Consider the following 55,213-nt stretch of genomic DNA (forward strand, 5'->3'; position numbering starts at 1 on the left):
AAGGTTACTGCGTTGTCGGCTTGTTGTGCTCGGTGGTTGGCAGCGAACTGGGCAGGCGGGATTCGACCGCAGCTGCTGTGTGGTCGCACCTGGTTGTAGTCGCGTCGCCAGTCGGCGATGACCTGGCGGGCTTGGGCGAGCTCATTCATCTCTCGCCGGCCACTTTGGATGTGTTTGCCCGCTACGTGCAAGACGGCGATCAAGCTCCCGAGTCAGGCGGGCTACTTCTTGGGACAGTTCATGGCGAGCATCTGATCATTGAACAGGCCACAGCCCCAACTATCTGGGACCTCAGGCTGCGCACCTTTTTTCACCGCTCCCCATTCGGTCATGCCAAGCTTGCCCTTGATCGCTGGCGCGCCTCACGTGGCACGGTACGATATCTGGGCGAATGGCACACCCACCCGGAGGACTACCCGACCCCGTCCGGATTGGACCGCTCGGAATGGCGCCGACTGGCTACGGGGAGAAAAGACAAGCGACCGCAGCTTTCGATCATTGTCGGGAGGCAAGGTCTCCACGTCGAGCTGGTTCATGGAGACGGTAATGGCGACCTCTTTCAGCCCCACCGATAAAAAAATGCGTTGACCCATGAAGCCGCAAGCTTTGAAGCTCAAAGAGGCGACAAGCGGCGAGGGGGACTGGCCACTAGTCAGAAGCCTTGCAGCGACTGTTCTGGGTGTTGCGGACCACGAGTTGGCCTGTTGCGCTTAGGAGCCTGAGTCGCGCAACACAAGGCTCGATGCAAAAGGCGCAACAGATTAATGTGCTATATCGGCAAAAACGCTTTTAAATTTAGTCCGTTACTGATGCAACACTAAACATACCTACCAAGATTGCGAAATGATGTATCGGACTGTGGTGGCGTTCGTGTCCTCGGCGTGTTCTCAAGTGCCCTGTGCTGTTCGGATCCCTGTGCTGCTCGGATGCCTTGCTTTGCTGCGCCTGGAGTTCCTTCGCCTCCTGGCGGGCTCGATCAACATCGCTGAGCGCTCGATTCTCGACAGATCTGACGTACTCGGTCCAGTCCTCCCGCTCAGATTTCGCCGTCTCTAGAGCATCGTGAAGCCGGGCATCGAGTTGCTGTCTCGCTGTCTCGGTTCGGTCGGCTCTTCGACGCTCGAGATCTCGCTGCTCTGCGAGTTCAGAGATCTGTAGCTGAAGCTGGTCGACCAAGTGCTGTAGCTCTGAAGCTTGGGTCGTTGCAGTTCTCTCCCCAGTAAGTGCAGCGTCGCGCTCGGAACGCATTTGCGTCAGCTCGTCATCTACAAGTCGGGATTTAGCCTCCAGTGCATCACGCTGGGCGGCCAACACCTGCTCAGCCTCTGCAAGCTCTCGGTGGGCGGCCTCCTGAGCATGCTTCAGCGCCAGCTCCCACCATTGCCCGGCGAGCTCTGCCAACACTACTGGCGCTCCTTCCAAGTCCGGACGCGCTCGCTGCAGGCGCGTCCCAAGTCGGTTCCACCACGTCTCCAGCCAGCGGGTCACGGTATTCGGTGAGCCTGTCCCCAAGTGAGCCCGGATCCGCTCGACGGTTGGGCGCTCGCCCTTGGCGACCAGCTCGTCGGCGGCGGTATGAACGTCTTTATGGCCCGATTCTTCGGGAGGAGCAGGCGGCTCTGAGAATCGACCTTAGACTATGGCTTCGGCTTCCTCCATAGTCTTATCAGTACCTTGTACATTACCCAGGCGATCCAGCCGCAGACCACGCCGACCCCGGCGACAATAACTTCCTCCTCCCCAAAGAGGGACCCATTTAATCCTTGATATACGACGAAAGCTATCGCTCTTAATGACAGCAGGGCGAATAAGGCTATGGGCACCCAAAGTATAATCTTCATCATCCTCTCATTTGCAATCGCACGGATCATTGTTTGATGACTGGCTATCTATCATCTCAGGCCAGGCCCGGCTAACAAGCCAGCGCAGCCGGAGCCTGCAGCAGGCTCGGCGGCAACTAGAAGCTCGCACCGGCAGGTATGGTTCGTGCAAGTTCCCCCGCCCTTTAGTGCCCTTGCCCAATGGGCTACCCACATCTCTCTTGACGCTAAGTGGTCAAGGCCCAAATACCTACGAGAGCTCTTCGATCAGGAGCTGAACTCCGTTCTCGGCAAAGTAATTGAACTCTTTGGACACGCTGGGACTTCGCCAAACATCTCTTTGAATTTGAGCAGGAGCGCCCGTTCGAGCTGGTGCCAAGTCTTTACTCTTCTTCGAGGGCGACAAGTGATAACCCGGGCATGAAAGGATCGGACACCTCTGATGCCAAGAATATCCTCCGCCCTAGCCGCTACGCTCTGGGCGATACGAGAGGTGCCCTTCTTCGTCGTTCCGATATAGACAATACGCGTCTTTCCGAGCTCGTATCTGAGCTTCTTATCAGCAACAAGTACATATACCAATTTTGATTTGCCTATAGAAACACGAGTGGCTTCCATGGCGTGATCTCGATGCATCGAGAGTTTGAGTCGACGCAGTGCCATCTGAGGCGGCCCCCTTTGGTTAAACCGAGCCTCTGGGCACGGCCATATGGCTTATCCGTAGCTCACCGTACAGTGCATGGTAATTTCGTGCCAACGTCCGCTTTCGGTCAGAAGCGGACATCCGCCCTACCCACGATAAACATCCCTTATCGCGACTGGACTGACTTGGCAGGCAAAACGGGTTTTTGCGCAATCTCCAGCCTACTCACGTTGTCCACTGACACAAGAACTGCAGCTTTCTGTACCGGGTCCCAAAGCACATAGCTGTCACCCAAACGCCCCACCAAGCCCAGGCTGCCTTGCACCTTCTCATCAATGGTCACATTGACCGTGTACTTGCTGCTGCCAGATGTAATCGCCTTGGCGCGTTCGAAGCCAAGCCAGTTTGACGAGATCGGGACATAGACAATCATCACGAGCGCATAGACCAGCCACGGCGAGTTCTTCACGGCGGCCGGCAACACTGGGGACAGGCGTACTGCCATTGCACATATACCCGTCAGCGCCACACCTATCAAGACTGGCCAGGCATTGGACCACCAAAGCAAGGCGCCCATTCCAACAAGACAAAGAGCCAAGGTCAGCCACATCAGCAGATTGGCTGGGGACGGCGTCGCTGTCACCTTCCCCTCGACCCACCCTCCAAGCAGCAGCGCAATCAGTATGAAGAACAACACCATGCCGATCCCCGCAAGCCCTGCCAGCGCAAGCTCGCTTACGGCGACAAACTGAAAGGGATCCACGCCGAAGTGCCCCCAATACGCCTTCAGATAAAAGGCCCCTTGAATCAACCCGAACGTGACGAGCGCCGAACCCCATCCAGCAACATCAGCCATCGTTAGCGTCTTCTGCGTACGTTCCATGTATCCCCTTCCATCAATGCAGCCCCGCCACATAGTGGCATGCAGCGCTCCACCTCGCAGAACCCACCCTATTAACGTGACGCGTCACGCCCGATCACCCCGCCCATTGGCGCCCCTCCCCTCCCCCACTATAGTTCCACCCCTCACAAGGACGAGGCGGCACACATGCCCTATATCGGAATCGGACTCCACGTACTGGCGGCCATCTGCTTCGCGGTACACGCCATCCGCTCGGGCCAGAGCCTCTATTGGCTCATCCTGCTCTTCTCCTTCCCACTGCTAGGCAGCATCGTCTACTTCCTGGCGATCTACTTCCCGGAAGCCCGCAACTCGCGCGGCGCGCGGCAGGCAATCCGCTCCGCCAAGCAGCTCATGGACCCGGGCCAGGACCTGCGCAACGCGCGTGCCGAACTGGCGCGTACGCCCACCGTGCAGAATCGGGTTCGCCTCGGCATGGCACTGCTGGCTGCTGGCCAGGCCGAGGAAGCCAGAACCCTGCTTGAGCAGGCAGCCAGCTCGCCGCTGGGCGACGATCCCTACATTCTGACCGGCCTGGCGCGTGCCCGCCTCGATTCCGGGCAGCCCGCGCTTGCGGCGGAGACGCTGGAGGGCCTGTTCGCCCGCCATCCGGATGTGCGTCGCAAGCCGGAACAGACCCTGCTTTACGCGCAGGCAGTGGCGACCGCCCAAGCACCCGGAGCCCGCGCCGCATTCGAGCGGGCCGTGGAATGCGGAAACGATGCCGCCGCCCGCTGCCTGTACGCCGAGTGGCTGATGGCACAGCCGCAGCCCGACGATTGCGAGCAGGCCCGCAGCCTGTTCGCCAGCATCATCGACGATGCCCAGCATTGGTCGCGCCACGCACGGAGCCACAATGCCACATGGCTGGAGCGGGCCAAGGTTGCGTTGAAGGGTTACTGACGCCTGGCGGTCCTTGGCAATCCTGTCGCATTCGCCTCGCTCACGGCCTCGCCGGGCGGATGCCGACACTCGCTAGGCTTGCACCACCGGCATCGCCGATAGCGTTGTAGCGCAAGGCTCCAGTTTGGTTGCGTCGTATGCAACGATTCTGAAAATGTTGAAAGTAGTGACGTCATCAGCCCTACTGCATTGGCATCACGCATAGGTCCGCGTATTCCTTGCCCTGCCACCGTGCATCGGTGGTCGGGATTCGAAACCCCGGTTGTGTGGATGTTGCTCGCACTTGCCAGCCGGCACTGCTTCGCGCGGTGCCGGCTGGCAATCCGTCAGTCGGCTATGGCGGGCGGTGCGTGGAGGCCTTGCGCCTGCCCGGTCATCCACACACGGGGTTTCGAACCACGCATCGTCCGCCACCTTTATCGGTGGCGGCTTCTGCATGCACGCAAGGAGCCCCGCCATGACCCAGCCCCACTCCCCTGCCCCGCACCCTATCCACGACGTGCCCGCGAACGGCCCTGCGCTGGATCCAAACACGCTCATCGCCCTGCTGCACAGCATCGGCGCCGGCGTCGCCTCCGATGGCCAGCCGTGGCCAGAACGCCATCAGATGCCAGGCCGACGCATCGCCCTGGCGGACACCGACTGCTCGCTGGCGGGTCTTCGGGTGGTGCTGGAGATCCTGCTGGCCGCACAGCGTGCCCGCGAGAACGGCGAGCTGGAGCAATACGTCGGCCCGCGCGTGATGGAGGGGCTGATCATGGCCGGAATCGGCCTTACCGCACACGCCAGTACCCGACTGCATCCGGAGGGCTGAGTGGCCTGGTGGCGCTGGGCGGCCACCGCGCTCTGTCTTGCGGTGGTGGTTGCGGCACAGACGCAGTGGCTGGCGCCGCCCGTGCCCTCGCCTGTCGCGTTCCAAAGCATCAACGATGATCGATTCTCACAACTGCGCCGCCAGGCGATGCAGTTCGTGGACTCTCGGCCACAACAGGGCTTCCAGTTCGTTGAACGGCATCAAAGCGCCGGATTCCAGATTCACTGTGGAGGCGTTCCAGTGCTGTGGCTGGAGAGGCGCTCCCACCATCTGCTGTTGCAGGCCTCACTGGACGCGAAGCAGCGGGCGCCCGCCGTTGCGCGGTTGCGGGCGCTCCTCCAATGGCAGTTGGAGCCGTTGGATTACCTGGAGCAGGTACTGGCTGGCGTGCCGGAACCTGTTCTGTTGGATCGGGTGCTGCAGAGTCTTGCTAGTGATGTGCCTGATGGGGCGCGATGTGGCGTGCCGTAGTCGAGCATGACCCGACTCTACAGGGTTGCGGGCAGCGAGGGTTCGGGCTGCAGCTCTGCCGCTCGTCGCCTGCGCGACAGGCATTGGCTCAGTGATCATGCGGGTCACCTCCCGGCATCGATCCAGCCCGCATCGCGCGAACGCGCAAGATCGTCTGGCGTATCGATATCCAGGCCCAGTTCCGGTGCCTGTAGGACATGCACCGTATCGACGGGAAGTTGCCGCAGGCGCGCTCCGAAGCCGCGGTCACCGGTTGCACCGACAGAGGTGAACCATGCACGCGGCACTACTGCAGGAATGCCAAGCGCGTCTCCATGACGCGTGCCAGCGCACCCTGACGCCGAGGCGCGGGCACCCGAAAGCAGCGCCTGCAGATGGGAGCGCTCGATTGCGGGCTGGTCGCATGCCACGACCATCACCGCGGTCACCGTGGGCAGCAGGTGTGCGCCGGCAACCTGCAGACTGCTCGCTAGGCCGCGTTCCCAGTGGGGGTTGGTTACCGGAGTGGCCTCCAGCCCGGCAATGCTGGATGTCACGGCCTGTGCCTTCGCGCCCACTACGACTAGGACCTGCGCTGGCGCGAGCTCCCGCGCCAACCGCGCCACGCGATGTACCAGGGTTTCGCCCTGCCGGGTCAGAAGCTGCTTGGGCTGGCCAAGTCGGGTGCTCCCGCCGGCAGCCAGCACGACGACCGCATGCGCGTCAGTCACCTGCCGTGCGCGCTTCGCCATTGCTGCAGCTGCGCGGCGATGCTGAGCGAAATTGCCTCGGGCCCTCGGCCGCCGATGTTCAGGCCGACCGGTGATTGAAGTCTCGGGGAAAGGCAGTGGCGCTGATCCGGTGTCAGCAGCTTGAACAGATCCTCGCGCCTTCGACGCGGACCCAGCAGTCCAATGAACGCGACTTTGGTATCAGCCAGGGCCACCAGCGCCTCCCGGTCCAGTTCGAAGTCGTGATGCATCACCAGTGCCGCGTCGCACGGGTCGTCATGAAGGGCCTCGGCCGGGCTGGCCTGAAGATGCGCATCCGCGCACTGCCCGGCAGAGGCCCAGCGCGCTCGCCGTTCGGCCACGCTGACCCGCCACCCCAGGCCCCGCAGCAACGGAACCAGGAAGGGCGTTTCGGGACCGCCCCCCAACACCAGGACCCGCGGAAGCCGGAGCAACGGCAAATGCCATGCGCCCTCGCCAAAGGACTGCGCCCCGTCCATCGGATGCAGCTGCCATGCCTGCTCGCGATGGCCGGCGCGGAAAACGACCTGCCCCGACGTGCGAAGGTCGCGCTGGAGTGACACACCCTCGCGCAACCAGGCCTCGATGACGTCGTCGATGCCGGACATGGCACGCAACGGCAGAAGCGCAATTCGCAGCCGGCCGCGGCAGCCGAGCGCGGACCCGCTCAACAGGTCGTCGTCACTGCGGGTGTCGATCTCGATCCAGTCGACCCGCCCTGCCGCGCTCACCTGCTCCGCGCGTCGCGCGAGCTCGGGCTCCAGGCATCCGCCGCTCAGCCAGCCGACCTGGCTGCCGTTGCAGAACAGCACCATGTCGCCGGCACCGGCGTAGGTGGAGCCATCGGTTTCCAGCACCAGCGCGAGCACGGCGTGCTCCCCCGCGCGCAAGCGCGTCAAGGCCGTCTCGAGTACGCCGCGCGGGCTGCCTTCGGCGAGGAAGCCCGGCGCTGCGGACAGGTCCTCGGCAAGATCGCCGGGCTCCCCTCCGCCTGCGGCGGAGACCTCCAGAGTGGGCGAGGCTACGGGTCGGTCCATGCGCAACGTCAACCTATGTCGGGCAAGCCGGGCAACAGCTTGTCCAAGGTGATGGGATAGCTGCGCACGCGCACGCCGGTTGCGTTGTAGATCGCATTGGCGATCGCGGCGCCAACCCCGCAGATGCCCAGTTCACCTACGCCCTTGGCCTTCATCGGCGAGATCACCGGATCCAGCGTGTCGAGGAAGACCACTTCCTGGTACGGGATGTCGGCGTGCACGGGAACCTCGTAGCCGGCCAGGTCGTGGTTGATGAACAAGCCAAGCCGTTTGTCGACCACCAGCTCCTCCATCAGGGTCGCGCCCGCACCCATCACCATCCCGCCGATGACCTGGCTGCGTGCAGACAGCGGATTGAGGATCCGGCCGCCATCGCATACGGCAAGCATGCGGCGAATGCGCGTCTCTCCCGTATAGGCATGCACGGCAACCTCGCAGAAATGCCCTGCATAGGTGCCGACGTCGTAGCCTTGCTTGAAGTCGCCGAAGGCAATGCCGTCCTCCGCCGACAGTGTGCCCGCCTCCGCCAGCTTGATCGTCCGCCCACCCGCCTGGATGCGGCCATTGGCGAAGTTTGCGGTGTCGCCGTCGAAGCCGAGTTTCTCGCCCACCTTGCGGCGCAGGCTGACGCACGCCGCGTACACGCCTGCGGTGGAGCTTGCCGCGCCCCACTGGCCGCCGGAACCAGCGGAGGCGGGATGACGGGAGTCGCCGAGGGTCACCTGGACCCGCTCCAGCGGCACGCCCATGGTCTCGGCTGCCGTCTGCGCGATGATCGTGTAGGAGCCGGTGCCGATGTCGGTCATGTCGGTCTCGACAATCACCCCGCCCTGGCCGTCAAGCCGGACCCGCGCCGCCGACTTCATCGTCGGTGCGCCGCGATAGCCCGCAGACACGCCCATACCGACCAGCCAGTCCCCTTCCCTGACCTGCGCCGGCCTGGGGTTGCGCTTGTTCCAATTGAAGCGCTCCGCGCCTTCGCGCAGGCAGCGCACCAGGTTGCGGTCGGAGAACTTCTTGGACGGATCGCCGGGTACTACCTCGGGCTCGTTGAGGATGCGGAACGCGATCGGGTCGAGGCCCAGCTTCTCGGCCATTTCGTCCATCGCAACTTCCAGCGCCATGTGGCCCGGTGCTTCGCCCGGTGCGCGCATCGCATTGCCTTCGGGCATGTCGAGCGTGGCGATGTAGTTGGCCACCAAGCGATTGGCGCCTGCATAGAGCTTGGGCGTCTGCAGGGTGCCGTTCTCGCCGTCCTCGCCGTTGATGTTGCCCGACCAGTTCTCATGGGCGATGGCGGAGATCCGGCCATCCTTTCCGCAGCCGATCCGCACGCGCTGGAGGGTGGCGTGCCGGTGCGTGGTGTTGTTGGGCATCAACGGGCGTTGCAGCGCGATCTTCACCGGCCGCCCGACCTGCTTGGCCGCCAGCGCGGCCAGTACCGCGTCGGCACGGATGAACAGCTTGCCGCCGAAGCCGCCGCCGATATAGGGGGAGTCCACGCGCACCTTGGCAGGATCGATGCCAAGGATCGCCGCGATGCCCTGCCTGGCCCAGTCGATCATCTGGTTCGCCGTCCACAGCGTGAGCGTGTCACCCTCCCAGGCGGCGATGGTGGCGTGCGGCTCCATCATCGAATGACTTTCGTCGGAGGTGTGGTAAGTCTCGTCGAGCTTGACCGCGGCGCTCGCGTAGGCGGTGTCGAAATCGCCCAACGCCTGCCGGTCGGGCTTGCCGTCACGCCCCTTTGCCAGCGGCGCGGTTGGTGCCAGAGCGGGGAAATCGAAGCGGCCCTTGCTGCGCTCGTAGCGGGTGCGGATCAGCGCCGCAGCGGCGCGGGCCTGCTCGAAGGTCTCTGCCACCACGCAGGCGATGGCCTGATGGTAGTGCGCCACCTCGGCTCCGCCGAACAACGGTGCATTGTTCCAGTTCGATGTGCCGACCGGCTTGGTTTCCGGTGCGGTGATGACCGCCAGTACGCCGGGCGCGGCACGTGCGCGGGAGGCATCCATCGAAATGATGCGCCCCTTGCCGATGCCCGCACCGACGATGTAGCCGTAGGCCTGGTTCGGCGCCACGTCATGGCGCTCGTAGGCATAGGGGGCGGTACCGGTGGTCTTGCGTGGACCGTCGATGCGCGGCGTCGACTTGCCGACGACCTTGGCCTTGTCGAACAGGTTGTCGCCGGCGGGGGCGTTGAATTCAAGGGGCATCAGCGCTCTCCTTCCACCAGCACGGCTGCGAGAGTGCGCTCGGCGAGCGCGATCTTGAACGCGTTCTCCGGCGTCGGACGGGCACCGGCGAACACCTGCCGGGTCGCGGCCTTTACACCATCGCGCAGCAGCGGTTCGGCTGCCTCGACGCGCCACGGTTTCGGCGCGACCCCACCGAAGGCGAACCGCGCCGAGCCGTCTCGCTGCACGACCGCGGCGACCGACACCAGTGCGAACGCATAGGACGCGCGGTCACGTACCTTGTGGTACACGTGCCGACCGCCCAGGGGTTGTGGCAGCGTGACGTGGGTGATCAGCTCACCGCGCTGCAGCACGTTGTCCTGCTGCGGCTTGTCGCCGGGGGAGCGATGGAAATCGGCAATCGGGATGCTGCGCGTACTGCCGTCACCCCTGACGGTCTGGATCGAGGCGTCCAGCACCCGCAGGGCCACCGCCATGTCGCCCGGATAGGTCGCGATACAGCTGTCCGAGGTGCCGATCACGCCCATCTGCCGGGAGAACCCCTCGAGTGCGCCACAGCCGGATCCGGGCAGGCGCTTGTTGCAGGGCAGATTGGGGTCGTAGAAATACGGGCAGCGCGTGCGCTGCAGCAGGTTGCCGCCGGTGGTGGCTTTGTTGCGCAACTGCCCGGAAGCGCCTGCCACGATCGCGCGGGTCAGCACCGCGTAGTCGCGGCGCACGCGCTCATGCGAGGCCAGCGCGGTATTGGTGACCAGCGTGCCGATGCGCAGGCCGCCTTCGTCGGTGGGTTCGATCCTGTCCAGGCCGATGTCCTGCACATCGACCAGGTGCGCTGGCGTCTCGACCTCAAGCTTCATCAGGTCGAGCAGATTGGTCCCTCCGGCCAGGAACTTCGCGCCCTCGATACCGGCGACGGCCTTGGCGGCCTCGGCCGGGGATTTGGCGCGTTCGTAACTGAAGGCCCTCATGAGCGCCTCCCTGCAGAGGTCACCCTAGCAACCTCTTCCATCGCCTCGGCAATGTTGGAATAGGCTCCGCAGCGGCAGAGGTTGCCGCTCATGCGTTCGCGCATCTCCATGTTGGTGGCCCGGGGCCGTGCACTGACGTCTGCCTGTACATGGCTGGGGACACCCCGCTTGATCTCGTCCAGTACCGCCACCGCCGAGCAGATCTGCCCCGGCGTGCAGTACCCGCACTGGTAGCCGTCATGCTTGATGAAGGCGGCCTGCATCGGATGCAGGTCATCGGGGGTGCCGAGGCCTTCGATGGTGGTGATGGCATCGCCCTGGTGCTGCACCGCCAGGCTGAGGCAGGCATTGATGCGCTCACCGTTGACCAGCACGGTACAGGCACCGCATTGACCGTGATCGCAGCCCTTCTTGGTCCCGGTCAGCTTCAGATGTTCGCGCAGGGCATCGAGCAGCGTGGTCCGGGTGTCGAGTTCAAGCTCCCGCCGCTTGCCGTTGATGGTGAAGGCCACCGTGTTGATGACCGGCGGCCTGGGCGGCGGTGGCGTCGCCAGTTCGGCGGCGAGCGATGACGCCCCCGGTGCGGCGGACATTGCCACGGTCGTGACGCCGCCGGCGATCACCTGGCGACGCGTCAACTTCATTCCTTCATCACAACTTGGCACAGTGACCTCCTGGCGTTCGGGAAAATCCCGTGGCTGGATGGACGCGCTCACACTACCCAAGGGCCACTATGCCCATCTGCGGGGTACAGGTCTGTGAAGTCGGTCGGAGGCGCGCCGGCATCATCGGCCGAGCCTACTGGCCTTCGTCGGCTACCAGCTCTACTACCCGACCCGGTAAACATCCCGAATCTCAAAACTCGAAGACAGCCGAAGGAGCACTTTCCGGACCATCATTCTTTTCGAACCTCAAGCTGACGTTGAATCGCGACGCGAACACGATCGGCAGCCTCGAGGCTGACGCGCTCCTCAAGTACATCGGCCAGATCGTATAGCTGCTCCGGCCGCAGGCCGATGTTCATGCTGATTCCAATGTGGGACTGCAATTGGGGCTCCACCCCGTACATGGCGGCCAGCATGCTGACCGTAGCCAATTCGCGGCTTTGCCAATCAAGATTGTCGCGCTCGAAGATGTCGCCGAAGAGGTGCGTACGGAGGTATTGATTTGCTTGCGGGGCAAAATCGAACAAAGGCCCTGAGACAGGAGCGCCGGCGAGCCTGGTCTGGTTTGCCGTGCCTGCAGCGAGCAAGGCATCGCCTGTGGGAATCGGCTTGCGGGGCTCGCGGCCGGCGTCATCCTGGATGCCCTGCTGTCTACGCGCATCCGCCACCTTCATCAGTTCGCTCAACGCGTTCAGGCTCCGAGGAAACCCCGCATAAGCGTAGAGCTGCATCAGGAGCTCTCGCGTTTCGGCCAAACTCAATCCCGCGTCCAGGCCCTGGTTCAACGCCTGACGAAGGCCATCCAAGTCGCCGGCCGCTGCGAAGGCGCCGATCGGAATGATGGCTTTCCGGCGCGGATCCAGTTCAGTTGTGGGGGCTTGATTTGATTTGGTGTGCATCGCTATTCCTTCGTGTGCGAAAGCCATATAACCAGGAACGGCAGCAAGCGTCGCCGCGCCCAGCAGATTGGCAAGAAGGCTGGGCCCCAAGATGGGCAGCCAGCCTCTAGAACGACTCAATGCGGACCTCTACGGCCCCGGTCTTGCGAAGGAGCTGCAGCCCTCCTTCGATGCGACCCAGCCTTACGAGACCCTTTGAATAGCCAAAAGGCCTGTGAAAAATCGCCAGGTTTCCCCAAGGCGCATAGAAGGCCATATCACCTGCCACGGGCGTGATTCCCTCCGGCTCGCCCTCCACGTTTAGACTGCGCGGCAGCTGCGCAATCTTCTCAGTCGCGGCGTAGTCTTCAAGTTGTAGGGTCAGCGGCAACTGGGCAATGAACTCGCGTGCAGGAAGGCTGTCCTCCAGGGTGGCTGACAGAACTTGATCATTGATGATCAGTCGAATTTTCATGGGATGAATCTCCTGATTGGCCTCAGTTCTGGCGGCAGCGACGGCTGGATGATCGGGTGCGGCTGAGCAAGCGGCTACCGCCCCAAAAGCAACAAGGAGCACGAGCAGCTTCGCCGCTATGGAAGTGAGGCGCGTCATCGCTTCGGGGCCTGTGTGGCAATCCCCGCGGCTGACGTGTGCACATCATCAGCCGCAGTGGCGTAGGCAAGCAGCGCGGCAAGCAACAGGATGCCCGCACTGGCCAGGAACGTACTGGCAAAGCCAAGGCTGTCGAACAGCAGTCCGCCGAGAGTGGCGCCCAGCGCGATGGAGCACTGCACCACCGCAACCATCAGCCCGCCGCCGGCCTCGGCATTGTCGGTGAAGGTGCGCGCCAGCCAGCTCCACCAGCCGACCGGTGCGGACGTGGCCAGCAGACCCCACGCCGAGAGCAGTGCGGCGGTCGGCCAAAGATGGGGCCCGAGTGGAACCAGAGTGACGGCAATCAGCGCCATGAGCGCGGGAACAATCACCAGCGTGCGGTAGAGTCCGCGCCTGATGAATGCCCCGATGGCAAGTGTGCCCACGAAACCACTCACTCCGATCGCCAGCAGAACCCACGGAACAGCAGGTACCCCAGCATGCGTGACCCGCTCCAGGAACGGCCGCACGTAGGTGAACAGGGCAAACTGCCCCATGAAGAACGCAGCGCAGGCCATCATGCCTAGTGCCACCACGCGTCGCCGCAGCAACACGACGACTCCGCTGTGTGATCGGCCTTCCTCCGCTTCCATGGACGGCAGACAAACCCACTGCCAGGCCAGGACGACAGCTGCCACCGGCAGAAGACAGAGGAATGCGCCGCGCCATCCGATCATGCTGCCGAGATAGCTGCCCAGTGGCGCCGCAATGGCCGTTGCAAGGGCGTTGCCACTGTTGAATATCGCCAAGGCTCGCGGGACCTCGGCCTCCGGTACCAGCCGCATCGCGGTTGCGGCGGACAATGACCAGAAGCCGCCGATCACTACGCCGATCAGCGCACGGCCTGTCATGTAGACCGGATAGTTCTGGGCCAGCGCCACCACCAGTCCCGACACCGCCATCAACGCCGTGAGGGTCAACAGCAACGTTCGGCGGTTCACGCTACCTGCCAATCGCGAGATCGACAGGCTGGTCAACACCGCAAATACACCCGAAATGGCAACACCGTAGCCGGCAAGGCCTTCGCTAACGCCCAGGTCTGCTGCCAAGGGAGTGAGCAGGCTCACCGGCATGAATTCCGAGGCGATCAACGCGAAGATGCACAGCGTCATTGCGAGCACGCCGCCCCAGTTGGCGCGATGTACGAGGGCGTCGGTGCGGCTCATTTCCCGGCCAGGCCGCGCTGGAAGAACGTGGCCAGCTTGTCAAAGGGAATCAGCTGGACGCGGTCGTACAGATCCACGTGGCCAGCACCCTTCACCCAGTAGATCTCCTTCGGCTGCCCTGCCCTTCGGTAGGCGTCTTCACTGAATTCGCGGGAATGCGCGACGTCGCCGGAGACGAAGAGCATTGGCCGGGGAGAGATCGTCTCAATGTCGTTGAAGGGATGGAAGTTCATGAATTTGACCAGGCTGCTGAAGAGCGGCTGGGTTGTCAGTTCGGCCTTGTCACCCTTTGGCGTATAGGCGCCGCGCGGGGTGCGGTAGAAGTCGAAGAACTCACGCTGGATGGCGGGCGTGTCAGCATCGAGGCGGTTCACGGTGCCAGGCACGAACACCGGCGGCCCGCCCTTGAATTCGGCCAGACGCTGGTCTGTTGCGGACTGGATCACCGCCTTGCGCTGCTCCTGCGACTGGCCACTGTTCAGCCCCTGCCGTGCTGCCGCGCCCATGTCGTACATGCTGACCGTGGCGATGGCCTTGATGCGTGGATCGATCTTGGCGGCGCTGATCACAAAGCTGCCGCTGCCACAGATGCCCAGGCCGCCGATGCGGTCCGGATCGACAAAGGACTGCGTGCTCAGGAAATCCACGGCCGCACTGATGTCGTCCGAATAGATTTCCGGCGCCACCAGGTGTCGCGGCGCGCCGCCACTCTCGCCCCAGAAGGAAAGGTCGATCGCCAGCGTAACGAAGCCCTGCTCGGCCAGCTTCTGCGCGTAGAGCTGGGAACTCTGCTCCTTCACTGCGCCCATCGGGTGGCCAACCACCACTGCGGGCGCGCGGTTGCCGTCGGGCAGGCCTTGAGGGCGGTAAAGCGTACCCACCACCTCCGTCTGGTACTGGTTGTGGAAGCTCACGCGCTCCCCCTTGACCGTGGGGCTGCGGTAGAAGTTGTCGGCTCCCATGGACCGGGCTGGCGCCGGTGTGTCAGCGCCCATGGCTGAAGCCGGAACGTAGAGGCTGGCGAGCAGCGCCAGCATCAGCGTGGTGCGTTTCATGGGCTTATGGCCTCGTTTGGGGGACTCAGGTCGCCACGATAGGCCCCGCCCCCTACATCGATAAGCCGGTTGAAAGTTGATGCATTGCTGAGTTTTGCTCACAATTGATCCATGAGCACCGTGAAGACCCATGATCTGCAAGCGTTCCTGGTAGTGGCGCAGGAGCAGAGCTTCACCAAGGCCGCCGTTCGCCTCGGGGTTACGCCCTCTGCGCTGAGCCATTCGATGCGCCTACTGGAAGAGCGCCTGGGAATTCGCCTGCTCGCCCGGACCACGCGCAATGTCTCTCCCACTGAAGCGGGCGAGCGCCTGATGCGCTCCATCGCACCCCACTTCGAGGCCATCGGTGCCAGCGTGGAGGCGCTGGGTGACCTGCGCGACCGCCCAGCTGGAACGCTACGAATCTCCTGCACGGATGATTCCATGGAGACCATCATCCGTCCGCAGCTTGCCGGATTCCTGGACGAGTACTCGGACATTACGCTTGAGTTCTACGTGGATTACGGCTTCACCAATGTGGTGGAGCAGCGCTTCGATGCGGGCATCCGGCTCGGAGAGGCACTGAGCAAGGACATGATTGCTGTCAGGGTTGGCCCTGATTGGCGTCTGGTCGTGGTGGGCTCACCCGACTACTTCGAGAAGTATCCGAAACCGAAGAAGCCCGCCGACATTACGCACCACCGCTGCATCCACATCCGACATCGCCCGAACGGTGCCATCTATGCGTGGGAGTTCGAAGAGAAGGGCAAGGAATTCACCGTGCGCGGCGACGGGCCGTTGGTCTTCAACAGCATGACCCACGTCATCAATGCCGCACTGGATGGCTTGGGCTTGGCATACGCACCGGAACCGCTGGTGGCCGAGCACATCGCGCAAGGCAGGTTGGTGGCGGTGCTGGACAGGTGGTGCGTCCCCTTCCCCGGCTATCACCTTTACTACCCGAACCGTCGGCAGCCGTCGCCGGCATTTGCGGCGCTGGTTGCGTGGTGGAAGCTGGATAGGTGATGTGGAGGCCGATCCCGGGTGCGGTCATAATTCCCCCTTTGTGCCCTGTATCGGCTGGAGATGGACACCAGCCCTACCCCGATAGATCTTCCTAATCCCCTGCCTCAGTGCTGCCCGCTTCCGACCAGAAGCGGGCGGGCGCCTGAACGTCACTCCATTTCCCGCAGAAGCAGCTGCATCTCGATACTGCATGCCGCCAAGTCATCGTCCAGCGCTGAATGTCTTTGCTGCATTCTTAGCGTGGGCAACCATGGCGGGAATAAAAAGAAGGGCGAGATACAGCAACAGGAATGTCAAGCCTATGATCCAGCGCTGACCGGCAAGTGTAAGAACAATCGGAAGGGCAAAGACGAGGCTTACGATGCTGCTGTAGAAGAGCAGTGCGACGTACTTCGCTGTGCCGAGATCAGACGAAATATCTGTCCCGCAATGAAAGCACCGGGATTTCGCGGTTTGACGCAAACATTGCCAGAGGGAGAATCTTATTCCTGGATTTCCGCAGCAAGGGCAAGTGAAAGATAGCGGGTTTATCATTTGCACACTTCCTCGCCTACGATCGCAGCGGCGGCAACAGCTTGCGGATTATGGTGGACACCCTTGAAAGCGGATCCGTACGCGGCCAGGATCGAAACTGAGGCGCCCACTGGAAGGGAGAATCCGTAGCCAACCGCGCTTCCCGACAATCCACGACTTATCAATTGTGCAGGATACTTTGTGGCAACCGCACCAACTGCAATTGCCGTTTGCCCTGGATGCGACAGGGCTTGATCTCGAACGACGCCTAGTTGGGCATTTGTATCAAATGCTTCCCGCAGAGGGGTTTGACCCAGCAGACCAGCTTGGGCCGCTAGCGCCGTCCCGCCCCAAGCCACGCCGTCAATGTAGCTTGCAACACCATCCGAAACTTGGCTAGCGACGCTCTTGCTTGGCAGCTGACTTCTGATCTCACTGAATGATGCAGAAAGGCATTCGCAGTCCTTCAATCCCAGCTGGTCAACCCTCATGATCGGATTCCCGCCAGCATAAGCATATGTATTGCCTCCCGCTGCCTGCCCCAGGGGATCACTCTGCACGTAGCGCCCAATGGTCGCATCGTAGTCCCGGAATCCGTTGTACCACAGCCCACTCTCGGCATCGTAGTACTGCCCCGGGAAGCCGATGTTCAACCCTCCGATGTTGTCCAGCAGCACGCTTCTGCCGTACGCGTAGTTGTACGCCTTCCATACCATCTGCTGGCTGTTGTTGGTCGCGTGCTCTGGTCGCCCCAGATGGTCGGTATGCACATGGCTTATCTGCCCACTGCGCGCAATGCCCACCAGCTCACCGTCAAACCACAGGTAGTTCGTCCACGCAGCCTGGGTCTGCTCGGCGAGCAGCTGGTTCTGCCCCTGGTAGAAATACAGGCTGGCACTCTGGCTGTTGCGCTTGCCTACCCGCTGTCCAAATGCATTGAGCAGGTACTGGGTCGACAGCCCTCCAATGTTGCTCTGCTCCATGCGATTGAATGGCCCATAGGTCCAACTCGATGTGCTGGCGCCGTCAGTCTCGCTGATGCGGTTTCCGAGGCCATCGTACTGGTAGCTGCGGCTTACGCCGGGGGCGGTGTACCCTTGGATTCGGTTGCTCAGCGGATCGATGTTGTAGGTGGTGAGCTGATTGCCCGTCAGGTAGCTATTGTAATTCCCGCCAGCATCGTACCCCAGCGTGTGGCTTGCGCCAGCGCGCTGAAGCTGGGTTAGCCGGCTAAGCGCGTCGTAGCCGAATATCTGGGTGCGACTGGCATCGACATCGTCGCCGATGCGGGTGATCTCGTTGTCTGCGTTGTAGCTGTAGTTCGTGCGACTCACCGGACTAGTGTCCGGTCGCCTTACTGCCATGGCCTCCAGCCGCCCGCTGGAATCCAGCGCGTAGGTGCGAGTAAGCCCATTGCCATGTGCAAGGCTCTTTCGGGTACCGATAGCAGTGTAGGTAGTGTCTGCGATGACGGTGTACGCTGTCACCCCAATCGTAAGTTGCAGCGACTTTGCCTGCCCCAGTGAAGTGTAGGAGTAGCGGGCTATCGCACCATCGGGATAGGTGAGAGTTGAAAGCCGCCCCAAGGCATCGAACGCGTACGACGTGGTCTGTTCTACCGTGGCGCCGCCCAGCGTGCTGCGATCCTTGCGGCTGGTCATCTGCCCCTCGGCGTTGTAGGTGAAGCTGTTGCTCGCCCCTGGCGCACTGGAGGCGCACAGCCTTCCTTTCCCGCCAATGCAGCTGTCGTAGCTGAATGTCTGCTGCTGCCCTTCGGCAGTGATGCTCGTCGCGCGTCCCAGGCCATCGTATCCGTACCCAACTGCGCTTCCGTCATTCCGGACAGTGGCGATACGCAAACCGCTCGCATCGTACTGATGATCAGTGACACCCGTATCCGGGCTGTTCTGCTTCCACAGTTGGCCAAACCCGTCGTACTCGTACGTGGTGGTCAGGCCTCGCGGGTCACTGATCCGCGTCAGACGATCGCCGGAATCGTAAGAGAAACTGGTGGTCCCATTCGCAGCGTCGATGGACTGAACCATGCGCCCCAACGGGTCATAGCTCATTTTCGTCACCCGGTTCTGCGAATCGGTGATCTGCGTGACGCGCCCTTCCGCGTCGTAGCTGTAACGCACGTTCAAGCCGCTGGCGGAAGTCTCGGCAATCACCCTGCCGAGCTCGTCATACTCGTAATTGGTCGCAACCATGACGGTATTCATCGCCATGAGAGTCAATGTGATCAGTGACATCAGCGCGGCACCTCGCAATCAAGGCCAGACGGGCCGGAACATCCACCCATGACGTTCTCCACGCCGATACTGACTGTCGGCCGCGGCCCCCACCCTGCCCCGCCCGTCGCCATCTGTGCGACATAGGTGTAAACCCAGCTGCCGGTACCCCCGGGGTTCGGCGGCTCCACTTCAATGGCGAACGTTGCCACGCCTCCGGGCGGAATATTGCCGGGCAGTCCGCGCCTCTGGTCCAGTCGTTCCAGGCCCCAGGCCAGGTAGGTGTTGCCGTCCCAGATGACGTTGCCGGTATTGCGCACCTGTGCCGTCAGCGTGCTGCCACCGCCGCCCTGGATGTATTCCGGATTGGCATTGAAGGTGATGAACTCGGCACTGCGAACGATCGCAGGAACCGCAAAGCTTCCCGATCGGTTGATGAGTAGATGCTGTTGGTCCGCAGGAGAAATCGCATGGATGAAAACTGGCTTACCGGCGTGGGCCTCGCGCACTGCCGTACTCAATGGCAGCCGGAATCTATACGCCGAGCCCTGGGCCTGGCAAGCGTTGGCAATGCCGGCGTCACTGGCCAGATCTGCCCTGCCTGAGACAACGAAGGTGCCTGCCCCTGCAGGGCCTCCAACATAGGCATGCACATCAATGGAGGTGTTCACCCCCACCGAGCAGGCCCAGCCCTCGACATAGTAATTCCAGCCCGCATCATTGCTGACGCCGGCGACATCGCCGATGACGGTTGCGGTGGGAATGGCGAAGGCGCCCGAGTTGCCGAGTGGTTTGTTGAACGCGACGCCCTGCGGTGAAAGTCCGTAGATGGTGACGGTTTTTCCGCCGAACTGCTGGCGCTGGGCCAGGGAAATCGGCAACTGGAATCGATAGGCGCTTCCGTTGGCCTGGCAGGCTGCGGCGACGCCGGTCTCACTGGCGAGGCTTGCCTGGGCCCCTCCCAGGAATGTGCCGCCATCGACATAACCATGCACGTCGATGGAGCTGTTTGAGCCGGTGCTGCATGCCCAGCCCCGCAGGAACCAGTTCCAGCTTTCGTCGTGGGTCAGCTCATCGATCACGCCCATGACGGTGCTTCCCAGCGGATAGTCGGTATGGGCGATTTCCTTGCGGGTGACGTTCGAGGCGGCATCGTAGCTGTATCGGGTCCAGGCGTAGGTGCCATCGCCAAGTGGCTTTACTTCCGACTGCAAGCGGCGCGCAGCGTCGTACTGATAGCGCTCGATGACCCCGTCCGGCCGGGTCAGGCTGGCGAGATTGCCTGCGCCGTCGAACCCGTATGTGGTGGTCGCCCAGCTGCTGCCGACGCTGTCGCGCTGGCTCGTCACCCGGCCGCGCGCATCGTAGCTGTACTCCCTGTGCTGGCCATTGACCTGTGTTACCCGCGTCGGCCTGCCCAGGCCGTTGTAGCCGCTGAATCCAGTGCTATGCCCGAGTGCATTGGTGATGCTGAGCAGGTCGCCCTGGGCGCTGAAGGTGGAGGTGACATCGTCCTGGGCCAAGGGCCCATCGACCTTCATCGATGCTTTCAGGCCATTGGCGTGGTAGGTGTAACTGTAGTTCGTGGTTCTGCTTTGATTGGCAACGCCCTTCGAGCTGAGGTTGCGCACGGTTATCGATGCTACATTGCCACGCGGATCATAGGTGTACGATGCTTCCTGATCGCCTGCCACTGTCACTTTGGTTCGACGATTCCGGGCGGTATCCCATTCGAACGTTGTGGTGCGCTGGGTGGGAGTGCCCGTTGCCTCTGTCTGCTTCAGCAGATAGCCCTGCGGGCTGTAGTCGAAGTCGGTGAGGTTGTCGGCGAAGTCATGAACCAGATCGGGGTATCCGTTCGCGTCGTAGCTGCGCTCCTTGTAGCTGGCGGCGCAACGCGGTGATGCGGCCCCGGCCACCGACGTCTGCCGACCATCCTCATAGGCATAGGTGGTTATGCGCCCCAGAGGATTGGTCTCGATGGTCTTGATCTTGACCGGGCGCTGCTTGCTGTCGGATGTTGCAGAGAGTGCGGCATTGCCCTGCCCAGAGGAGCCGGCGGACATCGCCAGGGGAACGCTGCCACCCGGCAGCGAGAGCGGCTGGTAGCACACGCCTCCTTCGCACCAACCCCGCTCTTCCTCCGAGTACGGGCCACCTGGCCGAGTGGGTGACGGCGGAGGCAGAACGGGCTCTGTGCTTTCGACAACATAGCTGAAGAGGTGGCGGTCAACACCGCCGGCATGCTCCGAAAGGATCGCGCGCCTTTCGGCGTCGTAGGCGAAGGTGGAATAGCGCACGCCGTTGAACGACTTGCCGGTGAGGCCGCCGGGATAACGGTTGTCTTCGTAGTGATAGGTAACGGTTGTCGTGGGGGCACCTGGCAGCGTGGTTGACGCCAGCCGCCCCCGCCCTGCCCCGAATACATTCGGCGAATAGTTGTACTGATAGACATTGCCGGCCGGGTCGGTCACCTGTGTTACCTGCCCGCCTGTCCAGGTGAACTTCACCTGGCGACCGGACGCATGGGTGACCGTCTGCAGATACTTGCTGTTGTATGCAAAATCCCAGGCCACACCCTGCTCGTTGCGCAGCTGGATGATGTAGCCATCCGTGTTGTAACGTTCGGTGCCGTTCTCGTCGTTATGCAGCGTGTAGCTGCCGTCCGCGTTCTTGACGATGTAGGCGATTGGCTGTGCCTTGTCTTCGTTCCATCGCCCGGTGGCCGGGTCCAGCAGGAACTTGATCCGGCGACCATCCGGTCGTTGATTCCAAGCGGTGTACTGGTCGGCAGAGAGCACGATCGAGTAGTCGAAACTGCTCAGCCAGTGATTGCCGAACAGCCCGGTTGCACTCCAGTGATGGTTGTAGCTGCGCTGCAGATACAGACCCATTTCGCCGCCACTGGCGAAATCGAGCTCATGCTCCACCTTGTTGCCGGTGTAGAGAATGACCGGATTGCCCTTGGCTTCTCCGCAGTCTCCGCTACGATCGTCGGTCTCCTGCTCTTTGGCGGTCTGCGTGGGCTCCGAGCCACCGCCACCACCGCCAAAGTCGCCAAGAGAGTCTCCGGGCCCCAATCCTGGCTCAAGCCAGGAGAAAGAGCTCGAGAACGGATCCCAGTGCCTCATTCGCGTTTCGACCTTGTCCATGGTCTTCATGGCGGTCGCTGGAGGACTGCTTATCAAGCCTCCACAGAAGCTGAGTGCGGGCAGGAAAAGTAGAACTCTGGAACGGGACTTACCTGTCGTGCGGAGCTTCATGCTCTCTCCGGGTTCCTATTGGGGGTGATTCGCACTTGGCGAACGTCGCCTGAATGTGGCACTCATATTTGTGAAAGCTAACAGCACATTAAGCAAAGTGGAAGATCTGTGAAGTGTGATAGGCAAGGGGCTCCGCGCTTGATCGCCAACCGATGAAGCACGGCACTACGAAGCCGGTACTGTCAGGTAGGCAGAAATTCTGTCTCCTTCCTTTCCTTACCAATGAAGACACCGCGAACGGGCATCCATTGCGCGCAATTTCGCCGCATCCAGCAGCGCTGGCAGCACCTTCCGGCGACCGGGTCATGCGGCTATGCGAATTAGAGTCAATTAACGTGACGCGTCACGCCCGGCTGCGCCCCTACTACTCAATGCCCCTGTGCCAGACAGGGCGCCGGCCCAGCAACGACGGGGTTGCGTGCATTCCCATATCGCAATCCAATTCCAGGAGTCATCAGCTTTACGGCGCATCCGACTGGCAGGCGGCTTGCCTGAGGTCCGGCGCCCGCGCGGAGTGAGGGATGTTGACGGAAGCCAGCCGGACCTCGGCCTGTCGCATACGCCCTAACGGTGGCGCTACTAACCACTGACAATAGGAGGCGGACTTGTGTCACAAATGCAGCCGATACCCTTGCAGTCCGGGGCTCCAGCTGTTTTTCGTCATATGCAACGATTCTGAAAGTGTTGAAAGTGGTGTCGGCATCAGCCCTACTGCATTGGCATCGCGCACAACCGGGCGTATTCCTTTGCGTGCCACCGGAAACGGGTGGCCGGGATTCGAAACCCCGGTTCTACGCTGAAGTAAACGCTTGCCAGCCGGCATCACCCGTCAGGTGGTGCCGGCTGGCAATCCGTCGGCCGGCTATGGCGGGCGGTGCGCGGAGGCCTTGTGCCTGCCGGTTTAGCGTAGACCGGGTTTCGAACCTCGCACCGTCCGCCACCTTTATCGGTGGCGGCTTCTGCATGCACGCAAGGAGCCCAGCCATGACCCAGCCCCAGTCCCCTGCCCCGCACTCGATCCACGATGCGCCCGCAAACGGCCCTGCGTTGGACCCGAACAGCCTCATCGCTCTGCTGCACAGCATCGGCTCCGGCGCCGCATCCGATGGTCAGCCGTGGCCGGAACGCCATCAGATGCCCGGCCGACGCATCGCCCTGGCGGATACCGACTGCTCGCTGGCCGGCCTTCGCGTGGTGTTGGAGATCCTGCTGGCCGCGCAGCGCGCCCGCGAGAACGGCGAGCTGGAACAGTACGTCGGCCCGCGGGTGATGGAGGGCCTGATCATGGCAGGACTCGGCCTCACCGCACACGCCAGTACGCGGCTGCATCCGGAGGGCTGAGTGGCGTGGTGCCGCTGGGCGACCATGGTGCTTTGCCTTGCAGTGGTGGTTGCGGTACAGATTCAGTGGCCGGTGCCGCCGAGGCCTGAGCAGCTCGCATTCCAGAGCATCCCTGACGATCGCTTTTCACTGCTTCGCCGACAGGCAAGGCAGTTTGTGGAAGCGCGGCCACAGCAGGGCTTTGAGTTCGTTGAACAACGTCAAGACGCCACTTTGCAGATCTATTGCAGGGGCGTCCCGGTGCTGTGGGTGGAGAGGCGCTCGCACTATCTGCTCCTGCAGGTTTCACTGGACGCCCGGCAGCGGGCGCCCGACGTTGTGCGGTTGCGGGCGCTTCTTCAATGGCAGATGGAACCGGTGGACTACTTGTAGCAGGTGTTGGCTGGTGTGCCGGAGCCTGTCTTGATGGATCGGGTGCGGCGGGCCCTTGCTGGCGAGGTGCCTGATGGCGCGCGGTGCGGCAGGCAGTAGTCGAGCAGGGCTCGACCCTACAAAGGCGTTGGCTGGGAGGGTTCGGGTTCGGGTTCGTGGATGGAACCCTCCAACAAGGCAACGTAGGTGTCCAGCCGGGTGCGTAAGCTGATCAACATCCAGCCCACGACATACAGCAGTACCATGCCAAAGATCAGCAGTGCTCCGAGCAGACTGACGTCAAACACGCTCGCCCAATCGCCCCATTTCCATCCGCGGAACTGTACGTAGAGCGCGATCAATAGCGGAAATGGCCCAAGGCGCTGCAGCCCGCCATACATCATGCCCATGCGCTCAATCATGTTTGTGCGCAAGGTGCTGACGAACTTGAGTCGCCGCTCGCGCTGGACGCGCGGGAATCCGCGAAGCTCGGTCACCACCGATTGCCAGTGAGCAAAGTCTTCATCCATCTCCCGGGCGTGCGAGAGCCGAGGCTGGCTGAACTGGCGAATGCCTCTGCGGGCGGCCAAGACGCCCCCGACAATGAAACCTCCGATTTCGATTGCCAGGCAGGCAATAACCACTTGGAGCACTGTGCCAGCAGGCAGCCATCGATCCGGAAGCTGAGCAGTCAGAACGCCGGTGATTGCCGCACCCACGCCGATGCGAAACGCCCACGTCTCCACCCTGCCCGCCCTGGGGTAGATGCTGTGCTCAACCAGCCCCTGCACCCGCTGGTAGAGCCAGTGGAATGTCAGTTCCTGCGAATCGGTCTTTGCCGGAGGATCGAATCCGCCCCCTGCCTGCATGTCCATTGCGCCCCCTTGCCCGCCGGCGCGGATGCCGGCGGTCTCATCGTACCCGAGCGCGCTTCGGATGGTGCCTCAGCGGGAATCACATACCCAGCTCAGACAACCCCGGGTGATCATCCGGGCGACGCCCCAGCGGCCAATGGAACTTGCGGTCACTTTCCTTGATCGGCAGGTCGTTGATGCACGAGAAACGGCGCTGCATCAGGCCGTCCTCTCCGAATTCCCAGTTTTCGTTGCCATAGGAACGGAACCAGTTGCCGGAGTCGTCGTGCCATTCGTACGCGTAGCGGACAGCAATGCGGTTTTCGGTAAAGGCCCAGAGCTCTTTGATCAGGCGGTACTCGAGCTCCTTGTTCCATTTGCGTGCCAGGAACTGCCGGGCTTCCTCCCGGCCATTGGTGAATTCGGCGCGGTTACGCCACTGGGTGTCGAGCGAGTAGGCAAGCGACACCCTGTCGGCATCGCGGGAGTTCCAGCCATCCTCGGCAAGGCGCACCTTCAGCGTGGCCGATTCAAGGGTGAACGGAGGAAGCGGCGGACGGGGGTGTTCAGCGGACACGGGGGGCCTCCAATCGAAATGGATACACGGGTTGCTTCAAGGGATCTGGCGTACTCAGGCGCTAACGCTTGGCCTGTTCCAACAACAGCTTCGCGACATCCTTCGCGGTGTCTGCGGCGTCGAAATCACCCGTCACGCGCGACAGGGTGATGGCGCCTTCCATCAGGACCAGCAGCTGGCGAGCCAAGTCCGCCGGCTGCTCCACATCCAGTTGTCCGGTAAGTTCCAATGTGTAATCGAGCAGCTTCTGCTTGTGATCACGCGCGATCTGCCGGATCGGATCGGCCGGGTCGCCGACCTCGCCCGCAGTATTGATGAACGCACAACCGCGATAGCCCTCGGACTGGAACCAGTTCCTGAGCACGGTGAACATGCCGAGGATGCGCGCTTCCGGAGTGTCCGCCTTGTCGCACTCCTGCCGGAACCAGGCCAGCCAGCGCACATCGCGCGCCTTCAACGCGGCGGCGGCCACGTCGTCCTTGTTCTGGAAATGGCGGTAGATGCTCTTCCGCGCCACGCCTGAGGTCTTCACCAGCAGGTCCATGCCGGTGGCGTGGATCCCGTTCTGGTAGATCAGTGCCTCGGCCGTGGCCAGGATCCTCTGTTGGGTGTCGGTGGTGGCCTTGCTCATGGCCACAAGGTAGAACGATCATTCTCCCTCGTCAACAGGCGGTGGCGGGCGATTCGTGCGCGCACATCTGTGCAAGACGATCTATCAAGAAATCCGGACAGTGCATCACCCGGACGCCTGGTTGCAGGCGCAAAGTACGTCTCACCACCCACCCATGAGAGTTCCCGCATGAATACCCTCGCCCGCTCACTGGCCGTTGCCGCCCTCGCCCTCTCGGTCCAGGCCGGCCTGTCCGCACAGGCCGCCGAACCGGCCAAGCCGGCGGCGGCCACCGCCATCGCGCGCACCGCCAGCTACATCACCACCGCTGATGGCGTGCAGCTGTACTACAAGGATTGGGGTCCAAAGGACGGCCCGGTCGTGACCTTCAGCCACGGCTGGCCGTTGAATTCGGACAGCTGGGAATCGCAGATGCTCTTCCTGGCCAATCATGGCTACCGCGTGATCGCGCATGACCGTCGTGGCCACGGTCGTTCCAGCCAGCCGTGGGACGGCAACGATATGGATCACTACGCTGATGACCTGGCCACGGTGATCAATACGTTGGACCTGCACGATGTGACCCTGGTGGGTTTCTCTACCGGTGGCGGCGAGGTGGCGCGCTACATCGGCCGGCATGGCACCGGGCGAGTGAAGAAGGCCGTGCTGATCAGCTCGGTGCCGCCGTTCATGCTGAAGACCGCCGACAACCCCAACGGCCTGCCGATCGAAGTGTTCGATGGCATCCGCAAGGCACAGATGGACAACCGCGCCCAGTTGTACAAGGACATTCCGTCGGGCCCGTTCTATGGCTTCAACCGCCCGGGCGCGAAGGTGTCGCAGGGGCTGATCGATGCGTGGTGGGCGCAGGGCATGCAGGGCGGCCACAAGAACACCTACGATTCGATCGCTGCGTTCTCGGCCACCGACTTCCGCGCGGACCTGAAGAAGTTCGATGTGCCAACGCTGGTCATCCACGGTGATGACGACCAGATCGTACCGATCGATATCTCGGGCCGCCAGTCGGCAAAGCTGATCAAGGGCGCCAGGCTGATTGTCTACCCGGGTGCGCCGCATGGCCTGACCGACACCCACAAGGACAAGGTCAACCAGGACTTGCTGACGTTCCTGCAGGAAAAGTGAGCAACAGGGGGCTCCGGCACTGCGCCGGAGCCCGTTTCATCCTGCAGGGTGCCGCCTCCATGCGGCCCTTTTCGTGTCGGACATCGGCAGCCGGGCATGGCTCGGCTCCGCACAGGTCCCCGCAAAGACGAACTCAGTCCGCCCCGCCCCGCGCGTTGCGCCGCAGGGACTGCGGGGGCTGGCCGAAGGCGCGCAGGAACGCTCTTCGCATGCGTTCGGTGTCAACGAAGCCCGTTTCGGCCGCGACTTCATCCATCGTGTAGCGGCTCTGCTCGATCAGCACGCGAGCGGCCTCCACGCGCAGGCTCTCCACCGCCTTCGCAGGGGATTGCCCGGTTTCTTCGCGGAACGCGCGACTGAACTGACGCGTGCTGAGATGTGCGGCCTGCGCCAGTTCTTCAACCGACAAGGTGGCGCGCAGGTTGCCACGCGCGAAGGTCAGCGCATTCTGGATGCGATCGGACCGGGCATCCAGCTCGAGCAGCACCGAATGCTGGGACTGCCCGCCTCCACGGCGGTGATAGACCACCAGCTTCCGGGCCACCGCCCTGGACAACTCCGCACCGAAGTCGTTCTCGATCATGCCAAGCGCCAGGTCCAGCCCCGCGCTCATGCCGGCGGAAGTCCAGATCGGGCCATCGGTGATGAAGATGCGATCTTCCTCCACCTGCGCGGCGGGAAAGCGCTGCTTGAGCACACGGGCGTGGAACCAGTGCGTGGTGGCGCGCCGCCCGTCCAGCAGCCCCGCTTCGCCAAGAATGAAGGCGCCTGTGCACACCGACGCGGTCCGGCGCGCGCGCGTGGCCGCCTGGCGGATCAGTTCGATCAGCGTGCCGGTGGACGGGGCTGGCTCCAGCAGGCCGGCCACGATCAGAGTATCCAGCGGCTGCTGAGCCAGCGGCGCCGTCTGCATGGCCATGCCAAGCGAGCTGGGCACCAGCCCGCCCTGTTCGGAGAGCATGTGCAGATCGTAAAGGCGCGCGCCTTCGGTGGCATTCGCCAGTTCGAAGGCGGACGCAGCCGCGATCGCCATGGTCTGGAACCCGGATGGCAGGACAAATCCAACACTGAGCATGACGGTTTTTCAGGGGTGGCCGTAAACGAGGTATATACGACATTTACGCCATTCACAAGCCGGCCTAGATTTGGCCCTGACCCCGGCGACGCCCGCCGCTTCGGACTGACCACCGTGAACAACCCTACCCCTCAAGGCACCGCTCTCATCACCGGCGCATCGTCAGGCATCGGCGCGGTCTATGCCGATCGCCTGGCCCGCGCCGGATACGACCTGATCCTGGTTGCGCGACGCGGCGACCGCCTGCGCCAACTGGCCGAAGCACTGGCCCGCAGCACCGGCCGCGCAGTGGACATTGTCGCGGCCGACCTGACCACCTCCGACGGGCTTGCCGAAGTTGAGAAGGTCATTCGAGACCGAGCGGATATCCGACTGCTGGTCAACAATGCCGGCATCGGCGCAACGGCTCCCCTGCTGCAGTCGGACATCGGCGAGATGGAGCGTATGATCACGCTCAACGTAAACGCCGCGATGCGCCTGGCCTACGCCGCCGCCCCGGTGTTCGTGGCCCATGGCCGGGGCACGATCATCAACATCGCCTCCATCGTCGCATTGGCGCCCGAGCTGCTCAACGGCGTCTACGCGGGAAGCAAGGCGTTCGTTCTGGCGTTTTCGCAGTCGCTCCACCATGAGCTGGCCGACAAGGGCGTGCGCGTCCAGGTTGTGCTGCCGGGGGCCACCGCAACGGACTTCTGGCACCTCTCCGGCCTGCCGGTGGAGCACTTGCCGCAGGGCATCGTGATGAGCGCCGAGGACATGGTGGATGCATCCCTGGCCGGGCTGGCACAGGGCGAACGTGTGACCATTCCGGCGCTTCCGGACATCGCTGAGTGGGACGCCTTCGAGCATGCACGCAAAGCCATGGCGCCGGGGCTTTCGCGTGCGCAGCCGGCACAGCGCTATATGAGCAGGGTCTGACCGGCAAACGGGTTGCAATGCCCGGTGCAGGGGATGGAGCGATGGCCGGGCGGCGTCGCGTTGAGCGCTACGCTCCCCGCCCTGCTGATTGTTAACGCGTGTTGCCTGAAGGTTTGACGCCACGTTGCCCCGCCCTTGATGGGGCCGCTCACAGCGCACTCCTATGCTGGGCCGGCCACCTGAGGGGTGGTGATCAACCTGGAGATTCACCATGCAACGCGATCAGAAAGACCTCCCCCACCCGGACGCGGAAGCGCAGCACCCCGATCCTGTCAGCCCGCTGCAGGCAAAGCTGCACAACCACCGCAATCATGACGAAGCGCTGCAGGAAACCTTCCCTGCCAGTGATCCGATCTCCCCCTTCGTCGCCGCGCCAACGCCGGAAGAGCAGGCCAAGCGCCTGGGTGAGCGGGTCAGGCTGCCAGATCGTCGAACGGATGAGGAGGCCGCGGGAGGTGACGAGTGATCCGGCGCGGCTTCGCCCGGGTCGCGGCCGCGACGGCACGATTGTCCGGCAGCCTGGGCGCATTCGTCGCGGCGCTGGGGGTCATCATCACCTGGGCCGCCAGCGGGCCGGCCTTCCACTTCAATGATACGTGGCAACTGGTGGTGAACACGGGAACGACCATCGTGACCTTCCTGATGGTGTTCCTGATCCAGCATACGCAGAATGCCGATACGGCCGCGCTGCACATCAAGCTGGATGAACTGATCCGGGTCAGCAAGGACGCCAACCAGGAGTTGTTGAACCTGGAGTCGATGGAACCGGCGCACCTTGAAGAGATTCGCCAGCGTTACGAGGCACTGGCGAAGACCGCTGCAGACATCAAGTCCAAGAAGGAACGCTGCATGCCCTGCGAGGCGGATGCGGCCGCCGAAGCCTGAGGGTCACCGCTGCAGCGGCTGCTCTGCCTGCAGCGGTTCTGGCGTGAGGCCCTGCCGGGCGGGGCCTTCCAGCAGCGCCCCGGTGGCGGAAAAGCGGCTGCCATGGCATGGGCAATCCCATGTGCGTTCATGGCCATTCCATTGGACAACGCACTTGAGGTGCGGGCACAGCGCCGACATCGCATGCAGTTGACCGTGCTCATCGCGGTAGACGGCGGTCCGCTTTCCATCCACGTCCAGCAGTGCGCCACAGCCACGGCTTAACTCGCTGGGCGAGTGCGACGGCGCAGCACCAAGGCGATCTCCCACCATGTGCCGTGCAACCGTGCCATTGGTACGGGCCCAGCCGGCCGCCGAGCGCACTGGCGTGAAGCGCATGGGGCTTAGCAGCTTCTCGATCTCGCTGGTCGTGCCCATGATTCCCTCGGTGATCGCACGAGCGGCCACGCCCGCCCAGGTCAAGCCATCGGGACCATAGCCGGTGGCGACCCATACATTGTCGTGCGCGCTGCTGCCGATGTAGGGCAACTGGTCGGCTGCACGGAACTGCTGCGCCGACCAGCACAGCGGCTCGCCCTGCACGGTGAAGTTGCGACGCGCGTCGGCGACCAGATGCTGTGCCGGATCCATCACCGGGGTTTCGCCGGTGCGATGTGTCTCGCCGACCAGCACCAGCCAGTCGCGGCCATCAGTACCGCGCACCCCGCGCAGCGAGCGGTGCCGATCGGCGATCCAATGAATACCTGCCGCTGGCGGATTGGCAACCGGCACCGCCACGCCGTACTCGCGGTACACCTCCATCTCGGCCTGCACCAGGTTGAACCCTGCTGGCGAGTGGGTGGCGAGCACGAAGTGCCTGGCATGGATGCGGCCGCCAAAGGCGGTGGCAACGCCTGCTGATGCCTCGATGCTGTTGATCTGGGTCCAGTCGTGGATGCGCACCCGGCCCACCAGGTGTCGCGCCAGCTCCCTGCAGAAGGCCGCCGGATCCAACTGCGCCTGATCGGGAACACGGAACGCGTGGCCCAATGCGAATGGCAGACCTGACTGCTGGTGTTCGCACTGCAGGCCCACGCGCTGATAGGCCTGCAGCTCACGCTCGAATCGCGTCGTCACCTCGCGCGTGCGCTCCTGCATGCCGTACTGCATGGCCACGCGTTCGAAGCCGCAACGCAGATCGTAGCGATGAACCAGCGTCTCGATGGCGCGCAGCGCCTGCTGCCGCCACTGCACGATGCGACTGGCCGTGTCGCCGCCCCAGCGCGAGACCAGTTCTGCCAGCCGGGAGACGGGCGCGTAAAGATTGCCCGTGGACATCACCGTATTACGCCCGCCGATCGGCCCCGCATCGACCACCAGCACATCCAGGCCGCTATCCGCCAGGCGGGCCGCTGTCAGCAGGCCGGTCATGCCGGCGCCCACCACCAGCACGTCCGCGCGCGTCGTGCCGGCAAGGGGGCGGAAGCAATGCGACTCGGTGTCAGCTGACCATAAGCTGGCGCGCGGGAACGGTTCGGACATGAAAGGGATCCTTGCAGCTTCAGCTGGGAGGCCTCTCTGATACGCCTTGCCGGGTGAAACGAGGGTGGCGCGGCCGTGCAGATGATGCTCACGCGCTGCGACGATCAACGCCATGGTCAAGGCCAGATGAGCGCTGCGTGGGCAACACGCCTGTGTCGCCTCTGCGAACCGCAACTCTCTGCTTGCAGCGTGGTAGCTAACGTGCCTGGAAGGAGGATCAGGCAGTGAGCACGCACCTGGAAATCGATCTGATGATCGCGCAACTGGACGAACTGCTGCCGACCTGGGCAGCGTTCTACCCCGAGCAGCAGTTCGTCCGCATGCTTGCCGAGGCACTGGACTACATTGCTGCCAGTGCAGACCCGGAGGCCCGGCTGTATTGCGTGATGCGCACCGGGCACCTCAACGCGTGCAGCGGAGAGATTCCATGCGCGGCGCGCTATGGAGGCCGCTAGGCCGGTGGATCACGCCGCGACCGCGTAGGGTTCCACCAACCTGGCCAGGATATCCATCGCCGTCTCGGTTGGCGCATCGTCACCGCTGTGCTGGGCGAACCCTGACCAGTCCGCGCGGGCAAGAAGCTTCAACTGCTCGGGTTGGGTGGGCAGCCAGCGCATCGGCCAGAACGGGAGCCGCCGGTTGCCCACCCTGCCGCGCTGCAACTCGATGAGCCCGGTATGGCTGGAGGCGCCCACCACCCGCGAATACGCCACCCTCAAGCCGTCTTCGGGCCCCTCCATGTACTGCAGGAAGCGGCTGCCGTCGAACAGCAGGACGCCGGTGACGCCGGCACTGCGGTTGAAGCGGGCGGCATCATCGACCAGATCGTCGAGCTTTCCGCTGCCCAGGCCGAACGGATCACCAGCGACGGCTGGGCCCGCTTCGCTGACGTATGCGACTGCCCTGATCGGCATTAACTGCTCCTGTAGCGAATCCCCCCAGATTCCGTGGCCGTAGGATAGGCCAGCTGCGCCCCGCAGTTGTTCCCATCATGTGCATTTTGTGAATCAGTTGGGTTCCAGCTGACAAACGGCATGCAGGACGCCTACACCGCCCATGCCGTGGATCGTTTACGCTTGGGCCAGATGACTCGGGAGCGCCCCATGCCCAATACCGGCCTTTTCCATGTTCTGGAGCTGGACGCTGTTTCCGGCGTGCAGGGTATTGAGCGCGTCAGGTCCATTCGCGTGCGCTGCAACACTTGCGGCGGGATTACACAGTTGTCGGGGGACGCGTTGGGGGCGGTGCCCGGTGGAACGACGCTGGTGTGCGGCGCTTGTCCTTCGCGCCAGACGGTCAGCAACGCGCGGCTGGTCGAATGCGATCATGTCCTGCCCGGCAGCGCGCAGGGATCCGACGCGTAGGCGCGGGCTACGGGTCTGCCTGCGCCCAGCGCGCCAGATTCTGTTTCACTTTCCCGATGCCGGCCCAGGGGTCTTTGCGCCGCCGCTTGAGCTTTGCTGGCACGTCCTTGATCGTGAACGCGTCCGCACGCTTGAGTTTCGCCAGATCGCCCCAGGCGATCGGCAACGCGACCGGTGCGCCCGGCCGCGCCCGCAGCGAGTAGGACGCGACTGCCGTGGCACCGCGCCCGTTGCGCAGGTAGTCGACGAAGATCCGCTTGTTGCGGAGGCTTTTGGTGGCCGTTGCCAGGAATCGCTGGGGCTCGGATTGCGCCAGCGCATCGGCGAAGCCCTTCGCAAAGCGCCTGGTCAGGTCCCAGTCGCATCCCGGGTTGAGCGGCACCACCACGTGCAGGCCCTTGCCGCCGGAGACACGCAGGAACGATTCCAGCTGCAGCTGCGCCAGCAGTTTGCGGATGTCGATTGCCGCCTTCTTGACCTCTGCAAAGGGTACGTCCGGTCCTGGATCCAGATCGAACACCACCCGGTCAGCCTTGTCGGGCGCTTCGGCGTGGCTGCCCCAGGGGTGGAACTCCAACGCGTTGAACTGCACCAGTTCAAGCAGGCTGGCCGCGTCACGCACCACCAGGTAATGGGCGTTGATGCCGCTTTCCTCCTTCAGCCTTACCGGATCGACCAGTTCCAGCCCGGCTGTGTGGTGTTTCTGGAAGAAGCAGGGCTTTGCGGTGCCGCTGGGGCATCGGATGATCGACAGCGGACGATCAACCACTTCGGGCAGGAGGTGCTCCATCACTGCTGCGTAGTAGTCCCATACCTCCTGCTTGGTGTAGCCATCGCCAGGAAACAGGATCTTGCCGGGGGACGAAAGCGCGGGCGGTGTGCGGCCGGTAGCGGGTGATTTTTTCGTATCGCGCGCAGGACGACTGGATGCGGGCTGTCCACCAGAGGCCATGGCCGGCCCGGAGCGATCGGAATCTTCGAGATCGGCGATGTCCTTGTCCGCCCGTACCGCCTTCAGCGATGCCTGGCGCAACAGCTTCTGCCCGCCAATCCCGCGATAGAAGACCTCCACCACGAAACGCGGTGCGAACCAGGTCGCGGCGCGAAGGTCGGTGTCCTGGGTGGGCACGTGCGCCGTCGGCTTGCGGCCGCCGCCGCCTTCGATGCGCCTGCTGACTTCGCCGATCAGTTCGTCCGAGAACCCGGTCCCGACGCGGCCGACGTAGAGCCAGCCATGTTTCGGGTCTGGCCGCGCCAGCAGCAGCGAGCCGAACCCGGTGCGGCTGCCTTTCGGCGCGGTGTATCCGACCACCGCGAACTCGTCGCTGGCCAGCTGTTTGGTCTTTCGCCAATCCTCACTGCGGCCGCTGTGGTAGCTGCGATCGGCGCGCTTGGAAATGATGCCTTCGAAGTGCTGCTCACCGGCCAGGCGATAGGCCTCGTCGCCATCCCCCTGCACATGCGAACTGAACGCCAATGGCCTGCCCTGCCCCTCCAGCACGGAGTGCAGCAGGGCCTTGCGTTCCAGCAAGGGCGCATCGGCGACGTCCACGCCATCAAGATGCAGCAGATCGAACAATGCATACGTCAGGACGCCCTGCCGCTCGCCGGAGAGCGTGGCCTGCAGCAGGTTGAAGTCTTCCTTGGTGCCGGCGCCGGCGATGAGCTCACCGTCCAGTGCCGCCGAGGTGAGCCCCAGTGCCGCGATCGCGTCACGTATTTCAGGCAGCCTGCCGGTCCATTCCAGTGCGTTCCGAGACCACAGCTGCACGTTGCCCTCAGCCACCGTGGCAAGGATGCGGTACCCATCCCATTTGATCTCATGCACCCACTGCGCGCCCTGGGGCGGCGCTTCGCCCAGCTTGGCCAACTGCGGCTCAAACGGCCCGGACGGCGCTGCCGCCTTTTTCGCCTTGCTGAGCGCCAGGGCCTTCTTCGCCCAGTTCTTTCGTCGGGTGCGTGTGGGGGGTACGACCGTGAGTTTCTTCTTCGCGGTCTTTCCGGCCCCGGCACGCTTCAGGTCCTCCGGGGACGCTACAGCAACATCCGCCAGCAGATCGTCTGCCTCGATGTCGCTGGCAAATTCATCGTCATCCTTGAACAGCAGCCACTGTGGCTGGCGCGCAGGCTTGCCGGAACGGACCAGATGCCATCCACCCTTGAGCTTGGCGCCGAACAGCTCGAAGCGTAGATGGCCCTTGGCAAGCTGGGCTTCCGGGTCGCCCTGCGTGGCCCACACACCGTGGTCGAACTGGGCGACATGTCCGCCGCCATACTGGCCTTTGGGAATCTCGCCTTCAAATGCTGCGTAGTCGACGGGATGATCCTCCACCTCCACCGCCATGCGCTTGACCTTCGGGTCGTAGCTGGGGCCCTTGGGAACGGCCCAGCTCTTCAGCGCGTCACCCACCTGCAGGCGGAAGTCGTAGTGCCTGCGGCTGGCATGATGCAACTGCACCACGAAAATGGCGCGTTGGCCTTTTGGCAGCGCCTTGCCCGGTTCGGGCTCCCTGGTCTGGTCAAAACGACGCTTGCGGCGGTACTCGACCAGTGACATGGGCAGCTCCGCGCTACTTTCCCAGGTGCTTGCGTACAGCAGCGGCGGTGGGCCCGACCTCGGCGACCGCAGCCCGAAGTTCCTCGGCTGACACACCCAGCGTCGTGGTCCAGTACTGCAGTTCATAGTCTTCGTTGACGTTGATGCGATCCCGGTCCGGGCTGCCGGTGTTCTTTTTGTCATCGCTCATGGGAGTCTCCACGCGTGATCGGGCGTGAAGTGACCGTACCGGTCGGCCCATGGGCACCAGGCGATGCCACCGTGAAGCGACGGCGAAGGCCTGCCTGTATCGGGACTGCGGCAGGCGGGCGACAGACGCCACCTCGTGAAGACAACGCGCAGGGCTCGCGTTGGCGTTCACATGCCGCCTTCACCTGGCCCCCGCCTGATCGCAACCGGGCGGGACCTACGCTGAGCGCTCCACTCACAGCGGAGCCCAGCATGGCTATCAAGACAGCGGAAGACCTGTTCATCCACGAACTCTCGGATATCTACAGCGCCGAAAAGCAGCTGACCAAGGCCCTCCCGCGCCTGGCCCGTGCGGCCGAGAACCCTGACCTGGCCACAGCATTTGAAACGCACCTGGAAGAAACCCAGGGCCAGATCGAGCGCATCGACCAGGTGGTGGAGGTTCTCGGCATCCGGCTGAAGCGCATCAAGTGCGCGGCGATGGAAGGTCTGGTGGAGGAAGGCAAGGAAGTGATCGACAGCATCGACAAGGGCCCTGTGCGCGATGCCGCCCTGATCGGCGGCGCGCAGAAGGTCGAGCATTACGAGATCGCGTCCTACGGCACCATCGCCGCGCTGGCCAAGCAGCTGGGCTACAAGGACGCCCTTCCGCTGCTGCTGGAGACGCTTGAGGAAGAGAAGGCCACCGACGAGAAGCTCACCCTGCTGGCCAAGGGCGGCGACAATGCCAAGGCGGCACAGGCCGCCTGATCGACGCGCGCCGAAGCCGGCCGCCATGGACGGCGGCCTCAGGGTTGGTACAGCACCTGGTCGTTCGGGCAGAAGAACGTGCGCCGCCGGGTGGTGCCCATGTAAAGCTTGCTGATCGGGCCGCCGCATGCCGGGCAGATCCTGCGCGTGTGTACCTGCCAGTGCTTCTTCAACTCGAAACGGCGCTTCCACTGCAGGAAATCAAAGCTGTAGGCGCGGGCCTGCGTGATCAGCGCGGTGAGCCTGCGCGGTGGCAGGTCGCCCAGCCGCGTGGCGGGGTGCACGCCTATACGGAACAGCACCTCGTTCTTGATGATGTTGCCCACGCCGGCAAAGACCGTCTGGTCCAGAAGCGCATCGCAAACCATGACGTCCGGCATTGCCTTCAGCTTGCGCCGGGCCAGCTTCGGATCCCATGCATCGTTCATCACGTCCACGCGCCAGTCGTAGACCTCGTCCAACGGCTCGTCGATCAGCCGCACGGAACACGCATAGAAGTTCAGATCGCCATTGTCGAACCGCAGGGATACACGCGCCGGGGTTGGCTTCCGTTCGTCGATGCGCCAGCTGCCGAACATCATCAGATGGACGCGCAGCGTGTGGCGGCTGAATTCCAGCAGGAAGTGCTTGCCCCAACTGCGGACCGCCTTGACCCTTCGGCCCTGCAGCGGCGACAGGTCGACCCGGCTGTTCCCGGAGACGGCGCGGACCACGTGCCCCTTGAAGTGGCTCGCTGCTTCGCGCAGCAGGACGATCGAAGGGCCTTCAGGCATGTTCCTTCTCCTGCAGCAGCGCCTGCAGGTGCAGGGCGTTGCCGGTGGCGTGACCCAGTGCGGTGTTGTCCAGTACGAACCAGGCGGGTCGTTTCGCGTCGGCCTCGGCCAGCAGCTGCCGCGCAAGGTGGGCAAGGGTGGGTTCGTCGTAGGCGCTGCGATAGATCTGTGGCTGGCCGTGCCAGCGCCAGTAGCTCCACGCGCGGTCACCGCCGGGCGTCGCTGCCGCCGGCACACGTGCCGGATCCGCGGCAACCCGTGCCACGCCATGCGCGCTCAGAAGCGCATCCACTTCCGGCGTGAACCAACTCGGGTGGCGCGGCTCGCACGCCACATCGGCCTGGGTACGCGCGCGCAGGCCCCGCAGGAATGCTATGGCCGTGGCCGTGTCGTACACCAGGCTCGGCGGCAACTGCAGCAGTAACGGCCCGAGCTTTTCACCCAGCTCCAGCACGCCTTCAAGGAACCGCTCGAGCGGTTGCATTGCGTCGCGCAGCCGACGCTCATGGCTGATCTCTCGCGGCAGTTTCACCGCGAACCGGAAGCCCTCCGGCACGCTCGCCGCCCATCGCGCATAGGTCCTGGCCTGGTGCGGTCGATAGAAGGATGAGTTGATCTCCACCATCGGCAGGCGTGTGGCGTAGCGCTGCAGCGCGGTGTCGCCCGCCCCGAACGCTTCCTGATCCGCGCGCGGCAGCGACCAGCCCGCACAGCCGACACGCAGTGGAGCGGATGCACGCGGGGCGGCCGCCGCCGTCATCGTACCAGCTGCCCGTACGGTTCCAGGGTGTCTCCCGCACCTGCATCCGTCTGCAACTGCGAGACCGACAGGAGACGATCCAGTGCGCTGGCGCCCGACTCCAGCGCCGACGCGCTGCGCACGAAGCCGGTCCAGTCAGAGATGGCGATCTTTCCCAGCGCGAGCTCATCCACCCGCACGCTGCGCATCCGCCAGTGCGGAAACTGCCGCCGCCCCACCCTGCCCCGGTTCAGCTCGACGATCCCACTGTGGCTGCCGGCCGCGAGAATGCGCGTGTACGCCGCATTGATCCCGGCCTCCGGGCCCTCCAGATACTGCAGGAAGCGCGAGCCGTCGAAAAGCAACGTGCCGGTGGCATCGACGGATTCGTTGAACTGCACCGCCTCGGCCACAAGCCGTTGCAGCCGCTCTTCGGTCAGGCTTGGGGACGCTTCACTCACATAGGCAATCGCACGAAAAGGCATGGCACCACCGGTTGTTGCAGACGGCTCTACCTTAGCGACGCGGGTCGTATGTGCAGTGAGGCCGGCGTAGAGGCTGCGTCGAGTTGAGGCGCGGGCCCGCCGCATCGCCTTGACACGTGATCGAGCGCGGCGGGCGCGCCTGCGGCGCACACGCGCGTGCACCACGTTTCGTGGAGACCGGATGAGGAATCGTGGGCTTCCGGATGACGCCACGTTGGCGGTCATGCCACCGCGGTCTAGCGCCGGATCTGGAAGATGGTCCCTGCCGCCACTCAGGCGGCTCAACCCAGGGAGACTTTCCATGGCCAACCAGAACCAGAACCAGGGCAACAGCAACCGCGGTTTCGCTTCGATGGACGAGGACAAGCAGCGCGAGATCGCCGCCAAGGGTGGACGTGCCGCGCACGAGTCAGGCAACGCCCATGAATTCAGCTCGGAAGAAGCACGCGAAGCCGGCCGCAAGGGCGGCGAAGCGGTGAGCCAGGATCGCCAGCACATGGCGGACATCGGCCGCGAAGGCGGCCAGAACAGCCGCGGGGGTGGAAACCAGGGCGGCGGGCAGCAACAGCAGGAGCGCGGTGGCGGCAACAACCGCGGTGGCCAGCAGCGCTGATCGCGCCTGAAGCCAGATGTACCGCTTCGTGGGCGGACGTGATGTCCGCCCACTTTCGTACGCCTTGACGCTGATCAAGGGCTTCGCCACTGGGGCGCCGCAGATGGGCGCCCCAGCTCTTTCACGGCTCGCGTGGTGGCAGGTCCAGTGCTCCCGCGCCCGGGCCGGCCCCCAGCTCGGCCCCGGTGGTCGGCCGCGCTTCCGGGTCGGAGAGTGTACGCAGGGCCATGGCCTGCACCGCCGCTTGTTCGCGCGCGTCCAGGCCCACCGTGCCGCCGCCGTCGCCACCATCCACAGCGGTCTGTGCCTCGCGGTCGCTGACCCGCTCCCATAGCTCGCCGCTGTTCCAGCTGCCCTGCAGGTCGTCGGCGCCGTCGCCCTGCGACATGTCCATGTACAGATCGGTGAACGCAGGGTCCCCCGGCAGCTTGCCCGGCGGGAAGTTGGGCTGGATGCTGTGCAGCGCCTTCTCGAATGATTTCATGTGCGCGATCTCGCGCGTCATCAGGAAACGCAGCGCATCCTTGATGCCGGGGTCGTCGGTGACGTTGATCAGGCGCTCATACACCAGCTTGGCGCGCGCTTCCGCAGCGATGTTCGAGCGCAGATCGGCGGTAGGTTCCCCGATCGAGTCGATGTAGGCCGCTGTCCACGGCACCCCGCTGGAATTGACCAGTGCCGGCCCGCCACCGTACAGGATCTGCTCGGTATGGCTGGTGCTGTTCTGCCCCAGCAGCCGCATATCCTCGGCCTCGGCAAGCCCTTCGGACTGAATGGCCTTCGGCCCGCGGTTAAGCATGGCGATGATGGTGCCGATGATCTCCAGATGGCTGATCTCTTCGGTGGCGATATCCATCAGCAGGTCCTTGCGGCCTGGATCGCATTCGCCGAGTCCCTGGGTGAAGTAGCGCATGGCGGCAGCAAGCTCGCCCTGCGGGCCGCCGAACTGTTCAAGCATGAGGCTGGCGAGCTGCGGGTTGGATTCGCGCACGCGCACGGTGTACATCAGCTTCTTGTGATGAAAGAACATGGGGTTTCTCCAATAGCTGGCTGTGCTGGCTTCAGGGTCAGCGCTTGGCTTGCGCGCCCGGCGTTTCGTCGCGATTGAGGAACGCACCGACCAGGCCGTCCTGGTGGTCTTCCAGCCAGCGCGCCATGGCGATCTCTTCCTGCAGGATCTGGCCACAGACCGCGGCGATGTCCGGCGCTGCGGCACGCTCGGCAGCAATCACCAGCGCCCGGTAGGTGGCGATCTCGGTGTTTTCGAAGCCGAACGAGAGCCCTACGCTCTTGACCACCTCGTCTTCCATCAGGCTTGTGCCGGCCGCGTGGAGAGCCGCAGTCATGCTGGCGAACAGTCCCTTGGCGGTCGGCACGCTTCCTCCAAGCGCTTCAATGCACTGGCGCAGCGAGGCTGCCTGCCCCTGCGTCTCCTGGACGTGCTGGGCGATCCGTGCAGCGAGGTGGGGATAGTTCTGGATCCGCGAAGCCATGGCCTTCATCATGGTCTCCGCCTCCTGCTCCATGGCGTAGGCGTCCTGCAGCCACTTCAACAGGCGCTCGCTTCGGGCGTTGTTCTGGTCTGCCATTTCGATCTCCGGTGCGGGGCGACATGCCTCCGGAGACCATGGTGGAGCGCCGGCAATCACCGCCCTGTCGGCCGGTGTGAGCCGTCGAAGGTGGGCGCTGCACGCAGTGGTGATGCGGCGATAACATCCGCAGCCCTGTGTTTCACCCAGGAGGTGCTCTCAGGTCGCCAGTGCGCTGGATACGCCCACGCCGGCTGTAGGTCGCTGGCGCCCGGCGTTCGAGGCGCACGCGCCGCCCGCCGCCATCACGGCCTGCATTACCCGATGTTGAGCACGATGCCCGCCACCATCCACGCCCACGACATAGACGAAGCGCCCATCGAACTTGGCCTGTGCGCCTTCCATGGCGTCGTCGGCCAGCAGTGCTCGCTTCAGCGACTTCATCCAGGCCCGTTCAGGCGCCCGGTCCAGCTCCACGACGATGGCGGCACCGCCGCAGTCGAGCGGCATGCACTCGACACGCAGTACGCCTGGAGCGACAGAATCGGTTCCGGACAGCGGCATGACAGAATCTCCGATGCGGGGGACGGCGGCAGTATCCACAGCGCGTGCCAAGACGCCGTCAACGAAATCCAGGGCACCTTCCACACCTCCTCCACCCGGTTGGCGGCGCGCTCGGGGGGAGGCTTCGCGCCGGGCTGACAATGCACACGCATGGCGTTGATGCAGCACAGCACAGACTGCAGTTCCCAAGGACAACACAGGCGTGCACGTATGCAATCCGGAATGAGCCAGCGCAGATGCAACCTGCTGCTGGTGGAAGACCAGCTCGACCTGGCTGCGCTGATGGAACAGGCGCTGGAGGACGCAGGCGACCAGGTGACGCATGCCTACAGCGTGTTCGATGCGCTGGGGCTGCTGGACAACCAGCGATTCGACGGCGCCGTGCTCGACGTCGAGCTTCGCGACGGCGTGGTCTTCCCGGTGGCTGATCGCCTGACGGAACTCGGTATTCCGTTCCTGTTCGTATCCGCGGTCTATGACCAGTTGGTGCCGCAGCGTCACCGTCGCGCCGCGTTCGTGGCCAAACCGTTCCACGTCGGCGAGTTGCAGGAGACGGTTCGGCGCGTCATGGGGGATGTCTGCGTGCAACCGCCGGCGCATTGATTGCCATGGGTGGTCACCCCAGGTGCGGGGCCACCACCAGGCTCAGCTGGCGCAGCGCGCCGCCACGGGAGAGCCCATCCCAGTTGCTGCGCGCCACGCTGCGGATCTCGGAGTCATCGACCCACAGCAGCCGCATTGACCAGTAGGGAAAGAATCGGCCGGAAACCCTGCCCCGGCCCAGCTCGATCAGCTCGCAATGGCTGCGGGCACTGAGGATGCGGCTGTACACCACGTTGATGCTGTCTTCCGGTCCCTCGATGTACTGGAGGAAACGGAGCCCGTCGTAAAGAAGCACACCCGTAACGCCGGCTTCGAAGTTGAAGCGGGCGGCGGCCCTGGCGAGGTCATCCACATGGTCCATGGAAAGCCCCGATGTCGCCTCACTTGCGTAGGCGACTGCACGGAGGGGCACGTTCGTTCCTTCTGACGCAGGAAATTTCCTGCTCGTCCATCATCGCTTCGCGGAGGTAGGCAGGGATGAGGGCCTTCGTGGCCTGCGCTGTCCCAACGCTCTCCTCAACCGCACGCTCCGATAACACGGGGCGCTTGCGTGACGGTGTGGCTGACCCTCAGGTGATCAGGGCCGATGCTTCCGCGCCGGAGCGCTCGCCACCCAGCGCCGCCAGATAAGCGGAGAATCCGCCTGTAGCACGCCCCTGCAGACGCGCACTTGTCATCACCACGGGAGCGCCGGCCCATCGCACCACCGCACCGCAGCGTTGCAGCGCTCTGACAAGCGCCACGTCTTCACTGCAGTGCAGGGGAGCAAAGCCGCCAACGGCCCGATAGGAACTGGCAGAGACGCCGAGGTTGGCACCGTGGATGCGCCCATGATGGTCGCCCCACTGCTGTCTTGCCTGGAATGCCCTGCGCAGGCGCCGTTCACCCTGGCAGGTCGTCGCTATGTCCACCAGTCCGCAGAAAGCGTCACAACTGGCCTGAACCTGTGCGGCCAGCCACTCGGGAGGCACCTCGCTGTCAGCGTCCGTGCTTGCCAGCCACCTGGCGCCCCGCCCCAGCAGTTCAGCAGCGGCTGCGGCCCGGGCGACACCGACGCAGCGTGCATCCAGCTGCACGCTGCCGACCTGGTGTTGGCGGCAGATGATGCCCGTTGCATCCGTACACGCATCCAGCGCGACCATCACCTCCACTGCTTCGCCGCCGAGGCCCGGGTGAAGGGCCGCCACCCGGATGGATTGCAGGCACCGCGCGATACTGTCCGCCTCGTTGTGGGCGGGTATCAGAACGCCTATCACCGCAGGCCCTCGTTCCGGGCCAATGACAAGGGGCCCCGTGTCCATCCCTGAAGCACGAAGTCCGCATCGCGGTAGTGGAAGGCTTCCTGCAGGCCTTCCCCCAGGCATCGATGCACCACCTCGGTCCGGCTCGCGCGTCCGGCGAACGAGGGCAACCAATGGCAGGCAACCAGCAGGCCGTCATCGCGAAGTGCTTCATCGATGCCGCCGCGCAGCTCGCGCAGTGCGCCTGCCCCCAGGTAGTAGCCCATTTCGCCGCAGACGATCAGGTCGAAGCGTCCTGGCGGCCATTGCTCGGGATGGCTGGCGCAATGAACCTGCACGTGCGGCAGATGGGCCAGGTTGCGGCGCGCCTGGAACGCCGCACGTGGGCTGATGTCGGTTGCCAGCAGGCGTTCGCAACGTGCGGCCAGCGCCTCGGTCAGTACGCCGTTGGAACACCCCAGTTCCCAGCCGCGAGCGAACTGGCGCTGGCTGAGGCTTGCCAGCAGCAGCGCACGCTTGCGCTCTTCATACCACCGGCTGCGGTAGCCGAACGGGTCCTCCTGCTCATGCAGGTCATCGAAGTACGGTTGCGCGCTCATGCAAGGAATACCTCGTAGTTTCGGAAGAATCGGGCGAGTACATGTGCGGGCAGCACCGGCGGGCTGTTCAGGCCCGCCACGTCGCCGGTCTGCGTACGGAAATGCGCGATTGCGTTTCGCTTTGCGGACGCCACTGCTGAAATGTCGACCAGCTTCGGAACCTCCCACGCCATATGTGCGCAGGCAGGGTCAAGCCAGTGCCAGCCCCACACCGGGTACTCCAGCCGGTGGCAACCAACCGCCCGCGCGGCGCGGCAGGCAGCGCGTCCTGCCGCTTCGTGATCGGGGTGACCATCAAACCGCCATGGCGCCAGGACCAGGTCGCGCGGTTGCAGATACTGCTGCAGCCAACCTTCCAGCCCCTGCTCATGCGCGCTGACCGCGCCGTCGGCGATACCCAGGTGGAAGATGGAGCGAACCGGAATGCCGAGTTCGCCCAATGCCGCGGCAAGCTCCGCTCGGCGCGCTGATCGCAGGCGTTCGGGCGTCCACCACGGCTCGCCCGGGTAGCATGCTTCGCCGTCGGTCACGGCAACGACACTGACGTCGATACCCTGCCCCGCAGCATGATGCAGCAGTCCGCCACAGCCGAGGATTTCGTCGTCCGGATGCGGCGCGACCACCACCATGCGGTCATGCCCGCTGCAGAGTGCGGTTGCCGATGTGGTCGGTTGCTGCCAGAGCCAATCGCAGTGCAGCCAGGCCTGCTCCTGGGTTCCTTCCCCTTGCAGGGGTGTCCTGGCTACAGCGCCCATGTTGCCTCCTGTGCTGCACGCTGCTCGCCCAGCCATTCCCAATCGCGGTCGGCGTGGCTCTGGCGAAGGAACACGGTCAGGTCCGCGCAGCGCCGGGCATGGGCGTCCTCCAGGCACATCGGGCCCGGGCCCAGCGCCCGACCCGCAAGGTCCAGCACACGCGTTGCCGCGCGCTCAACGACACAGCGCACGCGCACTACATCTTCGCGATGGGCCAGTTCGGGCGCGGCGTCGATGTGCGCCGCCAGTTCGCGAAGCAGCGCGGCTGCCGGGCCCAGGGCGAGGTCCACTTCACCCAGCAGCCGCGCGCGATTTCCCTCGGTGCAGGCCGGTCGCATGCGCTCGGCCAAAGCGGCCGCTGCACCAAACCAGACCGCCGCGATGCCTGCCCCGCCGTGCCAGAAGCCCGGGCGCTGCAGGTAGTCATCGCGCGTCCCCAGGATCACCATCGGTGCGCCGTCAAAGCGCACCGTGGTGGAAGGGATTGCGGCCATGCCCACGGCAGGCCATGGCTCGCCCGCAAGTGTGTGCCAGTGTTCCGCCGCTACCTGGCATAGCCACACGCCCTGCGGGTTGCGAACCGTTACCAGTGCCGCATCCACCCATGCGCTGCCGGAACACCAGGGTTTGTCACCGTACAACCCACCGCCGGCATCGATGCGAACGGTGTTGGCCGGACCCTCTGCAGCCCACACCGCCAGCAACGTGTCTTCAGCAGGGATGGGCGCCCTCAACTCGGCAGCAATCGCCTGGGCGTCATAGTGGGCCTCCAGTACCTTGGCCAGGCAAAGATCCTCTGCCCCCCAGGCTGCCAGCGCCTGCCAACGCTGCAGCGTCTGGCCGCCACCGGGCAAAGGCAATGCCGGTTGCTGCACCAGCACCTGGCGTGCGCGATTGAACAGCGAAGAGGATGACGTCACATCCTGCATGGGTGGCAGACCTGCAATGGAGATACGCCATGAACGTAGGCGGCAGGCGGTCACATGCCTGTCTTGATGGCGTGGCGGGCACATGAATGCCCGGCACCGTGATCCTCACGGACCCGTCTGCGGGCGTTGCTCTCTTGCACGCACGCACTGCCGCAGTTCCCAGAGCCATGGCAGCACCACCAGGCCCAGCGCCGGCAGCAGGGTGAGCCACCAGACGTCCGGTGCTGCAGGCTTCACTTCGAGCGACCACCGCGGGTGGACCTGCCAGCCCACCCAACCCAGCAGCACCCATGGCGCGGCATCCAGCACGCTGTGCACATGCTGTTCCGCCGGGCTGATGCGTCGACGGCCGTCCGCGCTGACGGTATCGAGATAGCCGGCGACCGCGTGTGCGATGACCAGGCCTGCCAGAAGCGCGACCAGCGACAACGTGTTCTCCAGCAGGAGCCAGGCAAGCACGCCGCTGCCGATCAGCAGCAGCTGCACCCCATGCAGCAGGCTTTCGCGCATCGCGGAAGTGTGCGGAAGATCGGTGCGCCGGTGAAAATGGAAATCCAGCGATCCGGCAGCCAGCCACAGGGCGTAGACACAGGCGATGACAATCGCGCTCATGGCGGCACGCTCAGGGTGTCAATACGATCTTGCGGCAGTCATCGTCCTTGGCATCAAACATTGCATAGCCTTGAGCTGCATCGGCCAGGCGCATCCGGTGCGAGATGATGTCACCCGGGTGCAGCTTTCCTTCCATGATTGCGTCGAGCAGTTCCGGCATCAGTCCCTGCACGTGGGTCTGCCCCATCTTGAACGTCAGCCCCTTGTCGAACGCATCACCCAGCAGAAAACCATGGATGAAGCCAGCGTAGACACCCGGGATGCTGACCACGCCGCCGCGGCGTGCTGCCGCGATGCACTGCCGGATCGCCACGCCGCTGCTGCCCTCCAGCTTCACGGCAGTCAATGCTGACTCCAGCGCACTGCCCTCGGCCTCGAAGCCCACCGCCTCGATGCAGGCGTCCACGCCCCGCCCACTGGTCTGGGCAAGGATGTAGTCCGCCGGGTCTTCGATCTCCTTGAAGTCGATGGGCGTCACACCGTAGGTACGGCGCGCGTAATCCAGACGGTAACGAAGATGGTCGACCATGAAGATGGTCTCTGCGCCCAGCAGGCGGCAGCAGGCCGCGCTCATCAGCCCCACCGGGCCCGCACCGAAGATGGCCACCGTCGAGCCCGCCTTCACCCCTGCGTTCAGCGCAGCCTGGTAGCCGGTGGGGAGAATGTCGGACAGGAACAGCACCTGCTCATCCGCAATGCCTTCCGGAATGCGCAGCGGGCCTACATTCGCCTTCGGTACGCGCACGAATTCGGCCTGGCCCCCGGCCACGCCGCCATACAGATGGCTGTAGCCGAACAATGCGGCCGGAGGCAGCATGCCCTTCTGATTCAGTGCGGCGCCCTTGCCGGTATTGGTGGTTTCGCAAGCGGCATACTCGGCCAGGCGGCAATGGAAGCACTCTCCACAGGCGATCACGAAAGGGATCACCACACGATCGCCCGGCTGCACCTGGGTCACGCCGCTGCCGACCTCTTCCACCACGCCCATGAACTCGTGGCCGAGCACATCGCCATCGTGCAGATCCGGAATCTTGCCGCGATACAGGTGCAGGTCCGATCCACAGATGGCGGTGGCGGTTACCCTCAGGATCAGATCATCCTCGGCCGCCAGTACCGGGTCCGGTACGGTCTCGACTCGCACATCCTTGCGGCCGTGATAGGTCAATGCCTGCATCGTGCTTCTCCAGGAGCTCGGGACGCCAGCATCGCAAGGCCGCCATCCCGCTTCGGTGACATCCCGGTGTGCACGGCGTTCATTCTACGGGGTCATGGTGTTAACCCGGCCCGGTGCAGTCTTCGGTCTTTAGCCGCAGGAGCTGCCCATGAACGACAAGCTGCCCTTCAATCCGACGACAGACGTGGACGATCAGTCGAAGGCGCACACGCCGGACAAGCGGCGCAACGATCGAGCCAAGTGGAAGGAGCACGACATGCCCGACGACGGCGATGGCCCCAAGGCCGTACCGGAAGACTACGAACGTCCTGATCCTGACCCGACCGGAAAGCGTTGAGTCCGCCTCACATTCTGGATGCGCCGGATTCACGGGTCATGGCCTGCTACCCGCGCAAGCTTCGCGCACGGCCTCTGGAACAGACTGAACGAGGTGTTGCATGTGGAAACGCAACGGTCTCTCGCTGGTGCTGCTTGTGCTCACGCTTGTGTTCATCGTTGGGCAGGCGGTTGCCGGGCATCACGTGCACAACCAGGAACTGGTCGAGCACGGACGCGCGCCGATCGATCTCTGGCACTACCTCGCGACGGGGCACTTCGTCAGCGCCACGTTCGAGAACTGGGAGAGCGAGTTCCTGCAGATGGGGATGTATGTGCTCCTGACGGTCAGCCTGCGCCAGCGCGGCTCGGCCGAATCGCGGCCGCTGGACCCTGCGCAGGAACAGAATCGCGTCGAGCCGGGGCCCACGCCGTGGCCGGTAAGGCGCGGTGGTCCATGGAAGACGCTCTACGGTCATTCGCTTGCGATCGCGTTCGGGCTGTTGTTCCTGTTCAGCTTTACGTTGCATGCGGTGGGAAGCTGGCGTGCCGAGGAGGCCGAACAGCAGTTGAAGGGATTGCCGCCGCCAGGCTTTGTGGAGCACCTCGCCAGCAGCACATTCTGGTTCGAATCCATGCAGAACTGGCAGAGCGAATTCCTGGCCGTGCTGTCCCTGGTGGTGCTGACGATTTTCCTGCGCCAGAAGGACTCCCCGCAATCCAAGCCGGTTGAGGCCCCACACGCACAGACAGGTGATTGAGCCATGCGAGCTGATCCATCGACGGCCCTGCTGATCATCGACATGTTCAGCCGATTCGACTTCCCTGGCGCTGGAAAGCTGGCGCCGGCGGCAGAGCGGGCGGCCCGGCAGGTCCGGCGCCTGAGGGATCACTTCGACGAACGCGGTTGGCCGGTCATCTACGCCAACGACAATTTCTCGGAATGGAAGCGCGATTTCCGCCAGCAGGTGGAACAGTGCCGGCGCGACGGTGGCCCGGCGGGGCGAATCGCCAGCCTTCTCTCGCCTCTGCCTGGTCACTACTTCGTGCTCAAGCCCAAGCACTCGGCCTTTCTGGCCAGCCCTTTGCCGATTCTGCTGGCCAAACTGGGAGTGCGCCGCCTTTGGCTGTGTGGCATGACGGCCGATTCGTGTGTCCTGGCTACAGCGTTGGACGCCAACGCCAGGGAATTCCACGTGGTGTTGGCGTCGGAGGCCGTGGCGGGGATGCCAGCGCAGAAGCGGCGGGCACTGGCACTGCTTGCTGGTTCGGGCGCAGCGCGGGTCGCGCGGGTTTCTTCGCTTGTCTCTGGGCAGGAGCGGGATGGCGTTGACGGCGACTCAGGCCCGGTCGGCTAAACCCTGTACACCTGAATGACCGGCGCAGTGTGCGCAGCAGAAGATCTGGCCATTTCCTTCAACACCATGCCCGATAACAGCGCAATCGCAGTGTGCGCAGCGCGGTGCAAATGCGTGGATCGCGCATTCGAATGAATCGAACGTGCCGCTGCGCCCGCCCTGCTGGAGGGTGAAGCTCTTGTCGTAGTTGTTGCCGCAGACATCACAGGTGGCCATGGGGCACCTCGTGCTGTGGAAGGAACATGCAGTGTGGACAGCGCGGGTGTCGGTGGCCGTGAATGCACCGTGTCGCGAGGGTGTAGGACGTTCGCATCGTCACGCGTCGGGCGCGGCCCGTCCTATTCGTCTTTGCCGGGCTCGGCACTGCCCCCCCGTGACGCGCCACCACCACAGGGGAATGCGGTCCGCAGCGCTTCGGCAACCAGTGAAGACGCATCCTGCTGCAATCGCTCGCCGGGCAACTGCCGGAGATGGGAAGACACACGGTCGACCAGCTCATGCGGAAGAATCCTGCCTTGGCCACACCACTGGCCGTGGCTGGCATCGGCAACGCCCTGGATGTAGGCGCTGGCGCGAGCGCTGGACAGGTTCCGGCACTGCTCGCCGTCGCAGAAGCCATCAGCGCCTTTGCCCTGCAGCAGGGTGATGAGTTCGGCTCCACTGACAAGCCAGGTGCGTGCCGGTTGCGTTGTTCCGGCGAGGGCGGATCCTGCCAGGGCGCAGAGGCCAAGTGCGAGGAGCCGACGCGTGAGGCGGCGCGCCTCGGGTTCGTGATGTCCATTCATGTCGGGGTCCTTGGCGCGTTCCTGTGGGATGCACACAGCGTGGGTCAAAGTCGATCAAGCTGGTTGTGGACAGATGGCTTTTAACAGACAGCGGTTGGCCCGCCAACACCCGGGCGGCATTCCCAGGCTTCGCCACGATCGGGCGCCGAGCTATCGCGCTGCCGTCGACCCTCTGACCACGCACCGGCCCGTCATTACGAGTCGGCGTACCGGCAGCTCCGGCGTGCGCAGGCGCTCAAGCAGCAGCGACATCGCGGCCCGCCCCATCTCCTCAACCGGTTGCTCGATCACGGTGATGCCCGGCTCGACCAGCTCGGTCCAGCGTTCGTTGTCGAAGCCGGCCAGTGCCAACGCCTCTGGAATCGCCAGCCCGGCGCCGCGGGCGGCTTTCAATGCTCCCATCAACAGCAGGCTGTTGCTGGTGACCAGTGCTTCGGGGCGGGATGGCGTGGCGAGCCACTGATCGACCGTCGCGATGGCGGCTTCGGCCGTGGGTTCAACCTCACGGTAGTCCGGCTGCAACCCATGCGTGCGCATCGCAGCGAGATAACCGTCACGTCGCTCGGCCGCGGTGGTACTGGTGCTGCCGAACAATCCGCCGATACGCCGATAGCCGCGCTCGACCAGATGCTCGACCAGGCCTGCCATCGCTGCCGGATTGTCGAGTACCACGCTGTCGATCGGACCGCCGGGCGCGGCACGGTCCACCAGCACCGTCGGATAGTCCAGCGTGAGCCGCTCGAGCCGGCCCACCGTGGTCCGGGTCGGCGCGAAGATCAGGCCGCTGATGCGCTCTTCGTGCATCAATTGCAGATACAGCGCCTCCCGCTCGGGGTCCTCGTCGGTGTTGCAGAGGGTGACCCGAAGACCTTCGCGATAGGCCACCTCTTCCACGGCGCGGATCAGCGCCGTGAAGAACGGGTTGCGGATATCCGCCACGATCAAGCCGATGATGCCGGTGTGCCGGGAGCGCAGCCGTCTTGCCTGCAGGTTGGGTCGATAGCCGGTCTGGCGGATCGCCAGCTCGACCCTGCCGCGCACGTCCTCGCTGACCGGACCGCCCCCGAGCACCCGTGACACCGTGGATTTGGACACCCCCGCCACGCGTGCGACGTCGTTGATGCTGATGCTCATTGGAAACGTTCCCGGAAACGTACGCTGTTCATGGCCGGATGGCTGTTCAGGGCAATGCTAACGCCAAAGGACTATTGGATTTTTGTGCAGTGCACATTGAAATGTGCAGTGGGAACGTTCCCAATACGCCCCAGCCATCCCTCCCGGAGCCCGCTTTGTCGCCCCTGACCTCCCCTTCCCCCGTCAGCCGGGAACTGATCCGCCTGGATGCGCGGGCACAGGACAAGACCGATGCCATCGCCCAGGTGGCCCAGATGCTGGTCGCTGCCGGCTGCGTGGCGCCGGGCTACGAGGCCAGCATGGGACGCCGCGAAGCGCTGGCGAACACCTTCCTCGGCCATGGCGTGGCGATCCCGCACGGGCTCGGCGAGGACCGCCACCTGGTGCGCCGCGACGGCATTGCGGTGCTGCAGTTGCCGGAAGGCGTGGAATGGAACCCCGGCCAGGTCACCCGCCTGGTGGTTGGCATTGCCGCCCAGTCCGATACCCACATCACCCTGCTGCGCAGGCTGACCCGCCTGATCCAGGACGAGGCCGCGCTGCGGCGGTTGTTCACTACCTCCGATGCAAGCGAAATCGTCAATGCGCTGGCCAGCGACGTCGCAGTCTCTGCCACTCACGACCCAGTGGCGGACCTGGCCGAGCGTTTCGACTGGACCATTGCTTACCCCAGCGGACTGCACGCGCGCCCGGCCACGCGCTGGGCCGAGACGGCGCGGAGTTTTACGGCCCGGGCCCAGGTGCGCGCGGGTGATCAGGCGGCCGATGCCAAGAGTCTGGTGGCGCTGCTGCAGCTCGGGCTTCGCGAGGGCGATGCCGTGCGTGTTTCTGCCGAAGGCGCCGATGCCCCCGCACTGCTGGCTGCACTACGCAAGACCATGGACGGGCTGGTCGCGCAGGAAAAGGCCGATGCGGAGCGTGCAGCGCAGCGAAAGACGGCGCCGGTCGCGGGCTGGAATCCGCCCGAAGCGCAGGCAGCGATCGTCGGCATCGGCGCCAGCCCCGGGCTGGCCATCGGTCCGCTGCATGTACTGGCCAGCGCGCAGGCCGATGTTGCCGATCGCCCTGCCCCGCTTGGCGAGGGCGGCGCGCGCCTGCAGGATGCACTCAGTCGTACCCGCCAGCAGCTGGCCGCGCTGCAGGACGACACCCAGCGCCGCCTTGGCGCCTCGGATGCGGCGATCTTCAGGGCGCAGGCTGCGCTGCTTGACGACACCGACCTGATTACCCGTACCTGCCAGCTGATGGTTGAAGGTCATGGCGTCGCGTGGTCCTGGCACCAGGCCATCGAGCAGATCGCCTCCGGGCTGGCGGCGCTGGGCAATCCGGTGCTGGCCGGGCGCGCTGCCGACCTGCGCGATGTGGGTCGGCGCGTACTGGCGCAGCTTGACCCCTCTGCGGCCGGTGGCGGCCTGGCAGATCTACCGGCGCAACCGTGCATCCTGCTTGCCGCCGACCTGTCGCCCTCGGATACTGCCAACCTTGACAGCACCCGCGTGCTCGGCCTCGCCACCGCACAGGGCGGCCCCGCGTCGCACACTGCGATCCTCTCGCGCACGCTCGGCCTGCCGGCGCTGGTTGCCGGTGGCGCCGAACTGCTGGCGATCCAGGCCGGCCGCGAAGCGATCATCGACGGCAGCAGCGGGCGGCTCTACCTGTCCCCTTCCGAGGCCGATCTTGCTTCGGCACGCGCCTGGATCGCCGAGCAGCAGCAGATCCGCGCGCGCGAAGCCGCACAACGCGCGCAGCCGGCGCAGACCACCGACGGCCATCGCATCGACATCGGCGCCAACGTGAACCTGCCTGAGCAGGTGCCATTGGCGCTGGAACAGGGCGCGGAAGGTGTCGGCCTGATGCGCACCGAATTCCTGTTCCTCGAACGCGGCAGCACGCCCAGCGAGGAGGAGCAGTACGCAACCTACATGGCGATGGCCAAAGCGCTGGAAGGCCGTCCGTTGATCGTGCGTGCGCTCGATATCGGTGGCGACAAGCAGGTCGCCCACCTGGAGCTGCCGCACGAGGAGAACCCGTTCCTCGGCGTGCGCGGCGCGCGCCTGCTGCTGCGCCGCCCGGATCTGCTTGAGCCGCAGCTGCGTGCGCTGTACCGCGCAGCGAAGGAAGGGGCACGCCTGTCCATCATGTTCCCGATGATCACCTCGGTGCCTGAACTGGTCGCACTGCGTGCCATCTGCGAGCGCCTGCGCGCCGAACTCGAGGCCCCCGACGTGCCGATCGGCATCATGATCGAAGTACCGGCCGCGGCCGCCCAGAGCGATGTGCTGGCGCGCCACGCCGACTTCTTCTCGATCGGCACCAACGACCTGACCCAGTACGTGCTGGCGATCGATCGCCAGAACCCGGAGCTGGCCGCAGAGGCCGACAGCCTGCACCCGGCCGTGCTGCGCGCGATCCGCACCACGGTGGACGGCGCACGCACGCAGGGGCGCTGGGTGGGTGTCTGCGGCGGCCTGGCCGGCGATCCGTTCGGCGCGATGCTGCTGGCAGGGCTGGGCGTGGACGAACTGTCGATGACCCCGAACGACATCCCGTCCGTGAAGGCACGCCTGCGTGGCAGCGCGCTGGCCGATCTGCAAACGCTGGCTGCGACGGCGCTGGACTGCGAAACCGCCGAGCAGGTGCGCGCCCTCGACGGAGCCCGCGCATGAACGCCCGCGCCGTCACCGTTACCTTGAACCCGGCGATCGACCAGACCGTGCGGCTGGCCAGCCTGCGGCCGGGCCATGTGCACCGCGCCCGCAGCAGCCGCGACGATGCGGGTGGCAAGGGCATCAACGTGGCCGCCTGCCTGGCCGACTGGGGCGTGCCGACCGCCGCGCTGGGCGTGCTCGGTGGCGGCAACGACGGTGTGTTCGGCGCGCTCTTCTCCACGCGCGGCATCGTGGATGGTTGCCTGCGTATCCCCGGCAGCACCCGCACCAACATCAAGCTGGTTGACGAGGACAACGGCGAAACCACCGACATCAACCTGCCCGGCCTGGCCCTCGACGATACCGCTCTGGACGCAGTGTCGCGCAGGCTTGGCGCCTTGCTGCTGCCGGGCCTTCCGGTGGTGCTGTCCGGCAGCCTGCCGTCTGGACTGCCGTCCGATGCATGGGCGCGACTGCAGGCGCAGGCCGCCGCCGCCGGTGCGCGCGTGCTGCTGGACACCAGTGGCGACGCACTTGTGGCTGCATTGAGTGACACCGCCGGTGCGCTGCCCTACGCGGTCAAGCCCAACCGCCAGGAGCTGGAGGCCTGGACCGGCACCCCGCTGCCGGACCGCAGCGCCCTGCGCGTCGCTGGCCAGGCCTTGGTCGAACGTGGCGTTGCGCTCGTAGCGATCTCGATGGGCACCGACGGCGCGCTGTTCATTGATCGCAGCGGCGCGCTGGTCGCACGACCGCCGCGACTGGCCCAGGGCAGCACGGTCGGTGCGGGCGACGCGATGGTGGCCGGCATCGCTGCCGCCCTGCTGGAGCCGTCCATCGATCTGGACGGCTGCGCGCGGCTGGCGACCGCGTTCTCGATGAGCCGGCTGCAAAGCGGTGACGCACGACGGCTGGACCCGGCGCAGGTACGCGGGTGGACCGGCGATGTACTGATCGAGCGGTTGGATTGACCCCCCTGCCGGGAGCACGGCGGCGGCTTCGGGCCGACCGCAGCGCCTTCGGCAAGCACGAGCCCGAAGAATTCCAGGAGTTTCCATGCACGCTTCCAACGTAGTCATCGCCGCCGGCGAACGCAGCATCGAGGCGGTTCTTGCCGCCGAAGCGCTGCGCCGCGCCGCCCGCCAGCGCGGGCTCGAGCTGATGATCGAGATCCGCAGCGACCAGGGCGTGACCGGCGCGCTGTCTGCCTCGAACGCCGCCGCCGCGACGCACCTGCTGCTGGTGGGTGACGGTGAGGCGGACATCGCGCGCTTCGCCAATGCCGGGATCGTGCATGCGAGCCTGGGCGAGGTACTGGACGACCCGGTTGCGGCGCTCGCACCGCTCGTGGCCGCGGTGTCGGGCAACGCCGGCACGCATGCGGGCAAGCGCATCGTCGCCGTCACCTCCTGCCCCACCGGCATCGCCCACACCTTCATGGCGGCGGAGGGCCTGCAACAGGCCGCCAAGGCACTGGGCCATGCAATCCGGGTCGAAACCCAGGGCTCGGTGGGCGCGCAGGACGCGTTGAGTGACGAGGAAATCGCTGCCTCCGACCTCGTCCTGATCGCCGCAGACCGCGAAGTCGATCTGTCGCGCTTCGCCGGCAAGCGCCTGTTCAAGAGTGGCACCAAGCCGGCGATCAACGATGGCCAGAACCTGATCCGCAAGGCGCTGGCCGAGGCCGGCGTGCAGGCCGGTACCGCGACTCCGGGCCGCACGGCCGAAAAAACCAGGGCCACCGGCCCCTACAAGCATCTGATGACCGGCGTGTCGTTCATGCTGCCGTTCGTCACTGCCGGTGGCCTGCTGATCGCACTGGCGTTCGCACTCGGCGGCATCTATGCCTTCGATGACGCGCACAAGGGCACGCTGGCGTGGTCGCTGTTCCAGATCGGCGCCAAGTCCGGCTTCATGTTGATGGTGCCGGCGCTGGCCGGTTACATCGCCTACTCCATCGCCGACCGGCCCGGCATTGCGCCCGGCATGATCGGCGGACTGGTAGCAGTGAACATGGATGCTGGCTTCATCGGCGGCATCCTGGCTGGCTTCATTGCAGGTTATGGCGTGCACTGGATCAACCGTGCGCTGCGCCTGCCGCGCAGCCTGGAAGGCCTCAAGCCGGTGCTGATCCTGCCGGTGCTGGGCACGCTGCTGGTCGGCCTGTTGATGATGTACGTGATCGGCACGCCGGTCGCCGGGCTGCTGGCGTGGCTGACCGACTGGCTGCGCGGCATGCAGGGCGGCAGCGCGATCCTGCTTGGCCTGCTGCTGGGCGGAATGATGGCGGTGGACATGGGCGGGCCGG

58 protein-coding genes and 2 pseudogenes (1 of these 60 cut by a window edge) are annotated in these 55,213 nt (G+C 64.5%); 22 read left to right on the plus strand and 38 right to left on the minus strand.

Going from position 1 to position 55,213, the window contains the following annotated elements:
* Positions 1-140 (minus strand): annotated as a pseudogene (locus tag AC5P67_RS08995) (integrase core domain-containing protein); the annotation flags it as partial.
* A gap of 45 nt (positions 141-185) precedes the next feature.
* Between AC5P67_RS08995 and AC5P67_RS09000 the strand changes: the two are divergent.
* Positions 186-575: a Mov34/MPN/PAD-1 family protein gene (locus AC5P67_RS09000; RefSeq protein ID WP_229298564.1), complete on the plus strand. Its 390-nt coding sequence runs from the start codon at positions 186-188 to the stop codon at positions 573-575.
* Between the two features lie 220 nt (positions 576-795).
* On the opposite strand, the pseudogene AC5P67_RS09005 reads toward AC5P67_RS09000, so the two are convergent.
* A pseudogene (locus tag AC5P67_RS09005) lies at positions 796-1,575 on the minus strand (DNA-binding protein); the annotation flags it as partial.
* A gap of 1,054 nt (positions 1,576-2,629) precedes the next feature.
* On the minus strand, positions 2,630-3,346 hold the full coding sequence (locus tag AC5P67_RS09010; RefSeq protein WP_099527873.1) for a hypothetical protein: 717 nt from the start codon (positions 3,344-3,346) through the stop codon (positions 2,630-2,632).
* A gap of 165 nt (positions 3,347-3,511) precedes the next feature.
* Here AC5P67_RS09010 and AC5P67_RS09015 point away from each other — a divergent pair, with 165 nt between their 5' ends.
* The 3 genes from AC5P67_RS09015 to AC5P67_RS09025 all read left to right on the plus strand — a co-directional run bounded on the left by AC5P67_RS09015 (position 3,512) and on the right by AC5P67_RS09025 (position 5,552).
* Positions 3,512-4,267, plus strand: a complete 756-nt coding sequence (locus tag AC5P67_RS09015) for a tetratricopeptide repeat protein (RefSeq protein WP_164173127.1) — start codon at positions 3,512-3,514, stop codon at positions 4,265-4,267.
* Between the two features lie 457 nt (positions 4,268-4,724).
* On the plus strand, positions 4,725-5,081 hold the full coding sequence (locus AC5P67_RS09020) for a hypothetical protein (protein WP_164173125.1): 357 nt from the start codon (positions 4,725-4,727) through the stop codon (positions 5,079-5,081).
* Positions 5,082-5,552 carry a hypothetical protein gene (locus AC5P67_RS09025; protein ID WP_164173123.1) on the plus strand — a complete coding sequence of 157 codons (471 nt, stop codon included), beginning with the start codon at positions 5,082-5,084 and terminating at the stop codon, positions 5,550-5,552.
* A gap of 104 nt (positions 5,553-5,656) precedes the next feature.
* Here AC5P67_RS09025 and AC5P67_RS09030 read toward each other — a convergent pair whose 3' ends face one another.
* The 9 genes from AC5P67_RS09030 to AC5P67_RS09070 all read right to left on the minus strand — a co-directional run bounded on the left by AC5P67_RS09030 (position 5,657) and on the right by AC5P67_RS09070 (position 14,902).
* Positions 5,657-6,283: a nucleotidyltransferase family protein gene (locus tag AC5P67_RS09030; RefSeq protein ID WP_111118014.1), complete on the minus strand. Its 627-nt coding sequence runs from the start codon at positions 6,281-6,283 to the stop codon at positions 5,657-5,659.
* On the minus strand, positions 6,259-7,320 hold the full coding sequence (locus AC5P67_RS09035; RefSeq protein WP_099480632.1) for an XdhC family protein: 1,062 nt from the start codon (positions 7,318-7,320) through the stop codon (positions 6,259-6,261). The genes AC5P67_RS09030 and AC5P67_RS09035 overlap by 25 nt, the downstream gene beginning before the upstream one ends.
* 8 nt (positions 7,321-7,328) lie before the next feature.
* The gene (paoC, locus tag AC5P67_RS09040; protein WP_099480630.1) at positions 7,329-9,533 is read right to left on the minus strand and encodes an aldehyde oxidoreductase molybdenum-binding subunit PaoC; all 2,205 of its coding nucleotides are present in this window, start codon (positions 9,531-9,533) and stop codon (positions 7,329-7,331) included.
* On the minus strand, positions 9,533-10,483 hold the full coding sequence (locus AC5P67_RS09045) for an FAD binding domain-containing protein (protein ID WP_099473258.1): 951 nt from the start codon (positions 10,481-10,483) through the stop codon (positions 9,533-9,535). Before AC5P67_RS09045 ends, paoC begins: the two co-directional genes overlap by 1 nt.
* A complete protein-coding gene (gene paoA / locus AC5P67_RS09050; protein ID WP_076739991.1) occupies positions 10,480-11,127 on the minus strand; it encodes an aldehyde dehydrogenase iron-sulfur subunit PaoA in 648 nt (215 codons plus the stop codon). The genes AC5P67_RS09045 and paoA overlap by 4 nt, the downstream gene beginning before the upstream one ends.
* Positions 11,128-11,378: 251 nt before the next feature.
* Entirely contained in the window at positions 11,379-12,047 is a 669-nt protein-coding gene (locus AC5P67_RS09055) for a carboxymuconolactone decarboxylase family protein (protein WP_150359830.1), read from the minus strand.
* 106 nt (positions 12,048-12,153) lie between these two features.
* Positions 12,154-12,501: a cyclophilin-like fold protein gene (locus AC5P67_RS09060; RefSeq protein WP_058983026.1), complete on the minus strand. Its 348-nt coding sequence runs from the start codon at positions 12,499-12,501 to the stop codon at positions 12,154-12,156.
* Between the two features lie 134 nt (positions 12,502-12,635).
* Complete coding sequence (locus tag AC5P67_RS09065; RefSeq protein ID WP_495214585.1) at positions 12,636-13,847, minus strand: MFS transporter; 1,212 nt, start codon at positions 13,845-13,847, stop codon at positions 12,636-12,638.
* A complete protein-coding gene (locus AC5P67_RS09070) occupies positions 13,844-14,902 on the minus strand; it encodes an alpha/beta hydrolase (RefSeq protein ID WP_150359832.1) in 1,059 nt (352 codons plus the stop codon). The genes AC5P67_RS09065 and AC5P67_RS09070 overlap by 4 nt, the downstream gene beginning before the upstream one ends.
* Before the next feature lie 111 nt (positions 14,903-15,013).
* Here AC5P67_RS09070 and AC5P67_RS09075 point away from each other — a divergent pair, with 111 nt between their 5' ends.
* The gene (locus tag AC5P67_RS09075; RefSeq protein ID WP_150359833.1) at positions 15,014-15,907 is read left to right on the plus strand and encodes a LysR family transcriptional regulator; all 894 of its coding nucleotides are present in this window, start codon (positions 15,014-15,016) and stop codon (positions 15,905-15,907) included.
* Between the two features lie 530 nt (positions 15,908-16,437).
* Here the strand turns inward: AC5P67_RS09075 and AC5P67_RS09080 are convergent.
* Both AC5P67_RS09080 and AC5P67_RS09085 read right to left on the minus strand, forming a co-directional pair.
* Positions 16,438-18,672, minus strand: coding sequence for an RHS repeat-associated core domain-containing protein (locus AC5P67_RS09080; RefSeq protein ID WP_223846405.1), 2,235 nt, complete (start codon positions 18,670-18,672; stop codon positions 16,438-16,440).
* Entirely contained in the window at positions 18,672-21,812 is a 3,141-nt protein-coding gene (locus tag AC5P67_RS09085) for a DUF6531 domain-containing protein (RefSeq protein ID WP_150359834.1), read from the minus strand. Before AC5P67_RS09085 ends, AC5P67_RS09080 begins: the two co-directional genes overlap by 1 nt.
* Positions 21,813-22,898: 1,086 nt before the next feature.
* Between AC5P67_RS09085 and AC5P67_RS09090 the strand changes: the two genes are divergently transcribed.
* Both AC5P67_RS09090 and AC5P67_RS09095 read left to right on the plus strand, forming a co-directional pair.
* Complete coding sequence (locus AC5P67_RS09090; RefSeq protein ID WP_150359835.1) at positions 22,899-23,255, plus strand: hypothetical protein; 357 nt, start codon at positions 22,899-22,901, stop codon at positions 23,253-23,255.
* On the plus strand, positions 23,256-23,627 hold the full coding sequence (locus AC5P67_RS09095; protein ID WP_223846406.1) for a hypothetical protein: 372 nt from the start codon (positions 23,256-23,258) through the stop codon (positions 23,625-23,627).
* A 116-nt stretch (positions 23,628-23,743) separates the two neighbouring features.
* On the opposite strand, the gene AC5P67_RS09100 is transcribed toward AC5P67_RS09095, so the two are convergent.
* The 3 genes from AC5P67_RS09100 to AC5P67_RS09110 form a co-directional block, all read right to left on the minus strand.
* Positions 23,744-24,481, minus strand: coding sequence for a hypothetical protein (locus AC5P67_RS09100; protein WP_150359836.1), 738 nt, complete (start codon positions 24,479-24,481; stop codon positions 23,744-23,746).
* A gap of 79 nt (positions 24,482-24,560) precedes the next feature.
* Complete coding sequence (locus tag AC5P67_RS09105) at positions 24,561-25,037, minus strand: nuclear transport factor 2 family protein (RefSeq protein ID WP_150359837.1); 477 nt, start codon at positions 25,035-25,037, stop codon at positions 24,561-24,563.
* Positions 25,038-25,098: 61 nt separating this feature from the next.
* Entirely contained in the window at positions 25,099-25,668 is a 570-nt protein-coding gene (locus AC5P67_RS09110) for a TetR/AcrR family transcriptional regulator (RefSeq protein ID WP_099473252.1), read from the minus strand.
* Positions 25,669-25,836: 168 nt separating this feature from the next.
* Here AC5P67_RS09110 and AC5P67_RS09115 point away from each other — a divergent pair, with 168 nt between their 5' ends.
* Complete coding sequence (locus AC5P67_RS09115; protein ID WP_099473250.1) at positions 25,837-26,790, plus strand: alpha/beta fold hydrolase; 954 nt, start codon at positions 25,837-25,839, stop codon at positions 26,788-26,790.
* A 133-nt stretch (positions 26,791-26,923) separates the two neighbouring features.
* On the opposite strand, the gene AC5P67_RS09120 is transcribed toward AC5P67_RS09115, so the two are convergent.
* A complete protein-coding gene (locus AC5P67_RS09120) occupies positions 26,924-27,823 on the minus strand; it encodes a GlxA family transcriptional regulator (RefSeq protein WP_495214591.1) in 900 nt (299 codons plus the stop codon).
* Positions 27,824-27,979: 156 nt separating this feature from the next.
* Between AC5P67_RS09120 and AC5P67_RS09125 the strand changes: the two genes are divergently transcribed.
* The 3 genes from AC5P67_RS09125 to AC5P67_RS09135 all read left to right on the plus strand — a co-directional run bounded on the left by AC5P67_RS09125 (position 27,980) and on the right by AC5P67_RS09135 (position 29,668).
* A complete protein-coding gene (locus AC5P67_RS09125; protein WP_049450745.1) occupies positions 27,980-28,783 on the plus strand; it encodes an SDR family NAD(P)-dependent oxidoreductase in 804 nt (267 codons plus the stop codon).
* A 211-nt stretch (positions 28,784-28,994) separates the two neighbouring features.
* Complete coding sequence (locus AC5P67_RS09130; protein WP_099484624.1) at positions 28,995-29,249, plus strand: hypothetical protein; 255 nt, start codon at positions 28,995-28,997, stop codon at positions 29,247-29,249.
* Positions 29,246-29,668: a low affinity iron permease family protein gene (locus AC5P67_RS09135; RefSeq protein WP_005409684.1), complete on the plus strand. Its 423-nt coding sequence runs from the start codon at positions 29,246-29,248 to the stop codon at positions 29,666-29,668. The genes AC5P67_RS09130 and AC5P67_RS09135 overlap by 4 nt, the downstream gene beginning before the upstream one ends.
* 3 nt (positions 29,669-29,671) lie before the next feature.
* On the opposite strand, the gene AC5P67_RS09140 is transcribed toward AC5P67_RS09135, so the two are convergent.
* Positions 29,672-31,189: an FAD-dependent oxidoreductase gene (locus AC5P67_RS09140; protein ID WP_315974278.1), complete on the minus strand. Its 1,518-nt coding sequence runs from the start codon at positions 31,187-31,189 to the stop codon at positions 29,672-29,674.
* Between the two features lie 224 nt (positions 31,190-31,413).
* Between AC5P67_RS09140 and AC5P67_RS09145 the strand changes: the two genes are divergently transcribed.
* Positions 31,414-31,644 carry a hypothetical protein gene (locus AC5P67_RS09145; protein WP_024956843.1) on the plus strand — a complete coding sequence of 77 codons (231 nt, stop codon included), beginning with the start codon at positions 31,414-31,416 and terminating at the stop codon, positions 31,642-31,644.
* Positions 31,645-31,653: 9 nt separating this feature from the next.
* Here the strand turns inward: AC5P67_RS09145 and AC5P67_RS09150 are convergent, their stop codons facing one another.
* Positions 31,654-32,103, minus strand: coding sequence for a BLUF domain-containing protein (locus AC5P67_RS09150; RefSeq protein WP_005409687.1), 450 nt, complete (start codon positions 32,101-32,103; stop codon positions 31,654-31,656).
* A gap of 189 nt (positions 32,104-32,292) precedes the next feature.
* Here AC5P67_RS09150 and AC5P67_RS09155 point away from each other — a divergent pair, with 189 nt between their 5' ends.
* A complete protein-coding gene (locus AC5P67_RS09155; RefSeq protein ID WP_224482002.1) occupies positions 32,293-32,553 on the plus strand; it encodes a hypothetical protein in 261 nt (86 codons plus the stop codon).
* 7 nt (positions 32,554-32,560) lie between these two features.
* Here the strand turns inward: AC5P67_RS09155 and ligD are convergent, their stop codons facing one another.
* Positions 32,561-35,110, minus strand: coding sequence for a DNA ligase D (gene ligD, locus AC5P67_RS09160; RefSeq protein WP_495214594.1), 2,550 nt, complete (start codon positions 35,108-35,110; stop codon positions 32,561-32,563).
* A 13-nt stretch (positions 35,111-35,123) separates the two neighbouring features.
* Complete coding sequence (locus tag AC5P67_RS09165; RefSeq protein ID WP_005409690.1) at positions 35,124-35,300, minus strand: DUF3606 domain-containing protein; 177 nt, start codon at positions 35,298-35,300, stop codon at positions 35,124-35,126.
* A 251-nt stretch (positions 35,301-35,551) separates the two neighbouring features.
* Here AC5P67_RS09165 and AC5P67_RS09170 point away from each other — a divergent pair, with 251 nt between their 5' ends.
* On the plus strand, positions 35,552-36,049 hold the full coding sequence (locus AC5P67_RS09170; protein WP_150359842.1) for a YciE/YciF ferroxidase family protein: 498 nt from the start codon (positions 35,552-35,554) through the stop codon (positions 36,047-36,049).
* Between the two features lie 38 nt (positions 36,050-36,087).
* Here the strand turns inward: AC5P67_RS09170 and AC5P67_RS09175 are convergent, their stop codons facing one another.
* Genes AC5P67_RS09175 through AC5P67_RS09185 form a run of 3 tightly spaced genes read right to left on the minus strand, consistent with a single transcriptional unit; the run spans position 36,088 to position 38,046 of the window.
* Positions 36,088-36,822, minus strand: coding sequence for a DNA-formamidopyrimidine glycosylase family protein (locus AC5P67_RS09175; protein WP_150359843.1), 735 nt, complete (start codon positions 36,820-36,822; stop codon positions 36,088-36,090).
* Positions 36,815-37,582, minus strand: coding sequence for a DUF72 domain-containing protein (locus AC5P67_RS09180; protein WP_495214596.1), 768 nt, complete (start codon positions 37,580-37,582; stop codon positions 36,815-36,817). Before AC5P67_RS09180 ends, AC5P67_RS09175 begins: the two co-directional genes overlap by 8 nt.
* The gene (locus tag AC5P67_RS09185; RefSeq protein WP_495214598.1) at positions 37,579-38,046 is read right to left on the minus strand and encodes a BLUF domain-containing protein; all 468 of its coding nucleotides are present in this window, start codon (positions 38,044-38,046) and stop codon (positions 37,579-37,581) included. The genes AC5P67_RS09180 and AC5P67_RS09185 overlap by 4 nt, the downstream gene beginning before the upstream one ends.
* 301 nt (positions 38,047-38,347) lie before the next feature.
* Here AC5P67_RS09185 and AC5P67_RS09190 point away from each other — a divergent pair, with 301 nt between their 5' ends.
* A complete protein-coding gene (locus tag AC5P67_RS09190; protein ID WP_261728472.1) occupies positions 38,348-38,659 on the plus strand; it encodes a KGG domain-containing protein in 312 nt (103 codons plus the stop codon).
* Between the two features lie 121 nt (positions 38,660-38,780).
* On the opposite strand, the gene AC5P67_RS09195 is transcribed toward AC5P67_RS09190, so the two are convergent.
* From AC5P67_RS09195 to AC5P67_RS09205, 3 genes are all read right to left on the minus strand, one after another.
* Entirely contained in the window at positions 38,781-39,689 is a 909-nt protein-coding gene (locus AC5P67_RS09195) for a manganese catalase family protein (RefSeq protein ID WP_088436490.1), read from the minus strand.
* Between the two features lie 37 nt (positions 39,690-39,726).
* Complete coding sequence (locus tag AC5P67_RS09200) at positions 39,727-40,248, minus strand: ferritin-like domain-containing protein (RefSeq protein WP_005409697.1); 522 nt, start codon at positions 40,246-40,248, stop codon at positions 39,727-39,729.
* 159 nt (positions 40,249-40,407) lie between these two features.
* On the minus strand, positions 40,408-40,752 hold the full coding sequence (locus AC5P67_RS09205; RefSeq protein WP_495214600.1) for a hypothetical protein: 345 nt from the start codon (positions 40,750-40,752) through the stop codon (positions 40,408-40,410).
* A gap of 210 nt (positions 40,753-40,962) precedes the next feature.
* On the opposite strand from AC5P67_RS09205, the gene AC5P67_RS09210 reads away from it, so the two are divergent.
* Entirely contained in the window at positions 40,963-41,355 is a 393-nt protein-coding gene (locus AC5P67_RS09210) for a response regulator (RefSeq protein ID WP_005409699.1), read from the plus strand.
* 13 nt (positions 41,356-41,368) lie between these two features.
* Here the strand turns inward: AC5P67_RS09210 and AC5P67_RS09215 are convergent, their stop codons facing one another.
* The 7 genes from AC5P67_RS09215 to AC5P67_RS09245 all read right to left on the minus strand — a co-directional run bounded on the left by AC5P67_RS09215 (position 41,369) and on the right by AC5P67_RS09245 (position 46,665).
* Entirely contained in the window at positions 41,369-41,767 is a 399-nt protein-coding gene (locus AC5P67_RS09215; protein ID WP_080334751.1) for a BLUF domain-containing protein, read from the minus strand.
* A gap of 157 nt (positions 41,768-41,924) precedes the next feature.
* Positions 41,925-42,611, minus strand: a complete 687-nt coding sequence (locus AC5P67_RS09220; protein ID WP_111173779.1) for a glycosyltransferase family 2 protein — start codon at positions 42,609-42,611, stop codon at positions 41,925-41,927.
* Complete coding sequence (locus AC5P67_RS09225; protein WP_005413477.1) at positions 42,608-43,195, minus strand: class I SAM-dependent DNA methyltransferase; 588 nt, start codon at positions 43,193-43,195, stop codon at positions 42,608-42,610. Before AC5P67_RS09225 ends, AC5P67_RS09220 begins: the two co-directional genes overlap by 4 nt.
* The gene (locus AC5P67_RS09230) at positions 43,192-43,950 is read right to left on the minus strand and encodes a PIG-L deacetylase family protein (RefSeq protein ID WP_032966809.1); all 759 of its coding nucleotides are present in this window, start codon (positions 43,948-43,950) and stop codon (positions 43,192-43,194) included. The genes AC5P67_RS09225 and AC5P67_RS09230 overlap by 4 nt, the downstream gene beginning before the upstream one ends.
* Positions 43,938-44,879: a hypothetical protein gene (locus AC5P67_RS09235; RefSeq protein WP_005413479.1), complete on the minus strand. Its 942-nt coding sequence runs from the start codon at positions 44,877-44,879 to the stop codon at positions 43,938-43,940. Before AC5P67_RS09235 ends, AC5P67_RS09230 begins: the two co-directional genes overlap by 13 nt.
* 105 nt (positions 44,880-44,984) lie before the next feature.
* Positions 44,985-45,491, minus strand: coding sequence for a hypothetical protein (locus AC5P67_RS09240; protein WP_024956832.1), 507 nt, complete (start codon positions 45,489-45,491; stop codon positions 44,985-44,987).
* A gap of 10 nt (positions 45,492-45,501) precedes the next feature.
* A complete protein-coding gene (locus AC5P67_RS09245) occupies positions 45,502-46,665 on the minus strand; it encodes a zinc-dependent alcohol dehydrogenase (protein WP_005409706.1) in 1,164 nt (387 codons plus the stop codon).
* Between the two features lie 148 nt (positions 46,666-46,813).
* Between AC5P67_RS09245 and AC5P67_RS09250 the strand changes: the two genes are divergently transcribed.
* The 3 genes from AC5P67_RS09250 (at position 46,814) to AC5P67_RS09260 (ending at position 48,338) form a co-directional block, all read left to right on the plus strand.
* The gene (locus AC5P67_RS09250; RefSeq protein ID WP_005409707.1) at positions 46,814-47,002 is read left to right on the plus strand and encodes a hypothetical protein; all 189 of its coding nucleotides are present in this window, start codon (positions 46,814-46,816) and stop codon (positions 47,000-47,002) included.
* Positions 47,003-47,102: 100 nt separating this feature from the next.
* Complete coding sequence (locus tag AC5P67_RS09255) at positions 47,103-47,741, plus strand: DUF6766 family protein (protein ID WP_005413480.1); 639 nt, start codon at positions 47,103-47,105, stop codon at positions 47,739-47,741.
* Between the two features lie 3 nt (positions 47,742-47,744).
* Positions 47,745-48,338 carry a cysteine hydrolase family protein gene (locus AC5P67_RS09260; RefSeq protein WP_495214602.1) on the plus strand — a complete coding sequence of 198 codons (594 nt, stop codon included), beginning with the start codon at positions 47,745-47,747 and terminating at the stop codon, positions 48,336-48,338.
* Here AC5P67_RS09260 and AC5P67_RS09265 read toward each other — a convergent pair.
* The 3 genes from AC5P67_RS09265 to AC5P67_RS09275 all read right to left on the minus strand — a co-directional run bounded on the left by AC5P67_RS09265 (position 48,321) and on the right by AC5P67_RS09275 (position 50,257).
* Positions 48,321-48,554, minus strand: a complete 234-nt coding sequence (locus AC5P67_RS09265) for a metallothionein (protein WP_005409710.1) — start codon at positions 48,552-48,554, stop codon at positions 48,321-48,323. The genes AC5P67_RS09260 and AC5P67_RS09265 overlap by 18 nt on opposite strands.
* Before the next feature lie 122 nt (positions 48,555-48,676).
* Complete coding sequence (locus AC5P67_RS09270) at positions 48,677-49,123, minus strand: Rap1a/Tai family immunity protein (protein WP_099605808.1); 447 nt, start codon at positions 49,121-49,123, stop codon at positions 48,677-48,679.
* A gap of 150 nt (positions 49,124-49,273) precedes the next feature.
* Entirely contained in the window at positions 49,274-50,257 is a 984-nt protein-coding gene (locus tag AC5P67_RS09275; RefSeq protein ID WP_005413481.1) for a LacI family DNA-binding transcriptional regulator, read from the minus strand.
* 155 nt (positions 50,258-50,412) lie between these two features.
* Between AC5P67_RS09275 and ptsP the strand changes: the two genes are divergently transcribed.
* From ptsP to AC5P67_RS09290, 3 genes are all read left to right on the plus strand, one after another.
* The gene (gene ptsP / locus AC5P67_RS09280; RefSeq protein ID WP_495214604.1) at positions 50,413-52,923 is read left to right on the plus strand and encodes a phosphoenolpyruvate--protein phosphotransferase; all 2,511 of its coding nucleotides are present in this window, start codon (positions 50,413-50,415) and stop codon (positions 52,921-52,923) included.
* Positions 52,920-53,876: a 1-phosphofructokinase family hexose kinase gene (locus AC5P67_RS09285; RefSeq protein WP_099484631.1), complete on the plus strand. Its 957-nt coding sequence runs from the start codon at positions 52,920-52,922 to the stop codon at positions 53,874-53,876. The genes ptsP and AC5P67_RS09285 overlap by 4 nt, the downstream gene beginning before the upstream one ends.
* A gap of 85 nt (positions 53,877-53,961) precedes the next feature.
* Positions 53,962-55,213 carry the 5' portion of a PTS fructose transporter subunit IIC gene (locus AC5P67_RS09290; protein ID WP_060380055.1) on the plus strand. 452 nt of this gene lie beyond the right edge of the window, so the window shows 1,252 of its 1,704 coding nt (coding positions 1-1,252); it begins with the start codon at positions 53,962-53,964; its stop codon lies off the right edge, out of view.

Source organism: Stenotrophomonas sp. YJH_SMC_21, assembly GCF_059369555.1.

Coding starts and splice junctions, on each gene's coding strand:
- AC5P67_RS09010 (WP_099527873.1), bottom strand. CDS start 3,346: ATGGAACGTACGCAGAAGACGCTAACGATGGCTGATGTTGCTGGATGG.
- AC5P67_RS09015 (WP_164173127.1), top strand. CDS start 3,512: ATGCCCTATATCGGAATCGGACTCCACGTACTGGCGGCCATCTGCTTC.
- AC5P67_RS09020 (WP_164173125.1), top strand. CDS start 4,725: ATGACCCAGCCCCACTCCCCTGCCCCGCACCCTATCCACGACGTGCCC.
- AC5P67_RS09030 (WP_111118014.1), bottom strand. CDS start 6,283: ATGGCGAAGCGCGCACGGCAGGTGACTGACGCGCATGCGGTCGTCGTG.
- AC5P67_RS09035 (WP_099480632.1), bottom strand. CDS start 7,320: ATGGACCGACCCGTAGCCTCGCCCACTCTGGAGGTCTCCGCCGCAGGC.
- paoC (WP_099480630.1), bottom strand. CDS start 9,533: ATGCCCCTTGAATTCAACGCCCCCGCCGGCGACAACCTGTTCGACAAG.
- AC5P67_RS09045 (WP_099473258.1), bottom strand. CDS start 10,483: ATGAGGGCCTTCAGTTACGAACGCGCCAAATCCCCGGCCGAGGCCGCC.
- paoA (WP_076739991.1), bottom strand. CDS start 11,127: ATGAAGTTGACGCGTCGCCAGGTGATCGCCGGCGGCGTCACGACCGTG.
- AC5P67_RS09055 (WP_150359830.1), bottom strand. CDS start 12,047: ATGCACACCAAATCAAATCAAGCCCCCACAACTGAACTGGATCCGCGC.
- AC5P67_RS09060 (WP_058983026.1), bottom strand. CDS start 12,501: ATGAAAATTCGACTGATCATCAATGATCAAGTTCTGTCAGCCACCCTG.
- AC5P67_RS09065 (WP_495214585.1), bottom strand. CDS start 13,847: ATGAGCCGCACCGACGCCCTCGTACATCGCGCCAACTGGGGCGGCGTG.
- AC5P67_RS09070 (WP_150359832.1), bottom strand. CDS start 14,902: ATGAAACGCACCACGCTGATGCTGGCGCTGCTCGCCAGCCTCTACGTT.
- AC5P67_RS09075 (WP_150359833.1), top strand. CDS start 15,014: ATGAGCACCGTGAAGACCCATGATCTGCAAGCGTTCCTGGTAGTGGCG.
- AC5P67_RS09080 (WP_223846405.1), bottom strand. CDS start 18,672: ATGTCACTGATCACATTGACTCTCATGGCGATGAATACCGTCATGGTT.
- AC5P67_RS09085 (WP_150359834.1), bottom strand. CDS start 21,812: ATGAAGACCATGGACAAGGTCGAAACGCGAATGAGGCACTGGGATCCG.
- AC5P67_RS09090 (WP_150359835.1), top strand. CDS start 22,899: ATGACCCAGCCCCAGTCCCCTGCCCCGCACTCGATCCACGATGCGCCC.
- AC5P67_RS09100 (WP_150359836.1), bottom strand. CDS start 24,481: ATGGACATGCAGGCAGGGGGCGGATTCGATCCTCCGGCAAAGACCGAT.
- AC5P67_RS09110 (WP_099473252.1), bottom strand. CDS start 25,668: ATGAGCAAGGCCACCACCGACACCCAACAGAGGATCCTGGCCACGGCC.
- AC5P67_RS09115 (WP_099473250.1), top strand. CDS start 25,837: ATGAATACCCTCGCCCGCTCACTGGCCGTTGCCGCCCTCGCCCTCTCG.
- AC5P67_RS09120 (WP_495214591.1), bottom strand. CDS start 27,823: ATGGCGATCGCGGCTGCGTCCGCCTTCGAACTGGCGAATGCCACCGAA.
- AC5P67_RS09130 (WP_099484624.1), top strand. CDS start 28,995: ATGCAACGCGATCAGAAAGACCTCCCCCACCCGGACGCGGAAGCGCAG.
- AC5P67_RS09140 (WP_315974278.1), bottom strand. CDS start 31,189: ATGTCCGAACCGTTCCCGCGCGCCAGCTTATGGTCAGCTGACACCGAG.
- AC5P67_RS09150 (WP_005409687.1), bottom strand. CDS start 32,103: ATGCCGATCAGGGCAGTCGCATACGTCAGCGAAGCGGGCCCAGCCGTC.
- AC5P67_RS09155 (WP_224482002.1), top strand. CDS start 32,293: ATGCCCAATACCGGCCTTTTCCATGTTCTGGAGCTGGACGCTGTTTCC.
- ligD (WP_495214594.1), bottom strand. CDS start 35,110: ATGTCACTGGTCGAGTACCGCCGCAAGCGTCGTTTTGACCAGACCAGG.
- AC5P67_RS09165 (WP_005409690.1), bottom strand. CDS start 35,300: ATGAGCGATGACAAAAAGAACACCGGCAGCCCGGACCGGGATCGCATC.
- AC5P67_RS09170 (WP_150359842.1), top strand. CDS start 35,552: ATGGCTATCAAGACAGCGGAAGACCTGTTCATCCACGAACTCTCGGAT.
- AC5P67_RS09175 (WP_150359843.1), bottom strand. CDS start 36,822: ATGCCTGAAGGCCCTTCGATCGTCCTGCTGCGCGAAGCAGCGAGCCAC.
- AC5P67_RS09180 (WP_495214596.1), bottom strand. CDS start 37,582: ATGACGGCGGCGGCCGCCCCGCGTGCATCCGCTCCACTGCGTGTCGGC.
- AC5P67_RS09185 (WP_495214598.1), bottom strand. CDS start 38,046: ATGCCTTTTCGTGCGATTGCCTATGTGAGTGAAGCGTCCCCAAGCCTG.
- AC5P67_RS09190 (WP_261728472.1), top strand. CDS start 38,348: ATGGCCAACCAGAACCAGAACCAGGGCAACAGCAACCGCGGTTTCGCT.
- AC5P67_RS09195 (WP_088436490.1), bottom strand. CDS start 39,689: ATGTTCTTTCATCACAAGAAGCTGATGTACACCGTGCGCGTGCGCGAA.
- AC5P67_RS09200 (WP_005409697.1), bottom strand. CDS start 40,248: ATGGCAGACCAGAACAACGCCCGAAGCGAGCGCCTGTTGAAGTGGCTG.
- AC5P67_RS09205 (WP_495214600.1), bottom strand. CDS start 40,752: ATGCCGCTGTCCGGAACCGATTCTGTCGCTCCAGGCGTACTGCGTGTC.
- AC5P67_RS09210 (WP_005409699.1), top strand. CDS start 40,963: ATGCAATCCGGAATGAGCCAGCGCAGATGCAACCTGCTGCTGGTGGAA.
- AC5P67_RS09225 (WP_005413477.1), bottom strand. CDS start 43,195: ATGAGCGCGCAACCGTACTTCGATGACCTGCATGAGCAGGAGGACCCG.
- AC5P67_RS09230 (WP_032966809.1), bottom strand. CDS start 43,950: ATGGGCGCTGTAGCCAGGACACCCCTGCAAGGGGAAGGAACCCAGGAG.
- AC5P67_RS09235 (WP_005413479.1), bottom strand. CDS start 44,879: ATGCAGGATGTGACGTCATCCTCTTCGCTGTTCAATCGCGCACGCCAG.
- AC5P67_RS09240 (WP_024956832.1), bottom strand. CDS start 45,491: ATGAGCGCGATTGTCATCGCCTGTGTCTACGCCCTGTGGCTGGCTGCC.
- AC5P67_RS09245 (WP_005409706.1), bottom strand. CDS start 46,665: ATGCAGGCATTGACCTATCACGGCCGCAAGGATGTGCGAGTCGAGACC.
- AC5P67_RS09250 (WP_005409707.1), top strand. CDS start 46,814: ATGAACGACAAGCTGCCCTTCAATCCGACGACAGACGTGGACGATCAG.
- AC5P67_RS09255 (WP_005413480.1), top strand. CDS start 47,103: ATGTGGAAACGCAACGGTCTCTCGCTGGTGCTGCTTGTGCTCACGCTT.
- AC5P67_RS09260 (WP_495214602.1), top strand. CDS start 47,745: ATGCGAGCTGATCCATCGACGGCCCTGCTGATCATCGACATGTTCAGC.
- AC5P67_RS09265 (WP_005409710.1), bottom strand. CDS start 48,554: ATGGCCACCTGTGATGTCTGCGGCAACAACTACGACAAGAGCTTCACC.
- AC5P67_RS09270 (WP_099605808.1), bottom strand. CDS start 49,123: ATGAATGGACATCACGAACCCGAGGCGCGCCGCCTCACGCGTCGGCTC.
- AC5P67_RS09275 (WP_005413481.1), bottom strand. CDS start 50,257: ATGAGCATCAGCATCAACGACGTCGCACGCGTGGCGGGGGTGTCCAAA.
- AC5P67_RS09285 (WP_099484631.1), top strand. CDS start 52,920: ATGAACGCCCGCGCCGTCACCGTTACCTTGAACCCGGCGATCGACCAG.